Annotated in this window: 42 protein-coding genes and 1 pseudogene; 9 read left to right on the top strand and 34 right to left on the bottom strand. The window is 53.7% G+C overall.

Annotated elements, in window-relative coordinates; translation table 11 throughout:
- The 6 genes and pseudogenes from JI62_RS22620 to JI62_RS11315 all read right to left on the bottom strand — a co-directional run.
- Positions 1-192 (bottom strand): annotated as a pseudogene (locus JI62_RS22620) (ABC transporter permease); the annotation flags it as partial.
- Positions 185-1147 (bottom strand): ABC transporter ATP-binding protein, encoded by a 963-nt coding sequence (locus JI62_RS11295; protein ID WP_088700260.1) that lies wholly within the window; start codon positions 1145-1147, stop codon positions 185-187. The gene JI62_RS11295 and the pseudogene JI62_RS22620, both read right to left, overlap by 8 nt.
- Entirely contained in the window at positions 1144-2343 is a 1200-nt protein-coding gene (locus JI62_RS11300) for an ABC transporter permease (protein WP_088700261.1), read from the bottom strand. The genes JI62_RS11295 and JI62_RS11300 overlap by 4 nt, the downstream gene beginning before the upstream one ends.
- Positions 2344-2391: 48 nt before the next feature.
- The gene (gene osmF, locus JI62_RS11305) at positions 2392-3318 is read right to left on the bottom strand and encodes a glycine betaine ABC transporter substrate-binding protein OsmF (RefSeq protein ID WP_088700262.1); all 927 of its coding nucleotides are present in this window, start codon (positions 3316-3318) and stop codon (positions 2392-2394) included.
- Between the two features lie 117 nt (positions 3319-3435).
- Positions 3436-4839, bottom strand: coding sequence for a cysteine--tRNA ligase (gene cysS / locus JI62_RS11310; protein ID WP_170938540.1), 1404 nt, complete (start codon positions 4837-4839; stop codon positions 3436-3438).
- 26 nt (positions 4840-4865) lie between these two features.
- Complete coding sequence (locus JI62_RS11315; protein WP_088700263.1) at positions 4866-6545, bottom strand: glutamine--tRNA ligase/YqeY domain fusion protein; 1680 nt, start codon at positions 6543-6545, stop codon at positions 4866-4868.
- Between the two features lie 155 nt (positions 6546-6700).
- On the opposite strand from JI62_RS11315, the gene JI62_RS11320 reads away from it, so the two are divergent.
- Together JI62_RS11320 and JI62_RS11325 are read left to right on the top strand one after the other, a co-directional pair.
- Positions 6701-7201 (top strand): peptidylprolyl isomerase, encoded by a 501-nt coding sequence (locus tag JI62_RS11320; RefSeq protein WP_088700264.1) that lies wholly within the window; start codon positions 6701-6703, stop codon positions 7199-7201.
- Positions 7202-7214: 13 nt separating this feature from the next.
- Positions 7215-7988, top strand: a complete 774-nt coding sequence (locus JI62_RS11325) for a UDP-2,3-diacylglucosamine diphosphatase (protein WP_088700265.1) — start codon at positions 7215-7217, stop codon at positions 7986-7988.
- 78 nt (positions 7989-8066) lie between these two features.
- On the opposite strand, the gene JI62_RS11330 is transcribed toward JI62_RS11325, so the two are convergent.
- The 8 genes from JI62_RS11330 to JI62_RS11365 all read right to left on the bottom strand — a co-directional run bounded on the left by JI62_RS11330 (position 8067) and on the right by JI62_RS11365 (position 17636).
- Entirely contained in the window at positions 8067-9887 is a 1821-nt protein-coding gene (locus JI62_RS11330) for a SurA N-terminal domain-containing protein (RefSeq protein ID WP_088700266.1), read from the bottom strand.
- 126 nt (positions 9888-10013) lie between these two features.
- Positions 10014-10286, bottom strand: coding sequence for an HU family DNA-binding protein (locus JI62_RS11335; RefSeq protein WP_007114333.1), 273 nt, complete (start codon positions 10284-10286; stop codon positions 10014-10016).
- A gap of 194 nt (positions 10287-10480) precedes the next feature.
- Positions 10481-12892 (bottom strand): endopeptidase La, encoded by a 2412-nt coding sequence (lon, locus tag JI62_RS11340; RefSeq protein WP_088700267.1) that lies wholly within the window; start codon positions 12890-12892, stop codon positions 10481-10483.
- Positions 12893-13118: 226 nt separating this feature from the next.
- On the bottom strand, positions 13119-14399 hold the full coding sequence (gene clpX / locus JI62_RS11345; protein ID WP_088700268.1) for an ATP-dependent Clp protease ATP-binding subunit ClpX: 1281 nt from the start codon (positions 14397-14399) through the stop codon (positions 13119-13121).
- 74 nt (positions 14400-14473) lie between these two features.
- Positions 14474-15091, bottom strand: coding sequence for an ATP-dependent Clp endopeptidase proteolytic subunit ClpP (clpP, locus tag JI62_RS11350; protein ID WP_088700269.1), 618 nt, complete (start codon positions 15089-15091; stop codon positions 14474-14476).
- Between the two features lie 68 nt (positions 15092-15159).
- Positions 15160-16512 (bottom strand): trigger factor, encoded by a 1353-nt coding sequence (tig, locus tag JI62_RS11355; RefSeq protein WP_088700270.1) that lies wholly within the window; start codon positions 16510-16512, stop codon positions 15160-15162.
- 278 nt (positions 16513-16790) lie between these two features.
- Positions 16791-17168 (bottom strand): hypothetical protein, encoded by a 378-nt coding sequence (locus JI62_RS11360; RefSeq protein WP_088700271.1) that lies wholly within the window; start codon positions 17166-17168, stop codon positions 16791-16793.
- Positions 17169-17171: 3 nt separating this feature from the next.
- Positions 17172-17636 carry a flavodoxin gene (locus tag JI62_RS11365; RefSeq protein ID WP_088700272.1) on the bottom strand — a complete coding sequence of 155 codons (465 nt, stop codon included), beginning with the start codon at positions 17634-17636 and terminating at the stop codon, positions 17172-17174.
- 142 nt (positions 17637-17778) lie between these two features.
- Here JI62_RS11365 and JI62_RS11370 point away from each other — a divergent pair, with 142 nt between their 5' ends.
- The gene (locus JI62_RS11370; RefSeq protein ID WP_088700273.1) at positions 17779-17985 is read left to right on the top strand and encodes a DUF2788 domain-containing protein; all 207 of its coding nucleotides are present in this window, start codon (positions 17779-17781) and stop codon (positions 17983-17985) included.
- 189 nt (positions 17986-18174) lie between these two features.
- On the opposite strand, the gene JI62_RS11375 is transcribed toward JI62_RS11370, so the two are convergent.
- The 13 genes from JI62_RS11375 to JI62_RS11435 all read right to left on the bottom strand — a co-directional run bounded on the left by JI62_RS11375 (position 18175) and on the right by JI62_RS11435 (position 30645).
- The gene (locus JI62_RS11375) at positions 18175-18474 is read right to left on the bottom strand and encodes an integration host factor subunit alpha (RefSeq protein ID WP_088700274.1); all 300 of its coding nucleotides are present in this window, start codon (positions 18472-18474) and stop codon (positions 18175-18177) included.
- 129 nt (positions 18475-18603) lie between these two features.
- Positions 18604-20985, bottom strand: a complete 2382-nt coding sequence (gene pheT, locus JI62_RS11380) for a phenylalanine--tRNA ligase subunit beta (protein ID WP_088700275.1) — start codon at positions 20983-20985, stop codon at positions 18604-18606.
- Between the two features lie 26 nt (positions 20986-21011).
- Positions 21012-22031 (bottom strand): phenylalanine--tRNA ligase subunit alpha, encoded by a 1020-nt coding sequence (gene pheS, locus JI62_RS11385; RefSeq protein WP_088700276.1) that lies wholly within the window; start codon positions 22029-22031, stop codon positions 21012-21014.
- Between the two features lie 159 nt (positions 22032-22190).
- Positions 22191-22544 carry a 50S ribosomal protein L20 gene (gene rplT / locus JI62_RS11390; protein WP_007114344.1) on the bottom strand — a complete coding sequence of 118 codons (354 nt, stop codon included), beginning with the start codon at positions 22542-22544 and terminating at the stop codon, positions 22191-22193.
- A gap of 64 nt (positions 22545-22608) precedes the next feature.
- The gene (gene rpmI / locus JI62_RS11395; RefSeq protein ID WP_009724291.1) at positions 22609-22803 is read right to left on the bottom strand and encodes a 50S ribosomal protein L35; all 195 of its coding nucleotides are present in this window, start codon (positions 22801-22803) and stop codon (positions 22609-22611) included.
- Between the two features lie 82 nt (positions 22804-22885).
- Entirely contained in the window at positions 22886-23377 is a 492-nt protein-coding gene (gene infC, locus JI62_RS11400) for a translation initiation factor IF-3 (protein ID WP_009287797.1), read from the bottom strand.
- A 60-nt stretch (positions 23378-23437) separates the two neighbouring features.
- Positions 23438-25360, bottom strand: a complete 1923-nt coding sequence (thrS, locus tag JI62_RS11405; RefSeq protein ID WP_088700277.1) for a threonine--tRNA ligase — start codon at positions 25358-25360, stop codon at positions 23438-23440.
- Between the two features lie 226 nt (positions 25361-25586).
- Complete coding sequence (locus tag JI62_RS11410) at positions 25587-26459, bottom strand: OmpA family protein (RefSeq protein ID WP_088700278.1); 873 nt, start codon at positions 26457-26459, stop codon at positions 25587-25589.
- Between the two features lie 334 nt (positions 26460-26793).
- Entirely contained in the window at positions 26794-27261 is a 468-nt protein-coding gene (locus tag JI62_RS11415) for a DUF2489 domain-containing protein (protein ID WP_088700279.1), read from the bottom strand.
- 132 nt (positions 27262-27393) lie between these two features.
- A complete protein-coding gene (gene cyoE, locus JI62_RS11420) occupies positions 27394-28311 on the bottom strand; it encodes a heme o synthase (RefSeq protein ID WP_088700280.1) in 918 nt (305 codons plus the stop codon).
- Between the two features lie 14 nt (positions 28312-28325).
- Complete coding sequence (locus tag JI62_RS11425; RefSeq protein ID WP_088700281.1) at positions 28326-29378, bottom strand: COX15/CtaA family protein; 1053 nt, start codon at positions 29376-29378, stop codon at positions 28326-28328.
- A gap of 33 nt (positions 29379-29411) precedes the next feature.
- The gene (locus JI62_RS11430) at positions 29412-29921 is read right to left on the bottom strand and encodes a hypothetical protein (RefSeq protein WP_088700282.1); all 510 of its coding nucleotides are present in this window, start codon (positions 29919-29921) and stop codon (positions 29412-29414) included.
- A gap of 25 nt (positions 29922-29946) precedes the next feature.
- Positions 29947-30645, bottom strand: coding sequence for an SURF1 family protein (locus tag JI62_RS11435; protein WP_170938541.1), 699 nt, complete (start codon positions 30643-30645; stop codon positions 29947-29949).
- Between JI62_RS11435 and JI62_RS11440 the strand changes: the two genes are divergently transcribed.
- Positions 30644-30835, top strand: a complete 192-nt coding sequence (locus JI62_RS11440; protein WP_088700283.1) for a DUF2909 domain-containing protein — start codon at positions 30644-30646, stop codon at positions 30833-30835. The two genes, JI62_RS11435 and JI62_RS11440, sit on opposite strands and share 2 nt — an antisense overlap.
- Before the next feature lie 5 nt (positions 30836-30840).
- Here the strand turns inward: JI62_RS11440 and JI62_RS11445 are convergent, their stop codons facing one another.
- The 5 genes from JI62_RS11445 to JI62_RS11465 form a co-directional block, all read right to left on the bottom strand.
- Complete coding sequence (locus JI62_RS11445; protein WP_088700284.1) at positions 30841-31701, bottom strand: cytochrome c oxidase subunit 3; 861 nt, start codon at positions 31699-31701, stop codon at positions 30841-30843.
- Positions 31698-32357, bottom strand: coding sequence for a cytochrome c oxidase assembly protein (locus JI62_RS11450; RefSeq protein ID WP_088700285.1), 660 nt, complete (start codon positions 32355-32357; stop codon positions 31698-31700). The genes JI62_RS11445 and JI62_RS11450 overlap by 4 nt, the downstream gene beginning before the upstream one ends.
- 41 nt (positions 32358-32398) lie before the next feature.
- Positions 32399-34033 carry a cytochrome c oxidase subunit I gene (ctaD, locus tag JI62_RS11455; RefSeq protein ID WP_088700286.1) on the bottom strand — a complete coding sequence of 545 codons (1635 nt, stop codon included), beginning with the start codon at positions 34031-34033 and terminating at the stop codon, positions 32399-32401.
- A gap of 48 nt (positions 34034-34081) precedes the next feature.
- The gene (coxB, locus tag JI62_RS11460; RefSeq protein ID WP_088700287.1) at positions 34082-35197 is read right to left on the bottom strand and encodes a cytochrome c oxidase subunit II; all 1116 of its coding nucleotides are present in this window, start codon (positions 35195-35197) and stop codon (positions 34082-34084) included.
- Between the two features lie 126 nt (positions 35198-35323).
- The gene (locus JI62_RS11465; RefSeq protein ID WP_088700288.1) at positions 35324-35497 is read right to left on the bottom strand and encodes a DUF2970 domain-containing protein; all 174 of its coding nucleotides are present in this window, start codon (positions 35495-35497) and stop codon (positions 35324-35326) included.
- Positions 35498-35666: 169 nt separating this feature from the next.
- Here JI62_RS11465 and JI62_RS11470 point away from each other — a divergent pair, with 169 nt between their 5' ends.
- A complete protein-coding gene (locus JI62_RS11470; RefSeq protein ID WP_088700289.1) occupies positions 35667-35879 on the top strand; it encodes a hypothetical protein in 213 nt (70 codons plus the stop codon).
- 27 nt (positions 35880-35906) lie between these two features.
- On the opposite strand, the gene hrpB is transcribed toward JI62_RS11470, so the two are convergent.
- Both hrpB and JI62_RS11480 read right to left on the bottom strand, forming a co-directional pair.
- Positions 35907-38345, bottom strand: coding sequence for an ATP-dependent helicase HrpB (gene hrpB / locus JI62_RS11475; RefSeq protein ID WP_088700290.1), 2439 nt, complete (start codon positions 38343-38345; stop codon positions 35907-35909).
- A gap of 6 nt (positions 38346-38351) precedes the next feature.
- Positions 38352-39038, bottom strand: coding sequence for a TetR family transcriptional regulator C-terminal domain-containing protein (locus tag JI62_RS11480; protein ID WP_088700291.1), 687 nt, complete (start codon positions 39036-39038; stop codon positions 38352-38354).
- Positions 39039-39277: 239 nt separating this feature from the next.
- On the opposite strand from JI62_RS11480, the gene xdhA reads away from it, so the two are divergent.
- From xdhA to guaD, 4 genes are read left to right on the top strand one after another with little or no spacing between them, the layout of a single operon-like run.
- On the top strand, positions 39278-40747 hold the full coding sequence (gene xdhA / locus JI62_RS11485) for a xanthine dehydrogenase small subunit (RefSeq protein ID WP_088700292.1): 1470 nt from the start codon (positions 39278-39280) through the stop codon (positions 40745-40747).
- Complete coding sequence (xdhB, locus tag JI62_RS11490; RefSeq protein WP_088700293.1) at positions 40731-43154, top strand: xanthine dehydrogenase molybdopterin binding subunit; 2424 nt, start codon at positions 40731-40733, stop codon at positions 43152-43154. Before xdhA ends, xdhB begins: the two co-directional genes overlap by 17 nt.
- A complete protein-coding gene (xdhC, locus tag JI62_RS11495; protein WP_088700294.1) occupies positions 43151-44026 on the top strand; it encodes a xanthine dehydrogenase accessory protein XdhC in 876 nt (291 codons plus the stop codon). The genes xdhB and xdhC overlap by 4 nt, the downstream gene beginning before the upstream one ends.
- A 1-nt stretch (position 44027) precedes the next feature.
- A complete protein-coding gene (gene guaD, locus JI62_RS11500; RefSeq protein ID WP_088700295.1) occupies positions 44028-45344 on the top strand; it encodes a guanine deaminase in 1317 nt (438 codons plus the stop codon).
- Positions 45345-45584: the final 240 nt, after the last annotated feature.

Consider the following 45584-nt stretch of genomic DNA (forward strand, 5'->3'; position numbering starts at 1 on the left):
GCGGCCTAGCAAGGTTACAAAGCCGGCGCGATCGTAGATGACCTGCCGGGCCTCAGGCTCTATCCAGCGAAACAGGGGCTCGGCGGCCGACATGGTAACGACGCTAATCATTAGCAGCGCTCCCCAAAGCAATGGCCATAGCCATGGCGGGGCTTTTTTGTGGGACTGGGCGACGCTTAGCGAGTTACTCACGCGGGTTTCCATTATCCAGTTGAGCCTCCTTGATAATTCTCCGCAACGATAGCTCGCCGACCGGTACATCATGTTGATCAACAACGGTCAATCGGTCGCTATGATCGCGCAGCATCATGGAGAGCGCCTGACGGAGCGAGAAAGTACCGGGGATACGCGACGGAGCGGGTAAGGTAGGCCCCATGGAGGTCATATGATCTTTTACCCGGGTTAGCGCCGCCTGTTTCAGCCCTCTTTCCAACCCACCCAACAGCGACTCGACAAAAGGGTCGGCAGGGTTTTGCAGTAGCGCCAAGGGAGAACCCTGTTGCACGATTCGACCTTCACGCATGACCACCAAGTGATCCGCCAGCTTAAGGGCTTCATCCATATCGTGGGTTACAAACAGCACGGTTTTGTGCAGCCGCGCCTGCAGCTTGGCCAGTTCATCCTGTAGCTTTTCACGGGTAATAGGGTCAAGCGCGCCAAAGGGTTCGTCCATCAGCAGAATATCCGGGTCTGCCGCCAAAGCACGTGCAACGCCCACTCGCTGCGCCTGCCCCCCGGAAAGCTGATGGGGATATTTATGCGCAAACTCATCAACCGGCAAACCAAGCAACTGCATTAACTCAGCCACCCGAGACTGAACATCGGCTGCTGACCACTTCAATAACTGCGGCACCAGGCCAATATTGCGCGCCACCGTCCAGTGGGGAAATAGCCCGGTGTGCTGAATCACGTAGCCAATCCTGCGGCGAAGCTTCACCGGGTCGTACACATCTATCGCCTGCCCATCGAGAATAATGTCGCCTTCGCTGTGCTCAATCAAGCGGTTAATCATGCGCAGCGTGGTCGATTTACCACAGCCCGATGTACCCACTAAGGCGCAGAATTTACCCTTGGGCACCCGGAGAGAAATGTCGTCCACAGCGGTTTCATCCCCAAACTGCTTGGATACGTGGGAGAGTTCGATCATGTTGTTCCTCCGGGGCGCAGCGCTTCTGCCAAGGCACCTAAGCCCGCATCCACCACCAGAGCCAGCATTAAAATAGGCAGCGCGCCAAGCAGCACCATATCCATGGCGGCTTGGCCCAAGCCTTGAAAAATGAAAGTACCCAGCCCGCCCGCACCAATCAGGGCGGCAACAGCAGTAAGCCCAATTGCCTGTACGGTGGTAATCCGCACGCCTTCCAAGAGCACCGGGAGCGCCAGCGGTAACCGCACTTGCCAAAACCGCTGTCCAGCACGCATGCCCATTCCTTTGGCGGCTTCTAAGGTCTCGGGACTCACTTGTTCAAGCGCGGTGTAGGTATTGCGCACAATAGGCAGCAGGCTATAGGCAATCAGTGCAATTAAAGCGGGCGTAGTGCCAATACCGCTAACGCCAAGCTGGCCTAAAAAAGGCACGGTGGCGGCAAGCCAGGCTAGCGGCGCCAGCAATAGACCGAATAGCGCCAAGCTGGGAATGGTTTGAAGAAAATTGAGCACTGCGAACGCGCCCTTCTGGAGCCTGGCATAGCGTCGCATCAGCATGGCAAGCGCTAGCCCAAGCACAATACTCACGCTGACGGCGATACCGACCAGCTTAATATGCTGCGCGACGGCACTTAGAAACTGCTGATCACGAGCTTTAAATTCTTGAACGAGGGCTAGCGTTTCCAGCCCAAAAGCTGCACAGAGCCACCACACCACCGCAACACCGCATAACAATAGCGTGGGCCATATCCGCGTGAGATTTAAGCGTAAACGCAGTTCCACTAAGCACAGTAGCAGTACAAACAGAACAACCCAATACGCCGTTCCCAAGCCTAAACGCGCTTGGGGCATCTCAGGGTCAATCAGTAAATAGCTGCTCGCCATCAACCCCACCGGCATTAGTGCCATGATCACTATCACCGCGGCTAACAGTGCTCGATAGTGGCGATGGGTTGGCTGACACGCGAGAATACCAATAAAGGAAAGCAGTAGCGTTGCTAATAGCGCACCTGGCCACCCAAAAGCCTCCAGTGCGCCATACCCTGTCCCCAACACAATCCGGTTGGGGGCCATGCTGACCACATCAAAGAACCAGAATGCGGCCAGCATAATAAGGCTCAGGCTAACGAGCACAACGTTAGGGTGCCACCCTTCCCAACGAAGCCGCGGGGTGGGCAGTGCATCCATCAACGACATTAATTAGTTATCCCGAGCGTTAGCATTAATTTATAAGAGTACCAGGCATTAATTATTAAGCGTATCGAGGTAGTCACTGGCCACTTGGGAGGGAGACAACCCGTTAACGGCGACATCGGCATTGAGTGTTTGCAGCGTAACCAGGTCAAGGGTGGTAAAAACGTCATTGAGCAGCGTTTCAATTTCTGGATAGGCTTCAAGTACGCTTTCACGAACCACTGGGGCAGGCTGATACACGGGCTGCACGCCCTTCGTGTCTTCCAATACCACTAGCCCCAGCGCACTTAAGCCACCGTCCGTACCATAAGTCATGGCACCATTAACGCCGCTGGTCTGTTGGGCAGCGGCACGCATGGTAGCGGCGGTATTACCACCAGAGAGCACCAGCAGTTGATCATCACTTAACTCAAAACCGTAAGCTTTCTGGAACGCAGGCAGGGCTTGCTCAGACTCGACAAACTCAGCGCTGGCGGCGAACTTGAACTCTCCCCCATCAGCCAAATAGGTGGCGAGATCTTCTAGACTCACCAGCTCATTCTCCTCGGCGAGATCTTCGCGGACGCTCATTGCCCAGGTGTTATTAGCACTGGCAGGCTGTAGCCAAATCAAGCCCTGCTGCGCATCACGCTCGCGGACGGTTTCATAAGCCTGATCAGCATTATTCCATACAGAGCTGTCGGTCATATCGAAAAAGAACGCGCCATTACCGGTGTATTCCGGGTAAAGATCAATTTCCCCGGCTTCTAACGCGGCGCGTACGACGCTGGTGCCACCCAGCTGCAACCGATTTTGAGTGGCAATATCGTGGCGTTCCAGCGTTTGAATAATCAGCTCGCCCAGCACCGAGCCTTCTGTATCGATTTTGGACGACACCACCACGGGCTCGTTAGCGCTGACTTGGGAGAATGCCGCGAGGGATACGACACAAGCAGCGATTAAGGGCTTAGCAATGAAAGGATTGGCTGAAAAGCGCATCTTTAAATTCCTTTTGAAGTGGGCTTATAAACGACGGAGGCTCTTATATAGTCATTATAAGAGCCTCCTGCGTTTAAGTTAGCGCATAAGCCGCCAACGAGAGATAAAGGTTTTGGCTCAAGGTGCTTCTAATACCCAAGACGTGCCTTCCCGGGAGTCCTTGAGAATAATCCCTAAAGCGGCAAGCTCATCGCGAATTGCATCCGCTTGGGCGAAATCTTTATTCACCTTGGCCTCAATGCGCTGAGCAATTTTCGCTTCGATCTCGCTCTCGCTGAGCGGCATACCCTGCTGCTGCGTGCCTTTCAAGAACGTTTGGGGCACTTGCTGGAGAAGCCCCAAAACAGACCCAAGCTGCTTTAACTCGCCCGCCAGCTTAGCCGCTTCAATAGGCTGCTCCTGTTTGGCGCGATTGACCTCCCGGGCCAGCTCAAACATCACCGCCAGAGCTTCAGGGGTATTGAAGTCGTCGTCCATTACCTGGGTAAAGCGCTGACGATAAGTCGAGGCATCACCGCTTGTCTCACCCTCTTCTTCGCCCAGTTCAAGACCTTCCAGCGCTGTGTACAGGCGCGTTAGCGATTTACGCGCCTCGGTCAGTGAATCCACCGAGTAATTGATGGGGCTACGGTAGTGACTGGCCACCAGCAGAAAACGCACCACTTCTGGGTCGTGCTCGGCCAATACATCGCGGATGGTGAAGAAGTTGCCCAGGGATTTAGACATCTTCTCCTGGTTCACCCGCACGGCGCCAGCGTGCATCCAGGTATTGACGTAGGTTTTTCCTGTGGCCGCCTCGGATTGAGCGATCTCATTTTCATGGTGTGGGAAGGTTAAATCCGGCCCGCCGCCATGAATATCGAAAGTGTCGCCTAAGCAGCATGTCGACATTGCCGAGCACTCGATGTGCCACCCCGGACGACCGTTACCCCAGGGTGACGGCCAGTGCGCCTCCCCTGGTTTAGCGGCTTTCCAGAGCACGAAGTCGAGAGGATCCTCTTTATGAATATCCACATCGACCCGGCTGCCTGCGCGCATATCGTCGAGCTGGCGATTATTGAGCTTGCCGTAATCGGCAAATTTGCGCACCCGGTAGTAGACATCACCATTATCGGCCGTGTAGGCAAAGCCTTTTTCAATCAGTGTTTCAATCATCGCCACAATATCGTCGATATGCCCCGTGGCACGGGGCTCATGACTAGGCGGTAAAACAAACAGGCGCTGCTCATCCTCATGCATGGCGTCAATCATACGCTCCGTCAGCGCAGTGATGCTTTCGCCGTTCTCATCGGCACGCTTGAGGATCTTGTCATCAATGTCGGTAATGTTGCGCACGTAGTTAACGTCATAGCCACGCTCACGCAGATAGCGGGTGATGACATCGAAGGCAACCATGACGCGGGCATGCCCCAGGTGGCAGTAGTCATACACCGTCATGCCGCAGACATACATGCTCACTTTGCCCGCTTCCAGCGGAGTGAAAGGCTCTTTGCGACGCGTCAGCGTATTGTAAATATGCATATGGCTATCCATGTTGTTTCTGGGCATTAGCCCTTCTGCTTGATTTTAGCCCAGCTGTCTTTTAAGCCTACGGTACGGTTAAACACCAAATGCTCTGGTGTGGTGTCATGGCGATCCGCGCAGAAATAGCCGACACGTTCGAACTGGTAGCGTGACTCAGGCGTCGCCTCGGCAAGACTTGGCTCACCGATGGCCTGGCAAACGACCAAAGACTCCGGGTTCAGATGCTCAAGAAAGTCGACATCTTTATCCCGATCAGGCTGCTCAACGGTAAATAGGTTGTCGTAAAGACGCACTTCCATCGGCACACCGTGGGCAGCGCTAACCCAGTGAATAACACCCTTCACCTTACGTCCTTCGGGATTTTTACCCAGCGTATCGAAATCCACCGAGCAGTGCAGTTCACTGATCTCACCGGCGGCGTCTTTGATCACCTCGTCACAGCGAATCACGTAGCTATTGCGCAGGCGTACTTCCTTGCCCGGCGCCAGGCGGAAGAATTTTTTAGGCGCATCTTCCATAAAGTCGTCTTGGTCGATATACAGCTCGCGGCTGAACGGCACCTGACGCACCGCCATATCTTCACGAGCGGGGTGACCAGGGACTTCGTAGATCTCCTGGTGATCTTCAGGCACGTTAGTGAGCACGACTTTCAGCGGCTTTAACACACACATGGCCCGCGGGGCATTGTCTTCAAGATCTGAGCGAATGGCGTGGGTCAACATAGCGATATCCACCAAGCCACCGTCGGCACGAGTCACGCCAATCATCTCGCAGAATTTACGAATTGACGCTGGCGTATAGCCACGGCGACGCATGCCGGAAATCGTCGGCATACGCGGATCGTCCCAGCCATCGACAATTTTTTCGTCAACCAGCAGTTTCAGTTTGCGCTTGGAGGTCAGGGTGTAGTCGAGATTCAGCCGCGCGAACTCAATCTGGCGCGGTTTCGAGGGTACCGGCAAATTATTCAAGAACCACTCGTACAAAGGGCGGTGATCTTCGAATTCCAGCGTGCAGATTGAGTGGGTAATTCCCTCAATGGCGTCCGACTGACCATGGGTAAAATCGTAGGAGGGGTAGATTTTCCACTTATCGCCGGTTTGGTGGTGGCTGGCGTGGCGAATGCGATAGATAATCGGATCGCGTAAATTGATATTGGGTGACGTCATATCAATCTTGGCGCGCACCACCTTTTCGCTTTCGCCAAACTCGCCTTCACGCATACGCGCCAGCAAATCCAGGTTTTCTTCGGTGCTTCGCTCGCGGTAGGGGCTGGGTTTACCCGGCGCCGTCAGGGTGCCGCGATACTCCCGAATTTCGTCCGGCGAGAGATCATCGACATAAGCTTTGCCTTCACGCATTAAGTGCTGCGCCCAGGCGTAGAGCTGGTCGAAGTAATCGGAGGCAAAACGCACCGGGCCTGCCCATTCAAAGCCTAGCCAACTGACGTCCTCTTTGATCGCATCGATATAGGCCTGCTCTTCTTTGGCAGGGTTGGTGTCGTCAAAACGTAGATGACACTCGCCACCCATTTGCTCCGCCAACCCGAAATTTAGACAGATCGACTTTGCATGGCCGATATGCAGGAAGCCATTAGGCTCCGGGGGGAAGCGCGTCACGATTTTAGTGACCTGGCCGCCCTCGAGTTCGTCGCGTACTTGGTTGCGAATGAAGTTCGGCGCTGGGGTGGTCTCGTTGGTCATGATGGTGTTGATAACCTCGTGGTGGATGGCGTGCTGAGCCGTGAAGACATAGGATACCCCTATAGCCCTTCGCGGTGCAGGGCAAAACCGCTATTATAACGTGACGCCGATGCACAGCGCCAAGGCGAACGCCTTTATTGAACAGGAATTTATCTATGATCGTATTACAGACGAACCATGGTGACATCACCATCGCCCTTAACCACGAAAAAGCGCCGATTAGCGCGGCGAATTTTGAGCAGTATGTGCGCGACGGCTTTTATGACGGCACCCTGTTCCACCGCGTCATCGACGGCTTTATGGTGCAAGGGGGCGGTTTCGATAAGGAGTTTAACCAAAAGCCTACCCGCGATCCTATCCAAAACGAAGCTGATAACGGCTTGAAAAACACCGTTGGCACATTAGCGATGGCACGCACCCAGGATCCCCACTCTGCCACTGCCCAGTTTTTTATCAATGTGGGCGACAATAGCTTTTTGGATCACAGCGGTAAAAGTCTGCAAGGCTGGGGCTATGCGGTGTTTGGCGAAGTCGTTGAGGGTATGGATGTAGTCAACGAGATTAAAAACGTAACGACAACCCGCCGCGGCATGCATGCCGACGTGCCCGCGGAAGATGTCATTATCGAGCGTGCGTACGTCAAAGACGCTGAATAACACTGGGAGCCTTATGCGCACACTGCTTGTTGCCGACCTCCACCTGAGTAGCGATACCCCCGAGATCAATCAGGGGTTTTACCGCTACTTAGAGCACACCGCTCCAGGCGCCGACGCGCTGTATATTCTTGGTGATCTTTTCGATGCCTGGATTGGCGATGATCTTCTTGACGCCAATACGCATCCGCTTAGCGTTGTTGCTCATGACCTGATTCGCCGTTTGCGCAAACTTAGCAGCGACGGCACTGCGGTGTACCTCATGCATGGCAACCGGGACTTTCTGCTGGGCGAGCGTTTTATAAACGCCTGCCAGGCATTTCTACTACCGGATATTGAGGAGGTGGAAATCCAAGGGGTGCCCGTTTTACTGCTCCATGGCGATAGTTTGTGTACCCAGGATGAAGCGTATATGGCTTTTCGCAAGCAGTCGCGGGATCCAGAGTGGCAGGCACAGATGCTGGCACTCCCTTTGGAACAGCGTGTAGCACTTGCCCAGAGCTTGCGTACGCAATCCGGCGAAGCCAATGCGAATAAAGCTGAAGCCATTATGGATGTGACGCCCCATGAAGTCATTGCGCTGATGGAGCGCCATGGATTGACCACCATGATTCACGGTCACACCCACCGCCCCAAAGTGCATGACTTAACGGTTGAAGACGTACCGGCCAAGCGCTATGTACTCGGCGATTGGGATACCCAGCACGGCTGGGATATTATCATTGAGCGCGCCGACCATACGGTACCTCGACTACGTCAGTTCTCATTGACGGAACCACCTGATTCCTAAACGCCGTTTACAGGTATAAAAAAGCCGATCTCACGATCGGCTTTTTACTCTTGCTGTTTAAATCGGGCTTAAGCGACCCTATCGCTCTATGTCGGCATCGCTACGCAGGTCATCAATTAACCCCTGCAGCACCGACTGGGCACGCAACTGCTCAGCCATTTGCGCAACGAACGCCTCCAACTGATCATCGACCTCACCTACGCTTACGCTATCCAACGCCACTACCGCCACTCCTTGCGGCAGTTCAACCGTGCGATAGACGCTTTCGCCCTCGTCTGGGCGCGCCATGCGGAAGGCTTCCTGAACAATCAGTTGAGGTACGGTGGTATCCGCCTGTCGGCTTATGCCGTTGGCTTCGAGCCAGTCAACGTCATCTTGCTGACCCTCTCGCAGAGTGGCGACCAGTGCCTCGCCCTCTTCACGCAGTGCTTGCTGCTGTTTCTCTGCGGCCACGGACATTTCAACATCCTCGCGCACTTCATCAAGCGGTAGCAGAGTCGCATCCCGCTTTTCAGCAACCCGCAAGACTAGGCGACGATCCTGATCCAGTTCGATTACTTCGCTGTTGTAGCCCTCTTCAAAGACGTCGTTGCTGAAGGCCGCTGACATTACGCCAGGCTCGGATAGCACCCCTTCAACCTCATCATCACGAGCGAGCCAATCGCTCTCCTGCAGCGTCAGATCGAGCTCATCGGCAACGCTTTGTAAGTCATCGGCAGCGAAGCTCTCGTCGATCAGCTGTTGAACCCGCTGGTTGAACTCATCATCAACTTCGCGCAGCGCTACTTCCCGCGCTAGCTCATCGCGCTGCTCTTCAAAGGTGGGCCCCTGAATATCAGTCACCTGGATGATGTGGAAAGCGTTATCCATCTCAACCGGCTGGGACACATCCCCCTCTTCGAGACCAAAGGCCGCATCATCAAAAGTGTCGCCGAAGAAACCTCGGCTGATCACACCCAGATCGCCGCCCTCTTCAGCACTGGCGGTATCGTCTGAGTAGCGTAAAGCGGTATCTGCAAACGACTCACCACTCTCCAATGCCTCACGCGCGGTCTCAGCCAACTGCTGCGCTTCATCGCGGGTGCGCTCATTGCCAAAGGTAATCATAATGTGGGATACGCGGCGATCAGCATCACGGTTTTGCTCACGCCATGCGTCACGCAGTACCTCTTCGTCTACATCACGCTCCTCCGCCATTGTTTGGCGGTCAATGAGCACATACTCAAGGCGTACCTGTTCGGGCCGTTCATAGCGCTCTTGATGGGCATCGTAATACGCTTGGAGATCATCATCGCTAACGTCGATATCGACATCCAGATCATCACCATCCAGCACCACGTAGCGGAAACTGCGCTGCTGACGCTGTAATTCGGCCAGGCGCTCTTGCTCGTTTGGCAGGCTGAAATCGCTGAAGGCTAAGCCTTGCTGTAAATGCTGACGCTGTATGTCTATACGTAGCTCTTCACGAAAAGAGACCGGTGTATAGCCAGCGCCGGCGAGACGGTTACGGAACACCTCCGCAGAGAAGCGCCCATCCTGATCATGAAATTCCGGCAGGCTGACAATTAATTGATCTAGTTGCTGTTCAGAAACGGCAAAGCCACCCTCTTCAGCGTATTGGGATAACAACTGCTGGGTGATGAGTTGGTCAAGCATATCGTTGCGCAAGGCGCGCTCTTGTTCTGGCGGCACTTGGCCTGAACGCAGCGCGCGCTGAACCTCAAGCTCAACCTGCTGGCGCATTATCGGCTGACCGTTGACGCTCGCTACTTCGTTCGGATCGCTGCCAAAAAGCCCAAACAGTGACTCAATCCCGAAAAGGGCCATGGCCGCAACCATAACACCGATAATAATTTTGGCACCCCAGCTCCTGGAGCCATCTCGAATACTTTGCAGCATGCTAGCCTCAGATAGTCACAGCCAAATACATTGGCCCGCTTAACTCAAATGAACAGTGGGCCTGAAAATAACATGGGCGCATCGCCAGTGCGATGCGCCCATAAGGTTACAGCAAACGCGGTCAAATTAGTTGACGGCGTCTTTCAGCGCTTTACCTGCTTTGAAGCTGGGTACTTTGGCAGCACTGATCTGGATTGGTTGACCCGTTTGTGGGTTACGGCCAGTTCGAGCTGCACGCTCTTTGATCGCGAAGGTACCAAAACCTACCAGTGATACGCTTTCGCCCTTCTTAAGGCTATCGGTGACAGACTCCACCATGGCATCCAATGCGCGGGTTGCCGCTGCTTTAGGAATATCTGCAGACGCGGCAATGGCTTCAATCAGCTCGGACTTATTCACTCTTCACCCCTTGACTGTTTCAAAAAAATGGCTCTGAACGGCATGGTCACCGATGGATACGACGATCAAAGCATAGCTGCGTTTTATAGCAATGCCTTGAAACATCTGTCAAGCAACCATGTCGCGAGATACCCGCCATACAAGCAGCGGGCTTATACTAAGTATAATTAAAGACCAGGAAGGACTTTAACTGCTTAATGAGTGCTAGCTACGACGTTATTACTAAACGATGCTTCGGTACTTTGCAATGGCGCACCGTCCTCTACCTTATCAGCTAGCGCTACGGCTAAGACATCATCTATCCAGCGTACCGGACGAATATCCAATGCACCTTTGATATTGTCAGGTACTTCCTTGAGATCACGGCGGTTTTCTTCAGGAATTAGCACTGTCTTTATACCACCGCGGCGGGCTGCCAGCAATTTCTCCTTCAACCCACCGATCGGCAATACTTCACCACGTAGATTGACTTCACCGGTCATAGCTACGTCACAACGCACAGCTCGCTGGGTATAAGCGGAAACAATTGCCGTCACCATGGCGATACCCGCGCTGGGCCCATCTTTCGGCGTTGCCCCTTCGGGAACGTGAATATGCAGATCCTCTTTTTCGAACCGCTCGGGATCAATACCGTACGCTTCGGCTCTGGCACGCACCACCGTATGGGCTGCACTTACCGACTCTTTCATCACATCGCCCAGTGAACCGGTCTTGTTAATTCGCCCTTTACCCGGCGTCACCACGGACTCTATGTTGAGCAGCTCGCCACCCACCGATGTCCATGCAAGGCCTGTCACTCGGCCGATCTGGTCGTCTTGTTCCGCCAAGCCGTAACTGTAGCGACGTACGCCAGCGTAATGCTCGATTTGCTCTGCCGTTAAGCTCTGACCCGCTTGCTTAGCTTTCGGGTCACGCTCTGCCTCAAGCCTTTCACGCAGTACCTTGCGCGACACCTTGGCAATCTGCCGCTCTAACTCACGCACACCTGCTTCTCGCGTGTAATAACGAATAAGCTCTAAAAGTGCGCTATCTTCCAGCGCTAACTCATCGCCTTTCAATCCGTTGGCGGCTAATTGTTTGGGCAATAAGTAGCGCTTAGCGATCGCCAGCTTCTCATCTTCGGTGTAACCCGGCAGACGAATGATCTCCATGCGATCGAGCAGTGCGCTGGGAATATTCATCGAGTTAGCGGTACAGATGAACAGCGTTTCGGAGAGATCGTAGTCGAGCTCCAGATAGTGATCGCTAAAGCTGTTGTTCTGCTCAGGATCGAGCACTTCGAGCAGCGCAGAAGCAGGGTCACCGCGGTGATCCATACCTAGCTTGTCGACCTCATCCAATAGGAACAGGGGGTTTTTAACCCCGGCCCGGCTCATGCGCTGCATCAACTTACCCGGCAACGAGCCAATATAAGTACGCCGATGGCCGCGAATTTCCGACTCATCGCGGACACCACCTAGCGCTAAACGCACATATTTGCGGTTAGTCGCGCGGGCAATGGACTGGCCAAGCGAGGTCTTACCCACCCCAGGCGGCCCGACGAGGCATAGCACAGGGCCTTTCATCTTGCGTACACGCTTCTGTACGGCAAGATATTCCAGGATGCGCGCTTTAACCTCTTCCAGCCCGTAGTGATCCTCATCCAGCACCTGCTGCGCCTTGACGAGATCATGTTTTACCCGGGTACGTTTTTTCCATGGAACCGCGATTAACCAATCCAGATAAGAGCGCACCACGGTGGCTTCGGCGGAGTTCGAGGCCATCATTTTGAGCTTATTGAGCTCTTGGGTGGCTTTCTCAGACGCCTCCTTCGGCATACCGGACTCTTGGATCGCCAGCTCGTACTTCTCGGCCTCGTTGGGCACATTATCCAGCTCACCCATCTCTTTCTGGATGGCTTTCATCTGCTCGTTGAGGTAGTACTCGCGCTGGGTTTTCTCCATCTGCTCTTTGACTCGAGAGCGGATGCGCTTCTCTACTTGCAGCAGGTCGATTTCAGACTCGATCAGCGCCATCAGGTGCTCAATACGATCACGCACCCGATCCATCTCAAGTAGCTCTTGCTTGTCTCCAATTTTAAGCGACAGGTGGGCACAAATAGTGTCCACCAAGCGGCTTGGATCCTCTATCCCCGACAGTGAATTAAGCACTTCGTTGGGGACTTTCTTGGAAAGCTTAACGTACTGCTCGAACTGATTGAGCAACACGCGAACCAGCGCTTCCTGCTCACGGCTGGTCAGCGGCTCACTCTCACGGGGCGTTAAGTGCGCCTGGGTGTAGCCTGCAGCATTCTCTTCGACACTCAGTACATCCGCTCGAAAATTACCCTCAATGAGCACTTTGACCGTGCCATCGGGCAACTTAAGCAGTTGCATGATATCGGCCACGGTGCCCATCGCGTAAAGATCCGCGTTGTCAGGCTCATCTTGAGACGCTTCACGCTGAGCCACCAGTAGCACACGCTTATCAGCCTCCATCGCCGCTTCGAGCGCCTGGATAGACTTTTCACGACCTACAAAGAGAGGGATAACCATTTGCGGATAAACAACCACATCGCGCAATGGCAAAAGGGGTAGACATTGTGTCTGTTCGGCGTTCTGCTGCATCGCAGACGTTCCTCGACAAATCGGATGAGTACTTAAAAGAGTACTTGGAAAAGTACTGCACACTTTTCAACATGCTATCGATTAAGGCGTTAGCACTGAAATAGGCTAGGCAGTAACACTTCACGAATTAGGCTTTATAGCGCTCTATAACAGCAAGGGGTCGCCTAGGCGACCCCTTGGTATAGCGCAAGCGGGTTGAAGCTGGGCCGCGATACTCGACTAACCACTAACCATCAGTGCCGTCGACACGCGCTTCTTCCTGCTGAGAGTAGATCAACAGCGGCTCGCTCTCACCGGCGATCACCGAGGCATCGATGACGACTTTGCTGACGCCTTCAAGCGACGGAATTTCATACATGGTATCCAGCAAAACTGACTCTAAAATAGAGCGCAGCCCACGAGCACCTGTCTTCCGCTCCATGGCTTTTTCAGCCACAGCACGCAACGCTTCATCTCTAAATTCAAGCGTTACATCTTCCATTTCAAACAATTTAGCGTACTGCTTGACCAGCGAGTTCTTGGGCTCTGTCAGGATCTGCACCAGGGCATCTTCAGTGAGTTCCATTAGCGTTGCGATGATCGGCAAACGCCCCACGAACTCCGGAATCAAACCAAATTTAACCAGATCATCAGGCTCCACATCAGCCAGCAGCTCACCCACCCCGCGGGAGGACTCCTTGCTTTTCACCGCTGCATTGAAACCGATGCCGCCCTTCTCAGCGCGGTCACGGATAACTTTATCCAGCCCCGCAAAAGCACCGCCGACGATAAACAGGATATTACCCGTGTTAACCTGGACAAATTCCTGCTGGGGGTGTTTGCGTCCACCTTGAGGCGGCACAGAAGCCGTCGTACCTTCAATTAGTTTCAGCAATGCCTGCTGAACGCCCTCACCCGACACATCGCGAGTGATCGAAGGGTTATCCGATTTGCGTGAAATCTTGTCGATTTCATCGATATAAACAATGCCGCGCTCAGCTTTCTCGACGTCGTAATCGCATTTCTGCAACAGCTTTTGGATGATGTTTTCGACATCTTCACCGACATAGCCGGCTTCCGTCAGCGTGGTTGCATCCGCAATGGTAAAAGGTACATTCAGTAGCCGAGCCATGGTTTCCGCAAGCAGCGTTTTACCGCTACCAGTGGGGCCAATCAGCAGAATGTTTGATTTACCTAGCTCTACATCGCCGTCACGCACGTCGGTTTTCAGACGCTTGTAGTGGTTATACACCGCTACAGAAAGCACCATTTTGGCGCGATCCTGTCCGATGACGTAATCATCAAGCGTATGACGTATTTCACGAGGCGTAGGTAAACGCTCCTCATCGCTCTCGGCATCGGCTTCGAGAACTTCCTCGCGAATGATGTCATTACACAAGTCGACACACTCATCGCAGATATAGACGGATGGGCCCGCAATCAGCTTACGTACTTCGTTTTGGTTTTTACCGCAAAACGAGCAGTAGAGCAGTTTGCCACCTTCGTCCTTGCCTTTGCCGTCGGCCATTCGTATACCTCTGTCACTGCGGCGGCTTTCGCCGCCGGAAAAGCTCGTTAGAAAAGCAGAATCCTATCACGCTATCAGGATGTAGGCCGCTTATCCAGCACTGCATCAATCAAACCATACTCTTTGGCTTTATTGGCGCTCATGAAATTATCCCGATCGGTATCACGGGAAACGGCTTCAATATCCTGCCCTGTGTGGTGGGCAAGGATTTGGTTCAGTTTTTCGCGAATACCGAGAATTTCACGGGTATGAATTTCAATGTCAGATGCTTGACCTTGGTAACCACCCAGCGGCTGGTGAATCATTACACGGGAGTTGGGTAGGCAGTAACGCTTGCCAGCAGCACCCGCTGTTAATAGCAGCGCCCCCATACTGGCCGCCTGGCCAATACATACCGTTGAGACATCTGGCTTCACAAACTGCATAGTGTCGTAAATCGACATACCCGCGGTAACAGAGCCACCTGGCGAGTTGATATACAGGTGAATATCTTTATCAGGATTTTCTGATTCCAGAAATAACAGCTGGGCGACAACCAGATTAGCCATGTAGTCTTCTACAGGGCCTACCAAAAAGATCACGCGCTCTTTTAACAGGCGTGAGTAAATGTCGTAGGCTCTTTCCCCTTTGGCGCTCTGCTCAACCACCATGGGTACTAGACCGCCGGCGTTTTGAATATCAAACTCACTCATTCAGGTGATTCCTTGCGTCCGGGAAGGGAAAGGCGCACCGACATACAGGTGCGCCACGCTCCAGGGTGTTAGGCGCTCGCTTGCTCGCCCTCTTCGGCACCCTCATCTTGCTCTGCCTGCTGTTGCGCAGCGGCAAGGGCTTGTTGGTAAGACATTTCAACGTCTTTAATGTTCGTTTGCTCAAGCAGCTTAGCCACCGCTTTCTCTTCGAGAATGGCAGATTTAACCTGGGTTTTCAGCTCTTCATTACCCATGTAGTAGCTAACCACTTCATCAGGATCCTGGTACTGCTCAGCCAGCTCAGTTACTTTGGCTTTGATAGCCTCATCGTCAGCATCAAGCTCGTTAGCCTTGATCACTTCAGCCAACAGCAAACCGACCTGAACGCGGCCTTTGGCCTGCTCTTCGAACAGTTCATTGGGGAGCTGACTGACATCAAAATCTTCGCCCAGACCAAATTGCTGAGCCGCCTGACGCTTCATGCCATCTGTCTCTTGCTGAACCAGCGCACTGGGCACAGGAATCTCGTTAACCTTTTTCAGCGCATCAAGTACTTGCTGCTTAACCCGGTTATCGACAGCTTGCGACGCTTCACGGGTCATGTTCTTCTTGATTTCAGCGCGGAACTTCTCCTGATCGCCACCTTCGACGCCAAAACGCTCGATAAACTCAGCGTCAACTTCGGGCAGTTTCTGACTGCTGACCTTGTGCACGGTTACCTTGAAGGTGGCTTCTTTACCGGCCAAATGCTCGGCCTGGTAATCCTCAGGGAAAGTGACGTTTAGGGTCTTCTCTTCACCGGCTTTGGCGCCAATCAGCTGCGCCTCAAAACCAGGGATAAAGCTATTGGAACCAATGACCAGTGTGTGGCCTTCGGCGCTACCGCCTTCAAACGGCTCATCACCGATGTAACCCTGGAAGTCGATAGTGACTTGGTCGCCGTCAGCGGCCGCAGCGTCCACTTCTTCCCAGGCAGCATTTTGCTTACGCAGCGTGTCGATCATCTCATCGACATCCGCATCGCTAACTGCAACCACCGGGCGCTCAATCTCAGTACCTTCGATAGAGGTCAGCTCAACCTGCGGGTAGACTTCCATAACCGCAACGAACTCTAGATCTTTGCCCGACTCATTGACCGATGGTTCAATTTTCGGAAAGCCAGCCGGGTTCAAGCCCTCTTCGGTAATAGCGCGCACATAACGCTCACGCATTACTTCGCTGACCACCTCGTTACGAACGTCTTGGCCGTAGCGCTGCTGAACTACTGCCATTGGCACCCGGCCCTGGCGAAAACCATTCAAGCGAACGTTCTTCGCGGTGTCTTTCAAGCGAGCACTAACGGCCCCGTCAATTTCGGCAGCCGGCACTTGAATGGTAATGCGGCGTTCGATCTGGGAGGTCGTCTCGACAGAAACTTGCATGAATTGTCCTCTAACGGCTGGGCGTTGTGTTGATTGCATGTAATTGTGCTGATCGCATCTAAAAAGATCAAAGGGGTAATTTTAAGAACCCTAACGCATGGTGGCAAGCGCCATGCTCGCAACATGGGGGCAGTCATTTTAAAAACAAGGGAATATGCGAGCAATTAACCGCTTTATGGCGTGTATGGGTTAATTTTCAGCCCCACGCTGCGTCATTTTTACCATTCTACTGCTTTGTACGCTTTGCAGCGACTTTTTCAGTCGCTGCAGAAAAAACGCTAGCCAGCTTGGCGCTCACCTGACCACCATAGGCTTAACGCATGCAGCAGCACCCCAAGAGTGGCGCCATGGGAGAGCAACACCTGCCAGCTAATCCACTGCGTAAATAGCGCATGCCAGCCCCCCATCACGATCATTCCCAGCAGCAGCATCATGACTAGCCGTTTGCACAACTGCGGCAGGCGTCGACGCGCCTCAACGGCCAGTAGGCGCCACTGCACAACGGTCGCCAATGAGACCACTACCAAGGCGAAGAGAGTCAGCGTCTGGCGGGTTTCATGTCCGCCCGCCATGTAGCGAGGCAGGGTTGCCAACATAACGATGCACAAGCCCAGCGCGACGCTAATGCGCTCAGGCGAGATAGACGCCCGCTGCATCGCTTAGGCCACCTCTAACTGCTGGGTAACAATCCACTCTTCCACCCAGGGGATGGCAGCGTCGTCGGCCATAAACGTCTCCATGGCGTCGACTTCCAGGCGCTCACCTAACCGAATCGCACCATGATCCGCCAGCAACTCATCAAGCGCCCGGCCTGCGCCACAAAATGTATCGCCATAGGAGCTATCACCCAGTGCAATGAGGCCGTAGCGGAGCGAGGTAAGGGTGGGGCTTTTATCGCGCAGATTACGTACAAAGGGAACAAAATTACCGGGAAAATCCCCACTGCCCGTAGTCGACACGCAAAACAGTGCCAGTTCGGCGGCATCGCTGGCTATGTCCTCAACAGATGGCTGGTCAATAATCTCCACCGCATAACCGGCCTGCTCAAAAAGGGGCTTCACCTGCTCTGCCACATCCAGGGCACCGCCATACATGGTACCCACTAAAATATTCAGCTTCGGCATCGTCCCTCCCCTGTCAAAGTGTCACAGTGCCAACCGTCAAGTCGACAAATACCCGATGAATTTGCTCAAATATTAACATGGCTGGTTAGAATGAGACACATCACTCGCACGGGTGACTTACACGCAGCACACAGGAGTGACTATGCAGCAAACCTTCGAAACCTGGATCACCCCGCTAATGATTAGCGGCCTCATCATATTCATGTGCTTTATCATCTGGGATCTGGCCAAAAAATCGAACGCAGGCAAATTTGGCACCATCATGCTGTTTGTTGTGTTGGGTGCAGGCATGCTGGGATATGTCATCAAAGTCGTCATTACCTGGCTGATTGAAAGCGGAGGCGTGTAAGAGACACCTTGAAACCAGCCCCACCAAGACGCTCTGATCAAAAAAAAGAAAAGGAGCGCCAGAAGGCACTCCTTTTAATAGCCATAAGTTTTTAACAGACATAAGTATCAGCAGGCATCACAAAATTGCACTCCATGCGCGTAGCCAAGCCGCCTGGAAATAGATGACCCAATAGTCCCAAACAAAAAGCTACTCACCACCGGCATAGTGCTCAACCTGCTGCTTGAGCTTCTGGCCCGGGCGAAACGTCACGACTCGCCGAGCAGAAATGGGGATTTCTTCACCGGTTTTAGGGTTACGTCCTGGTCGCTCGCGCTTATCACGCAGATCAAAGTTTCCAAAACCCGACAGCTTCACCTGCTCGTTCTCACGTAGACAAGCTCGAATCTCTTCAAAAAAAGCTTCGACCATGGCCTTCGCTTCTCGCTTTGACAGGGCTAGCTCAGCATGCAAATGTTCAGCCAGCTCTGCTTTGGTCAACGCACCCATAAGGCTTCTCCTTATCCTTGCAGCAAACATAGCAACAAACGCTCTGTATCAAATACACAGTAGCAAACGCATTGCCAAGAGCGTGATAAGCATCGTGGCGTGGCCCAGGTACTAATTCTAGCTACTTACTTAGCCGCGCAGCTCCGCATCCAGCTTGACACGCACTTGTGTCACAATCGAATCAACCAACTGATTGATTTCTTCGTCGTTTAGCGTGCGCGATGGATGCTGCCAGGTCAAGCCCAATGCGATACTCTTGTGTCCTTCGGCTACGCCTTTACCCGCATAGACATCGAACAGTTTGATATCTTGCAGATACTCCCCTGCTTGCTGCTTGGCACAATCCAGCAACGCCTGCACAGGAGTAGCCTCTTTGAGTATAAACGCCAAATCTCGGCGCACCTCAGGAAAACGCGACAGTGGCTCAAAGGCGGGGATACGGCCTTGGCTAAGCGCATCCAGCCGCACTTCAAAAAGCACGGCATCCATCTTTAAACCCAGCTTAGCACGCACTTGCGGGTGCAACGTGCCGATCCAGCCAGCAGGCTCACCGCGGTACATCAATTGGGCGCTTTGCCCAGGATGGAGCGCGGAGTGCTCAGCAGGCTCAAAGCGCCATGCGTCAGCGTCCCCCCCCAGGGCGAGGAGGCTCTCCAGATCACCTTTCAGGTCGTAGAAATCTACCCGATCTTTCGCATCACTCCAGCCCTCGGCCTCACGGGCTCCACATACCAGAGCGCCGAGCATCGGCACTTGCGACAACGCATCCAACTCGCCGTTAAAGACCAACCCGGTTTCAAACAACCGCACACGCGTTTGCTGACGGTTGAGGTTGTGCTCCATGGCACGCACCAAACCGGGGAACAGGCTCGCACGCATCACCGACAGATCAGCCGAAATAGGGTTAGCTAGCGCAGGGCTTACCGCATCAGGCAGCATTGCCGCTTGCAGCTCAGGCGCCACGAAGCTGTAAGTAATGGCCTCCTGAAAACCGCGCGCCACCATCTGGCGGCGCAGCCGCGCCTGGGTGAGCGTTGCTTCATCCGAAGAGCGCAGCGCCAAGCGGGCTGCAGGGCGACGCACCGGCAAATTATTGTAGCCGTGAATACGCGCCACTTCTTCGATCAGGTCTTCTTCGATGGCCAAGTCAAAACGCCAGCTGGGCGCAGTCACCGCCCATCCAGCATCCTGTACGCTGACATCCAGCCCTAGCCGCTGCAGGATATCGGTCACATCATCACTGGAGAGGGCCTTGGAAAGCGCCTTTTCTAAACGCGCACTGCGCAACAGAATCGCGCGCTCTGCAGGCATATGTTCAGCACTTTGCGCCTCAACAACAGGCCCGGCTTGGCCGCCGCAAACCTCAATCAAAAGCTGAGTGGCCCGCTCGACGGCAACGGGCGTCAGCTGTGGATCGACGCCGCGTTCAAAACGGTGCGATGCATCCGTGTGCAGTCCGTAGGAGCGGGCTTGACCGGCAATGGCAAGCGGAGTAAAGAACGCTGATTCAAGGAAAATAGTCTGGGTATTTTCATTAACGCCAGAGTTTTCACCTCCCATCACCCCTGCCATGGCTAGCGGGCCGGAATGATCGGCAATGATCAACGTTTCAGGGCGCAGCGCCACTTCATTACCGTCAAGCAGCGTTAGCTTCTCGCCTGGCTTGGCCATGCGAACCACTATGCCTTCTTGCAGGTTGTCACGATCAAAGGCGTGCATTGGCTGGCCCAATTCCAGCATCACGTAATTGGTAATATCCACCACAGGGTCAATTGAGCGCACGCCGCTGCGGCGAAGACGCTCTACCATCCACAGCGGCGTTTCAGCCTTAACATTAACGCCTTTGATTACGCGACCAATATAGCGAGGGCACTGTTCAGGCGCCTCAATGCTTACCGTGAAGCTATCCTCAATCCCGGCGACCACCGGGGCTATTGCTGGCTCGCTAACCGGCAATCGATTAAGCACGCCCACTTCACGAGACAACCCCTTAATGCTCAGGCAGTCCCCTCGATTGGGCGTCAGATCGACCTCAATCGTCATGTCATTAAGATGCATGAACTCTCTGAAATCAACGCCCACCGGTGCTGAAGCCGACAGCACCAGAATGCCCGGCGATGTCTCTTCTTCAAGCCCCAGCTCCGACGCCGAACAGATCATTCCGCGAGACTCAACGCCGCGTAGCTTGGCTTTTTTGATCTTGAAGTCACCCGGCAGCACGCCGCCTATCTGGGCAAAGGGAATTTTTTGGCCAACATCAACATTGGACGCCCCACAGACAACCTGCACCGGCTCGCCACTACCGTCATCAACGGTACAGACATTGAGTTTGTCCGCGTCAGGGTGCTTCTCTTTACTCAGCACCTCAGCCACCACTACACCGCTGAAGGCAGCGGCTACCGCTTCAACAGCGTCGACTTCCAAGCCCGCCATGGTGATTTGGTCGGCCATTGCCTGCGTATCAAGCTGCGGCGACACCCACTCACGCAGCCACTGTTCTGAAAATTTCATCTTTGATCCTGTGTTCGGCGGCGGTCTTAAGCGAATTGACGTAAAAAACGCAGATCGTTTTCAAAGAACAGGCGTAAGTCATTCACGCCGTAGCGTAGCATTGCCAAACGCTCAGCCCCCATTCCGAAGGCAAAACCGGTATAGCGTTCGGCATCAATGCCCGAGTGGCGGAACACCTCGGGATGCACCATCCCACACCCCATCACTTCCAACCACCCACTATGAGAACAGACGCGACAGCCTGCCCCACTACACATCACGCACTGAATATCCACTTCGGCGGAGGGTTCAGTGAATGGGAAGTAAGAGGGGCGGAAACGCACCGAAAGATCGTCGCGCTCAAAAAACGCCTGCAGAAAGTCTTCGATGGTACCTTTAAGGTCAGCAAAGCTAACCCCCTCATCGACCAACAGCCCTTCAACCTGATGGAACATCGGCGTGTGAGTCAGATCAGAGTCACTGCGATAGACACGCCCTGGGCAGACGATACGGATGGGCGGCTCGCTGCTTTTCATGGTGCGCACTTGCACTGGCGAAGTGTGAGTACGCAGCAAGCGTGTGGCATCAAAATAGAAAGTATCCGCCATGCCACGCGCGGGATGGTGCGCGGGAATATTGAGGGCTTCAAAATTGTGATAATCGTCTTCAATTTCAGGCCCTACTGCCACATCATAACCAATACGTGTAAACAGCCCCTCTATACGCTCGAGGGTACGCGTTACGGGATGCAATCCACCACTGGCCTGGCCACGCCCTGGCAAAGTAACATCGATACTTTCAGCGGCCAAACGGGCATTCAGCGCGGCACTCTCAAGTTGCTCGCGCTTAGCATCAATTTCGTCGGCCAGCGTTTGCTTGGCCTGGTTAATACGCTCGCCCGCCGCCGGGCGCTCTTCGGCTGAGAGTTTCCCCAGGCCCTTCAGCAAGGCGGTGACCTCACCTTTCTTACCTAAGTAGCGTACTCGTAACTCGTCTAGTGCGGCGACACTCTGCGCAGCCTGAATGGCGTCGCGCGCCTCAGATACCAGAGTAGGAAGGTGATCCATCCGTTTCACTCCGAATTAAGCGGTGTCCATCGGTAAAGATGGCGTGGCAAGTTGAAGGTGACAAAAAAACAGGGGAAGAGCGGCTGCTCTTCCCCTGGATGGGTCACTCTGAAATGACCTCAGGCACGTAACACGGGCAAAAGCCCCGTGCATACTACCTTATTGGGCAGCCTTGGCTTTTTCCACGATGGCGGCAAATGCAGCCTTCTCGTGTACTGCCAAATCGGCCAATACTTTACGGTCGATTTCGATACCGGCTTTCTTAAGGCCACCTACGAAGCGGCTGTAAGACATACCGTTGACGCGTGCACCGGCGTTAATACGCTGGATCCAAAGCGCGCGGAACTGGCGCTTACGGTTGCGACGGTCACGGTAAGCGTACTGACCGGCTTTAATAACGGCTTGCTTGGCAACGCGGAAAACGCGTGAACGGGCACCGTAGTAACCTTTGGCAAGCTTCAATACTTTTTTATGGCGACGACGCGCTACTACGCCACGTTTAACTCGAGTCATAACACACTCCTGACTTTAAGGCTGAGGCAAAAAATTTGTGCACTCAGAAAAACGAAATCCCGACTTACAGATTCGGCAGCATACGCTGGATAAGCGCTTTGTCAGACGCGTGGATCTGCTTCATTCCACGCAGTTGACGCTTACGCTTGGTCGACTTCTTGGTCAAGATGTGGCTACGGAAAGACTGCTTGTGCTTAAAGCCATTAGCCGTCTTCTTGAAGCGCTTGGCAGCGCCGCTGTTGCTTTTGATTTTCGGCATGAGGAAAACTCCGCTCGATATTTTTTAGAAAACCCAGGGCCGACCACCGGTTTAACGGTAGCCCGTTGACATCGCCGTTGGATCACTTCTTCTTCGGGGCAATAATCATGATCATTTGGCGGCCTTCCATTTTCGGAAAAGCCTCTACCACTCCGATCTCTTCCAGGTCTGCCGCGATCCTTTCCATCAGCTTGCGGCCGATATCCTGGTGCGCCATTTCACGACCACGGAAGCGCAGTGTGACTTTGCCCTTGTCACCACCTTCCAGAAAGCGCGTCAGGTTTTTAAGCTTAACCTGATAATCGCCTTCATCGGTGCCAGGACGGAATTTAACTTCCTTAACCTGGATTTGCTTCTGCTTCTTCTTTTGAGCCGCTTTCTGCTTCTTGGTCTCAAAAACGAACTTGCCGTAATCCATAATCTTACAGACGATGGGGTCGGCATTCGAAATTTGTACGAGATCTAAGCTTTCAGATTCAGCACGCTCTAGGGCTTCGGTGGTGGGCACAACACCCAACTGCTCACCGTCGCTACCAATTAGACGCACTTCTTCTTCGACAATTCGCTCGTTCATTGGTGGGCGTTTGTCTGCTGGACGCCCGCGCTGGTTGCTTCTCTTGATCGTTCCGTCTCCTTAGGCAATTGACGATGTCGCCAGGGCTGCTCGCTCGGCAGTATGGCGTTCAATAAATTCATCGACCGTCATTGTACCGAGGTTTTCGCCGCTGCGTGTTCGCACGGCCACTGAGTCAGCTTCGACTTCCTTATCTCCCACCACAAGGAGATAGGGAACTTTCTGTAACGTATGCTCACGGATTTTAAAGCCGATCTTCTCGTTCCTCAAGTCCGCTTTAACACGCAAGCCACTTTTTTGCAGACGTTTCTCTAATTCGAGCGCATATTCACGCTGTGAATCGGTGATCGTCATGACAACCGCCTGCTGAGGTGCCAGCCATAATGGCATAGCGCCAGCATAATGTTCAATCAAGATGCCAATGAAGCGCTCCATGGAGCCAACAATAGCACGATGCAGCATCACCGGCGACTTGCGCTGCCCCTCTTCGGTGACATATTGGGCTCCAAGTCGCTCTGGCATCATAAAATCGACCTGCATAGTGCCAACCTGCCATTCGCGCCCCAGGCAATCTTTCATGTGGTACTCAATCTTGGGGCCATAGAACGCACCTTCGCCAGGAAGTTCCTGCCACTCTACGCCACAGCTTTTTAATGCGCTGCGCAGCGCATCTTCTGCACGATCCCAAACCTCATCACTGCCAATGCGTTTTTCTGGGCGAAGAGCAATTTTAATAGCAATATCATCAAAGCCGAAATCGCCATAAACCTTCAACGCTTGGCGATGAAAAGCAGTTACTTCAGGCTCAACCTGAGCTTCTGTACAAAACACATGGCCATCATCCTGGGTAAATGCCCGCACACGCATGATACCGTGCAAAGCACCCGACGGCTCATTACGGTGGCAGCCACCAAACTCACCAAAACGAACGGGCAATTCACGATAGCTGCGCAAGCCAGAATTAAACACCTGAACGTGCCCAGGGCAGTTCATGGGTTTAAGGGCATACTCACGCTTTTCAGACTCAGTAAAGAACATGCCGTCCGCGTAGTTATCCCAGTGCCCTGATTTCTTCCAAAGCGATACGTCCATAATCTGGGGGCAGCGTATTTCCTGATACCCCCCCTCTTTGTAGACGCCTCGCATATATTGTTCGATCTGCTGCCATAGCGCCCAGCCATTTGGGTGCCAGAATATCATTCCCGGCGCCTCTTCCTGCATGTGAAAGAGATCCAAGCGACGTGCCAGCTTACGATGATCGCGTTTCTCTGCCTCTTCAAGACGCTTAACGTAAGCTTTAAGCTGTTTCTTATCGCCCCATGCAGTGCCATAGATACGCGTTAGCATGGTATTCGCTGCATCACCACGCCAGTAGGCGCCTGCCAATTTGGTAAGTTTGAAGGCTTTTAAGTGGCGAGTATTGGGCACGTGCGGCCCGCGGCACATGTCGACATACTCTTCATGATGATAAAGCCGGATTGTCGCATCATCGGGAATATCGCGCACAATCTCCTGCTTATAAGGTTCATCACGGTGCAGAAAGGTTAGCATGGCCTTGTCGCGATCAACATATTCGCGTACCACATCGTACTCGCGCTCTATCAGTGACTGCATACGCGCTTCGATGGCTTCCAGATCTTCTGGTGTGATCGACTGACCAAACTCAATATCGTAGTAGAAACCATCTTCGATAACCGGACCGATGGCCATTTTGGCCTCGGGGTACATCTGCTTAACCGCATGACCAATGAGGTGAGCGCAGGAGTGGCGAATAATTTCCAGCCCTTCAGCGTCACGGGCGGTAACGATAGCCACTTCCGCATCTTGCTCAATCAGGTCAGCGGCATCCACCAACACACCATCAATTTTCCCAGCAACACAGGCCTTAGCCAAACCAGGGCCAATGGATTCTGCAAGCTGCATAATGGTTAGCGGTGCTTCAAACGTTCTTTGGCTGCCGTCGGGCAGAGTAACAATAGGCATTCAGATTCCTTGAGCGCAGTGGTGATCCATACCAAGGATCACATATCGCTATCAATGGTCTTGGGAGAGGTGTAAACATACCAAAATAAAACAGCAGCAAGATTAGCAGACTTGCAGACTGCTTAAAATAAAAACGGGAGGCTTAAGTAAGCCTCCCGTTTCTTTATCCGCGCATTGCCACTAGCCTTTTATAAACCAATCAGCAAAACCCGGAAGATAAGTGAACTTAGTTCCACTCATCCAGTTCAACGCGACGGTTCTGGAAACGACCTTCTTCCGTCTCGTTAGAGGCGATCGGACGCTCTTCACCGTAGCCTACTGCACGCATGCGGTTGGCCTCTACACCACGACTAGCGAGGTAAGTCGCAACAGACTGGGCACGCTCTTGTGACAAGTTTTTGTTGTACTCGTCAGAACCGCGTGAATCAGTGTGGCCTTCAATGCTTACGCGAACATCAGGGTTGCTCACCAAACGCTCTGCAACGCCGTTTAGCACACTCTGAGCGTTGGGAGTTAACTGAGCAGAGTCAAACTCAAAGTTAACATCCTGCAGAACAACGCTATCTGGGCAACCCAAAGCGTTAACTTCTACGCCAGCAGGTGTGTTCGGACACTGATCACGGTAGTCCGGCACGCCGTCGTTATCGGAGTCAAGCGGGCAACCATTGGCATTAACTTCAACGCCAGCAGGTGTGCCTGGGCACTGATCACGGTAGTCCGGCACGCCGTCACCGTCAGAATCTAGTGGGCAGCCTTCGGCATCAACAGCAACACCAGCAGGCACTTCGCCGTAGCTCGGGCACTGAGGTGCAACCGGCTCAGGCGTGCGATCAGCGCATAGCAGTCCGCCGATAGCAGCGCCAGCTGCGGCACCAGTAGCAGCACCGCTCTCTTCATCAGAACTACTGCTGGTGGCGTAGCCAATGCTGCCACCGATCAAACCGCCTGCCAGACCACATACCGCAGGATGCTGGTACCAGCTACGGTCACTACTGCTAGCGCTTGCTTGGCCGGAAGACTGTGAGGCCGAGCTGGCACAGCCAGAAAGGCCAACTACCAGTGCGGAACCGATTAGCAAGCCAGTCGTTGATTTTTTCATGCAAGACTCCTTCTTGATCCAATGCTGAAATGGCCTTAAGTGACCAAATCTATCCAATGCTTCTTATTTGCGAGAGCATCCATTTTTCGCCTGTCTTGTATCACCAGTTTTTGCACCAAGCTATCAGCACTATTACCTGCGTACTAAATGCTCAGCACCCAGTTAATACAAAACGGTGTGCCTATCATTAACGCCTAAGCGCTGAAAGGCAACAATGCCAAGATATCAACTTCTTGCCAATACCGACATCCTTCAGCATAGCAAAATTGCCGCAATGGGCACTAAAAATTAGTTTGCTATGCTTTTGCGCGGCCGAAACCGCTCAAAATCATCATCAGTGCAGCGCGCTTTTACCCTGGGCACGCCATTTCAGTACAGCCCTAGCGGCTTCCAATACGGGTTCACGCATATCATTTTCCGCCATCAAACGCTCTTTGTCTTCTTGCATACGTTCTCGAGCAGTCAATTGCTGACGCGCGGAGTGGGTCTTCAGGTGCTGAGTACGGCTGTAATGCTCGGCAAACGCTTGAAATTCAGTGCGTTCCGTTAAACTAGGGTCAATGATCTCTAGCAGCACCTTGCAACGCCAGGCGCCCTCGGTAATCTCAACCTGCTCCTGAACCAGCGCGCTCGCCACATAATCGAGGTTTTCTAAGCTATTTTGTTGAGCACGAGCGTCTTCATCGCGACGATAAGCTTCTCTGCGACTGACCTCTTTACGTAACGACCAGGCGTAGAGACATAGCCCAAAAACCACTGCAATCGCCACGACCAGTAGTACCAGCGCTACCGTTGAGTTCATGCAACTCCTCATTAAGCGGATAAATTACTTGACGGAAATTGTACACCCTTATACCACTATTAGGCCACTGGCATCCAGACTTCTCTTTCCCCCTGGCTGAAAGACGGCCGCTCGAACCATTTGTGCGCTGGATTACCAGACCAGCACCGCAGCGTAGTGGTCGAGTAATAGCGCACCGAAAACACCCAACAGGTAGCGAATCGAGAACCAAAATGCGCCAATAGGAGCAGCGGAATCCTGCCCACGCCAAACTCGCCAATTCCAGACCATAAAGCGTGCATTCAGACACACCACGATAAACAGGTAGAGTGCCCCGCTCATACCTATCATCACCGGCAATAAGGTGGTTAACACGGTTAACCACCCATACAACCAAATTTGCAGCCGCGTAAAAGGGATACCATGAGTAACAGGCAGCATGGGAATGCCTGCCCGAGCATAATCATCGCGCTTATGAATGGCCAGCGCCCAGAAGTGTGGCGGCGTCCAAGCAAAAATAATCAGCATCAGCAGTAGCGGCTCAGGAGTGATTTGACCCGTGATCGCAACCCATCCCAAAAGTGGTGGTGCCGCGCCAGCCACTCCACCTATCACGATATTTTGTGGTGTAGCCCGCTTTAAAAAAGCGGTATAAATCAAGGCATAACCAATCAGGGAGGCAAAGGTTAGCGCAGCCGTTAAGTGGTTAACCTGCCATGCCAGTAGCGCAACACCCGCTACAGAGAGCAAACATGCCCAAACTATGGCGATCGCCACAGGTAGTCGTTTGCTTGCCACTGGACGGCGAGACGTTCGGGTCATTACCGCATCCAAGTGGCGGTCGATGACATGATTAAAAGCAGCTGCACCGCAAGAGGCCAAACCTATGCCGGCAAGCCCAAAGGTGACACTCGTCAACGCTGGTAGGCCTGGGGTTGCTAACGCCATCCCTACGGCGGTACACACCAACATAACGGCCACCACTTTAAGCTTGCACAGGCCAAGCAGTTCTTTCCAGCCCCACACCATAGAAGGCAGTGCCGTGGGTAGCGTCATTGTTATATTTCGCATGGCATGCTTCCCTTTTAATGAGCGATAACGTTGTTATAGGGTGAATGAGTGGTCGTTGCGTAGACGTCTGCCTCTTGATAGCGCCAACGCCACCAGGCCCAAACGAGTCCGACAGCCAACGCAACGGCGCCCGCGGTATGCAGCAGCGCCAGCCATAACGGCAGCCAAAGAAGCACATTGGCAGCCCCTAACGCAGCCTGCAGTGCATACAAACCGATGACGATCGCCAGCGGCCTTGCCGTACTCTGCCAATGCCGGTAACGCCACCAGAGCGCTATTAGCCCAGCACCAAGCAGCAATGCCCCCAGGCGATGAACCACTTGAATCGCGGTACGGGCATCGGCATGTAACTGCCCATGTAAGTAATTGGGCCCTACGGTCTGGGTGAGATGAAAGCCCTCGCTAATATCCATCGAGGGCATCCATTGGCCATTGCAAGTGGGAAATCCTTGGCAAGCGATACCGGCATAATTGCTGGACACCCAGCCGCCTAGCGCCAATTGTACAACCAGCAAACATGCCGCAATCCCCCACCATGCATTAGCCCGCCGAGGCTCACTTGTTGACTTTGGCGTTGCGGCGACGCGTAAGCGAAGATGCAGCCAAAAAAACAGCAGCAATACGCTCAACCCGCCCATTAGGTGCAGGGTAACAACTTGAGGCCATAACTTGAGCGTAACGGTGAAGGCACCAAAGGCACCCTGGAACAAAATAACCACTAGCAGCAACAGGCTCATTCGCCACGGATAATCGCGACGATGACGCAACGACCAACCTAAGGCGACGACGCTGAGAACCACCAGCCCTAGCAGAGTCGCGATATAGCGATGAACCATTTCCACCCACGCTTTAAAGGGCTCCAACGGCACATCTGGGTGGCGCAGCGTGGCAACGTCACCATCAGGAACTAGTAGCTTACCGTAGCAACCTGGCCAGTCAGGGCAGCCCAAACCAGCATCGACTAAACGCGTCCAGGCGCCTACTAACATAACCACTGCAGTAAACAGAGTACCTACCAGCGTTAATCGCACTAACCAACGTAAGCGGCGTTCACATGAATCGTGCATGGCGTTTCCTTAACAACAGGGAGTTAGCCCGTTTTATTGAGGATTCACTTTAAGTAAATGCTGGATATCGTCGAGCACGTACTTAGTGGCTACATTGGCATCAAATGCCAATGCCGGGCGCCCCATAGGATCAAGCAGCCACACTGAGTTATCTTCGCGCCATGGGGGCAGTTGCTGCCATTCGCTGGTCGTCTCTCCCGGAAGCGGTTCGGGGTTCCCTCCAATTCTAAGGCGGGTTAACCGCGGCGCTTCGCGGCCTAAGGCGCGATGTAAACGCCAAAGCTCATCCTTACGCTGTTCACACTGCTGAGCACAGTCAAAGGCCAGTATCCACGCCTCTGCATCATTGACAGCGACGGTTGTTAAAGGCCACTCATCAAGAACCGGTAATTCCACATCCACCTTTCCGTGAGCTGTATGCTGGTCAGGGATACCAATGCGGAACTCGACCATCCCCCAAGCAGCTACCATGGGCGCCGCAAATATTGCAAAAATAAGGATTAATTTTAGCCGCTGGCGGCGAATGTACTTGGCATCCTGCATAGGTCTTCACCCCTGTTTATTTTTATTACCAAACGCTTTGTTGTGCCTTATCGCGACGCAATTTCCGGCCGCCGATGAACATGACCATCAAGGCCGCCAGTGCTAACCCCCACCACTGAAAGGCGTAGCCCATATGCCGACTAGGCGGCATTACATTGGCCTCCCACCAAGGAATCAAAACCCCGTCACCCTCACTGGCGTGCAACCAGCCGGAGTAGCTAAATGAACCTAATGAAGCGCGCCAGGGGTCATGACTCAGCTGTTGCAGCCTCACACCTTCTCTATTCTCTCCATATAACGGCCCGCCCGCCTGCACCTCTTGCCATTCACCAGTCAACTCAACCACGCCACTGGGTGTGGCTACATGAGGTGCTTCGCGACGCGGCCCGGTGGCTAAAAAACCTCGCTGTACAAGCCAAAGCTGCCCGTGGGTATCACGTAGCGGCGTTAGTACCGCGACACCGACCTTCCCGTCTACCACACGGTTGTCCAAATAGAGCGTTTGCTCGGCTAAATACTGCCCCCGCAACGTCACCTGGGCACCTTGAGCTGGCGACTCGGTGGGTTGTACCAAGGCAGGGGCTGCATCACGAAGAGCGATAGCTAACCGCTTGTCATCTGCCCTCTCCCACTGCCATAGTCCTAGATAGGCGCCTAACGCCACCAGCAAACTCCAGAACAGACACCAACTATAAAAACGCCATTGCCGAGAGGGTTTCATCATGTGGTTACAACTACTCATTGCCGCCGTATTCATTGCGATGGTTATCAGCTTGGCCATGGGAGCAGGCTTCCTACTGCGTGATCATGCCTCTTCACGCCGCCTATTACGCTCTCTCAAATGGAGAATTGGCTTAGCCTGCCTGCTCATGGCGCTTATTATTTATGGCTACTGGTCGGGTCAGTTAGGTTGATCCGACTACAAGACATAAACAAAGATAAACAGCCCCACCCAGACCACATCAACAAAGTGCCAATACCAGCAAGAGGCTTCAAAACCAAAATGGTTTTCATCAGCGAAGTGCCCTTTAATAATACGCACCAGCATGGTGGCCAGAATCAGCGTGCCGATAATGACATGAACCCCGTGAAACCCCGTCAAGATAAAGAACGTCGCACCAAAGATCCCGGCTTCTAGAGTAATTCCGTAATGCGCGTAGGCCTCGTAGTACTCGACACCCTGAATCAATATGAAACAGACCCCCAGAAGCACCGTACCCGCTAGCCAATTGCGACATGTCTTGCGATAGCCCTCCTTTAACGCCTCATGGGCAATCGTTAATGTAATACTGGAAGTTATCAAAATCAGCGTGTTAACAAGCGGTAACTGCCACGGGCTAAACACTTGCCGGGCCCCAACGATAGACGAGTCAGGCGGATTCAGCAGCGGCCATGTGGCTACAAAATCAGGCCATAGCAATGCAGAAACGCCTTTTGCCCCTTCCCCTCCTAGCCAGGGGATAGCAAACATACGTACGTAAAACAGCGCGCCAAAAAAGGCGGCGAAAAACATCACTTCCGAAAAAATAAACCAGCCCATGCCCCAGCGAAATGAGCGATCCATTTGCGCATCATAAAGCCCTCCCCGGGACTCGCTAATAACGTCGCGGAACCAGAGTGCCATCACCGCAATAACGCCCACTACGCCAATTAACACCAGCGGCAAGCCGGTGTCATAGACAAGCTTAATACCGGTACCGACCATCATGGCGCCCAGGGCTACCGAGCCAAGAACAGGCCATCGACTGCTCGCCGGAACGTAATAGCTACCACTGCTCATATCGCTTCTCCCGCCGCTTTATTGTTTTTAGGCGTGTTACTGAGATTGCCTTTAGGATCGTTTACAAGCTCGCTGTTAGCGCTGCTCTTAAGCGTATTATCCAATGCAGCATTTTGAACCACATGCTCTATCGGGTAGAGGGTATACACCAGCGTAATGGTATTAATATCGTCGGGCAGATCACGCGCCAGCTGGAATACCAACGGTATGGTTAGCCGCTCATTGCCCTGCAACTGCTGCTCCTGAAAGCAGAAACAGCTGATTTTACGTAGATGCGTCGTGGCAGTAGAGGGAGACACACTGGGCACTGCTCTCCCCCAGCTTTCGCTACTGCTATTATTGGTAAAGGTAAAATCGACTTCCGCCATTTGCCCGGGGTGCACACTCATCTGGCGCATTTCAACGCTCATCTGCCACGGCAAGCCGGGGCTGCCGCGGGTGATAAATTGCACGTTGATATAACGCGACTCATCCACCTCTTCATGCACGATGCTTTGCGCTGTGGCATCCACTTTGCCGTTAAGACCGGTGACCTGGCAAAAAACGTCATAGAGCGGCACCAGTGCAAAGGCAAACCCAAACATGCCGACCAGCACGGCGACTGTCCTGATGACCGTACGGCGCACCCCCACTTTTGCCTGTTCTTGATCGTCCATAACACCTCTTGGGCCAGCGACCCATGTGCTCTATTTCGTCATTAGTGGGACGTACGATGAAACACAGGTGGCGTTTCAAACGTATGCAGCGGTGCAGGGCTAGGCACAGTCCACTCTAAATCCTCTGCGCCCTCCCAAGCTTTTGCTGGCGCTTTTTTGCCTCCGCGCACACACAGTATGACGCCCAATACGAATAGCAGCTGAGAGGCACCGAAGAAGAAGGCACCGATACTTGAGAGCAAATTAAAGTCGGCAAACTGAAGGGCATAGTCAGGGATTCGTCGCGGCATACCCGCTAAGCCCGCAAAGTGCATAGGAAAGAAGGTTAAATTGACACCAATAATCGAGAACCAGAAGTGCCACTGGGCGAGCTTTTCGTTGGGGTAATGCCCGGTCCACTTAGGCAGCCAGTAATAGACCCCGGCCATAATGGCAAAGATCGCTCCAGGTACCAGCACATAGTGGAAGTGAGCCACCACAAAGTAGGTATCGTGATACTGAAAATCTGCCGGGGCAATCGCCAGCATCAGCCCTGAAAAACCACCAATGGTAAACAGCACCACAAAGGCCAGGGCAAATAGCATCGGCGATTCAAAGCTAATCGAGCCGCGGAACAGGGTTGTCACCCAGTTAAACACCTTAACCCCGGTAGGCACGGCGATCAGCATGGTGGAGTACATAAAGAACAACTCTGCCACCAGAGGCAGCCCCACTATAAACATATGGTGAGCCCAGACTAAAAATGATAGCAGTGCAATGGCAGCCGTGGCGTACACCATGGAAGCGTAACCAAACAAAGGCTTACGCGCGAAGGTGGGAATGATCGCTGAGACAATCCCGAAGGCGGGCAGAATCATGATGTATACTTCGGGATGCCCAAAGAACCAGAACAGGTGCTGAAACAGCACCGGATCCCCACCGCCTGCCGCGTCAAAGAAGCTGGTGCCAAAGTTAATATCCATCAGCATCATGGTGATCACCCCTGCCAAAACAGGCATCACGGCAATCAGCAGAAAAGCGGTAATCAGCCAAGTCCAAACAAACAGCGGCATATCCATTAAACGCATGCCCGGTGCACGCATATTCAAAATGGTCGCGATAATGTTGATGGCGCCGAGAATAGAACTAATACCGGCAATGTGCAGGGCGAGAATAAAGAAAGTTGTCGAGGGAGGAGCAAAATTCGTCGACAGCGGCGCATAGAATGTCCAGCCGAAGTTTGGCCCTCCACCGGGCATAAGCAGCGTTGAAAGCAATAGTGTGAATGAAACCGGAAGCAGCCAAAAACTGAAGTTATTTAACCGGGGTAACGCCATATCCGGCGCACCAATCTGCAACGGTATCATCCAGTTGGCTAAGCCGGTGAACGCGGGCATTACCGCGGCAAACACCATGATCAAACCGTGCATGGTGGTCATTTGATTGAAAAACTCCGGTTCAACCAACTGCAGGCCGGGTTGAAAAAGCTCGGCCCTCACCACTAGAGCAAAGATTCCGCCAATGAAAAACATCGTCAGCGAAAAAATCAGATACAGAGAGCCGATCTCCTTGTGATTAGTGGTCAATAGCCAGCGTAAAATACCTTTGGGTGGCGCAGCATGACCATGACTCTGGCCATCGGCGACGGCCGTAGTGCTATGTTGCAGCGAGGGCTGTGGAGGTAGTTTGGGCGCCATGTGACTCTCCGAAATATTGTTGTTGTCTGATGGGTTGGCATACCGAAATCATTGGGCAATTATTTCAGCCACTTCGGAAGGCTGCACCACATCTCCCGTATCATTACCCCAAGCATTACGTGTATAGGTAACCACAGCCGCTATCTCTACCGGATTTAGGGTGCTACGAAAAGCGGGCATGGCAGCGCCTGATACGCCGTTGATAACCTTATCAAGGTGCCAATCCACATCGCTGATGAGCTGCTCGTTATTCGCTAGTGCCGGGAATGCCGGCGGAGAGCCCTGGCCTTCTGCTTGGTGACAAGAGGAGCAAATCGATTGATAAACGGATTCACCGCGCTCTACTAGTTCTGCCATTTCCCACTCACGATCAACGCCCATCGCTTCTTGCTCAGCGGACTCTTTGCGCTCGGCAAGCCAACTCTCAAACTCCTCTTCTTCTACGGCATGCACCACCACAGGCATAAAACCGTGATCGATACCGCATAGCTCTGCGCACTGTCCGCGGTAAATACCCGGTTCGTTGATCTTCACCCAGTTCTCATTGATAAAGCCGGGAATCGTATCCTGCTTGACCGCTAGATCCGGCACCCACCACGAGTGAATAACGTCGTCGGAGGTCATTAGAAAGCGAACTTTACGGTTAATCGGCAACACTAGCGGTTCATCAACCTCTAATAAGTAGTGCTCCCCGCGAGCCTCTTCGCCACTGATTTGTGTTCTTGGCGTACTCATATTTGAGGTAAAGGCGACATCTTCACCAAGATACTCGTAGCGCCAACGCCACTGCTGGCCGGTGATCATGACATCCAAATCGGCTTCTGATGAGTCGTACATATTTTTTAAAGTGGCGGTGGCGGGCACTGCCATGCCGACCAGGATCAGAACGGGGATGGCTGTCCATAACACTTCCACGCTGGTGTGTTCGTGAAAGTGGGCAGCTTTCGCGCCTTTTGAGTGGCGGTACCGAAACAGGGAGTAGAACATTGCCCCAAAAACCACCACGCCAATCACTACACATATCCAAAAAATGGTCATGTGCAGGCCATAAATATCGCTGCTTACATCTGTAACGCCGACGGGCATGTTCCAGCCGTTCGACTGAGCTTGCGACTCGCTTGCAGCAAGGGATATGGCCATTAGCCACCACCACCGTGAACGCATAGAGACCTCCAAGTTATTGTTGTTATTTCTTATCGTTAGATTAGGACAGGATTAAATGAGATATTAGCAGTATAGAAAATATGTGCCATTCGTCACGCTTTGCTTATTTAACGCTATCAACGCTTTTCAGCGGGCCGCAAACATGGCCAAAAAAACAAGCAGCAAAACAAACAGCAACGTAATCACCACCCCCGTGATGAGGTAAGCTGCCGGCCTGCCACTGCTAAAGTCTTCTTCCCGCTTTTGATTACTTTGAACGCCTAGCAAGGCCGCCAACACTGACTTGACCACTGACCACATACCACCTCCGAAACTTTATTGTTGTCACATTTATTCTAGGGTGACGTGTTAAGCACTATTATCATAGACATACATAAGCATTTACAGCCACGTAAATGACCACCTATAGTTTCTCAATGTGAGATACTCAGCCAATTCTCAGGATCTGCGCCACCCAATGGAGTGCCTTATGCTCAAGCGCCACCTCGCCTCACCCATCACACTGTTTTTGATTCTTCCACTGCTGCTGGCAGGCTGTACGACTTACAGTTGGCCGGATGGGTCTCAAGAAACCGTCTTTGGTGTGGTACCTGAAGAAGAGAATCAACGCTATGAGGAAGAGCGCGTGGATGGCGTGCGCTATCGCATTCCAGATGAAATCCCTGAAAAGCGCAGCGAGTAATTACCGGAGTCGCGGCAGCTAAACCGGTCACCCCTTTCGCTTGGTATGCGCGGTGGCGGGTGCTGTCAATGGGTCTTCAGGCCAGGGATGCTTTGGATAGCGACCGCGCATCTCTTTACGTACTTCAGGATAACCCTGCTGCCAAAAGCTAACCAAGTCCTGGGTGACTTGCAACGGTCGGCGCGCGGGCGAGAGCAGATGAATCATTACGGCAACTGCACCATCAGCAACGGTGGGCGTTACCTGCCAGCCAAAGGCCTCTTGCAGTTTCAACGCTAGAACAGGTGGGCGTTGGGAAAGACACGGCAGGTAGTCCAAGCCAACCTGCTTGCCGCTAGGCACTTCAAGCGTTAAGGGCGTTAACTGCTCGAATTCACTCTGCGCCTCCCAGGCCAGTGAATTGAGCAGATAGCGCTCTAGCGGCAATTTCTCGACCTGACTCAGCCGATTGATGTCAATCAGGTAAGGAGCCAACCAGCTCTCTAGTGTGGCTAAGAGCGCCTTCTCCGACCAGTCGGGCCACGCCTCTCCCTGATATTCACGCAGCAGCGCCATTCGCCCGCGTAACTGCTGTAGCTTATCGCCAAATAGCTTTTCAGGCTGCTGACGTAAGGCGTTCGATAGCGCCTTTTTTATCGTCTCTTCCGGCAGATGCGCTAAAGGTCGTTTGGCAATAACGAGGCGGCCATGTGCCTGCACCTCTTCCCCGACTAAACGCCCCCCTTCCTGCGACCACGTTGCCCGCGGCTGCCATTGCTGAATACTGGGGTAGAGCGAAAGCAGCGATTCAAGTGACAACGGCTCACCTGCGGTAATACGCGCCTCACCACCTGTCTGACTACTTAACGCCACGGCCACTAAATAGGATTGATGCGCCAACGCATCGTTTAACGGCAGCGTAGCCGTTTTGCCATTGGCAAGCCGAAATTTACCCGGCTCTATTAGCTGACCAACGCGTTCCGGGTAGGCCAGTGCTAAGAGTGGCCCGAGCGGAACTAGTTTGGCGTCACTCAGTGCCACTCCTGCTCGCTTGGACAGCCTAAGCGCCTCACGCTGCCAAATGGGGAAACGTTGGGGCTGACGCAAACGCAGCGCTAAAGCATCATGCAGCGAGCGCTCGGCGCTGTCGCGCTCTTCCAGCAGTGCGGCAACTCCACAGGCCAGAGGCACTGCATTGAAGTCTGCAGCCCGCTCCAGCATAACGGCAATTCTCGGTTCGACTGGCCAGCGGGCGCAGCGGCTACCCAAAGGCGTCAGCTTGCAATGCTTGTCCAATACACCCAGCTGTGTCAGCAGCGCTTGGCCACTTAGCCAGGCGCCCTCTGGCGGGGGCGTCACCCAGCTTAATGTTTGGGGCGATGCAACGCCCCAGCACGCCAATTCGAGCACTAGCGATGAGAGATCCGCCTGCTGAATTTCCGGCTCACCGTAAGGCACCAATGTCTGCTCCTGCGCCCAAAGCCGAAAGCAGCGTCCCTCCCGCTGCCGCCCTGCGCGCCCCCGGCGCTGATCAGCGCTGGCGTGATTGATACGTCGGGTGGTCAAACGGGTTAACCCGGTGCGCGGATGAAAAAGCGGCACTCGCTCCAGGCCACCGTCAATCACCACATTCACCCTCTCCACGGTAATGCTCGACTCGGTGATCGCGGTGGAGACAATAATTCGCTGCTTGGATGTGTTCGCCGCCAGGGCTGACTGCTGTTCAGCAATACTCATTCTGCCGTGCAGTGGTCGAATCGCCAGATCAGGAAATGTCTTTTCCAGTACTTGCACTAAGCGATTAATCTCAGCGACACCGGGCAAGATGACCAGTATGTCCTGGGCATCGGGCAGTGACAGCGCCTCTTCAACCACCCGAAGCGCGTGGCGGGCACTCTCTTCACCGCTTATTGAAGGTCGATAAGCTGTTGTCACCGGATACTGGCGCCCATGGCACTCAATAACAGGCACCTGCTCGCCCAACACCCGCTTGAGCGCTTCGACATCCAGGGTTGCCGACATCACCAGCAGGCGCAAATCATCGCGAATACTGGTTTGCACATCCAGCGTTAGCGCCAAGCCCAAATCGGCGTCTAAACTGCGCTCGTGAAACTCATCAAAAATAATTCCAGCAACGCCTTCTAGCAGCGGGTCATCTTGCAGCATGCGGGTGAGCACGCCCTGGGTCACTACTTCCAAGCGGGTTTGCGCGCTCACACAGCTGTCACCGCGCATGCGATATCCCACCGTTTGACCAACGTCTTCACCCAATTGCTGTGCCATAAAGCTGGCCGCCAATCGCGCAGCTACACGCCGTGGCTCCAGTAACAGTAGCTTGTGCCCTTTGACCCACTCTTCTTCAAGTAAGCAGAGCGGCACGCGGGTGGTTTTACCCGCTCCCGGCTGGGCAATCAGCATCAGCCGATTATGGCTAGCCAAGACGTCTTTAAGCTGATCAAGATACTGCTCAATAGGCAAAGCGCTCATGTGAGGTCAATTCCCCGCACTGTGGGCGTCTGCACTGTTGTTAGGCGCAGAGTTGGACGCGGAGCCAGTGATGCCGCAGCCTTTTAGAATAACGTGCTCAAGAAAGGTGGAGATGGATTCAAGATCCTCCTCTGTTAACGCATCACGGCCTAGAATACCGCCGACCTGGGCACTATATTCAGTGTAGTGCTGGGTAGCAGACCAAATTAGGAAAATCAGCCAGCGCGGGTCGACAGCATCCATTTTTCCCTGGGCAGACCATTGTCGAATGATCGCGGCACGAGAGGACACCCAATCGCGTAGCTCTCCCGCCAAATAATCACTTAAGAAGGGAGCACCGGCTAAAATTTCCGCCGCAAAAAGTTTTGAGCCTTTGGGGTAGCGCTGCCCCAGCACCATTTTAGTGCGAATAAAATCACTGAGTACCGTCGCGGGATCACTATCCGGAGTAATATCCTCAAGCACTTCGTTCCAACGATGCATCATGCGGTTAAGCAGCCGCACATAAAGCGCTTGCTTACTGCCCATGTAGTACAAAATATTGGCTTTGGGGAGACCGGCTCGATCAGCGATCATTTGCAAGCTCGCCCCGCGGTAGCCGTGCTGAGAGAACACCTCCTCAGCGGCCAACAGAATACTTGCTTCTATTCTTTCCCGGCTAGGGCTTTCATGAGTGGCAGAGACGGCAGTCATTAACAGTATTTCCCAATAGCATGAGTGATTGTTAGCTTGAATGTTTCGTTACACATGAATGTTTGGCTGGATGAGTGAATAGACTGGGCTGCCCCAAAAGTTAGCATTTCTCACCAGCTTGCCCCACTCCTGCGCAGTGAGCAAATACTTGCAAGGTACGGCGTTTTGTCCCAAGCTCAACCCATATTGACCGATCGGTCAGCATAATCACGGTCTATACAATTACAGTGGAGTTCGGCATGGCAACGATTGCGTTCCTGCTCAATGGTACCCCCCAGCGGTGTAACGTTTCACCCGACACCAGCATTTTAACGCTACTGCGCGAGCATTTGGCCCAAACGGGTACCAAAGAGGGCTGCGCATCGGGCGATTGCGGCGCTTGCACCGTGGCGATAGGTGAGCCAACGGCTGGCACGCAAAGCTTTACCAGCGCAAACGCCTGCATTACGCCTGCTCATCAGCTACAAGGCAGGCACTTGGTCACCGTTGAAGGGTTGTCGGAAAAAGGACGCCTACACCCAGCTCAGGAAGCGATGATCGAATGCCATGGCAGTCAGTGCGGTTTTTGCACGCCGGGTATCGTTATGTCGCTGTTCACTCTGCATAGCGATCTGACTCAACGTCCTGCTCCACTATTACGAGAACTCTCACCTGAACGTTTAGAAGCCGCCCTGGGCGGTAATTTGTGCCGCTGCACCGGCTATCGTCCTATCCGCGATGCGGCGCTGCGTATGAGTGATACGCCCTATGAGCGCCCTCAGTGGTTCGACGCGGCGTTGCCAGCGTCAGAAAGCGACACTCAGACCACCGATTTGGCTGGGACAGTGCCATTTTTTGCTCAGCCAGTGTCTTTGGAGGAGCTAACGCAATTGCGTCAAGAGGCTCCCCAGGCGCGCTTGGTGGCAGGCGGTACTGATCTTTGGCTGGAAATTACTCAGCGCTTGGCGCCGCTCAATCAGTTGATTGATGTTTCTCGGGTTGCTGAACTACTAACAGTTGAAAAAGCCAACCATGCAGATCAAACCGGCTGGTGGATAGGCGCCGGGGTTACCTATACCCAGCTCGAGCCGCTGTTTGAAAAGCACTTTCCTGCATTTGCTCATCTGCTGCACCGGCTTGGCTCCCAGCAAATTCGCAACCGGGGAACGCTGGGTGGCAATATCGCCAATGCCTCCCCCATTGGAGATACGCCCCCCGTGCTACTTGCCTTGGGCGCTCAGGTGGAACTTGCCAGCACAAACGGTAAGCGTTGCTTAGCGCTGGAGGATTTTTTCCTCGATTACAAAAAAACCGCCTTGGCAGCCGATGAAGTCGTTTCGCGGATTTTCATTCCCGAGTCGGTTGAGGACAGTCAACTACGCGTCTGGAAATTATCCAAGCGTCGCGAAGATGATATCTCTGCGCTACTCGGTGCCTTTAGCTACCGCATTGAACAAGGTACCTTGCATGATGTACGCATCGCTTTTGGGGGAATGGCTGCGACGCCCAAGCGCGCGAAAGCTGCTGAAGCAGCGCTCGAAGGTTGCACCATGACGAAAGAAGTTTTTCGCGCCGCTCAGCAGGCACTCGAGGATGATTTCCAACCTATGAGTGATGTGCGGGGCAGTCAGCATTATCGCCAACAAGCCGCCAAGAATTTGCTTGAGCGTCTCTATCTTTCTCTCTCAGCGCCCGACCACGAGGTGATGCTCCATGCGTACGCTCACTAAACTGGACGGCGATAGCAGCCGTGCCCGCCGTGAACTAGACGACCACATTCAAGGCTCTGGCCCCTTAGCACGCCATACGGTTGACAGCACTGGACAACGCCAGGCGGGAAGTGCCAGCTTTCACGAAAGTGCCGAAAAACACGTCACCGGCAAGGCCGCTTATATTGACGACTTGGCCGTACCGGCCGACGCGCTGCATGTGGCGCTAGGCCTATCACCTGTCGCCCACGGCACCTTAACTCAGCTTGATCTCAGCAAGGTGACAGATTCGCCAGGAGTGGTCGATGTGATTACCTTTCATGAGGTGCCGGGCCATACCGATATCGGGCCCGTCTTTCCGGGCGATCCTATTTTTGTCGATCAAGAGATCAGCTACGCAGGGCAATGCCTCTTCGCCGTTGCCGCAACGTCGCTGCAGGCGGCACGCCGTGCCGTCAAGTTAGCCGCCTTTAGCATCGATGAGCAGCCTGCCAGTTTAGACCCAGTGGCCGCGACGGAGCGTGAAGAGTTTGTGCGCCCGACGCATGTCCAGACCCGTGGTGATTGGCAGCAGGCGCTTGACCAAGCTGAACAGATTGTCGAAGGCGAGCTGTTCGTCGGTGGCCAAGAGCACTTCTATCTGGAGGGCCAGGCATGCGTGGTTCACCCTACTGAAGATGAGGGCGTTATCGTCCACACCTCCAACCAGCACCCCAGCGAAACACAGAAGCTGGTGGCGGAGGTGCTCGATATTCCCTTTCATGCCGTGACCGTAGAAGTGCGCCGCATGGGCGGTGGCTTTGGCGGCAAAGAGACTCAGGCTTCTCCTTGGGCATGTATTGCCGCGATTATTGCCCGCCGCACCGGCAAGACGGTTCGACTGCGCTTACCGCGCAGCGAAGATATGCGTGCCACGGGTAAACGCCACCCCTTCCATAACCGCTATCGACTCGCCATTGATGCTGAGGGCGTTATTCAGGGTGGTGAGATCACGGTGATCGGTGACTGCGGCTACTCGCCGGATCTCTCCGACGCCATCGTCGATCGCGCTATGTTCCATGCCGACAATGCTTACTCGCTGGGGGATGCCCAGGTAGTCGGTCATCGAGCCAAAACCCATACCGCTTCTAATACCGCATTTAGGGGCTTCGGTGGACCCCAAGGGATGATGATTATCGAAGCGGCCATGGATGATATTGCCCGCCAGATTGGCGAAGATCCTCTGACCGTACGTAAGCGCAACTTCTACCGCGATGGCCGCGAGGTGACTCACTACGGCCAGCAGGTCGACCAGCGGCAACTCCTGCATACACTCGTTGAAACCCTCGAAAGCGACAGCGATTACTGGGCACGGCGCAAAGCGGTCAGTGACTTCAACGCCACCAGCCCTGTGATCAAAAAAGGTCTGGCACTTACCCCGGTTAAATTTGGCATTTCGTTTACCGCCCAGCACCTTAATCAGGCGGGCGCCCTTCTGCATGTTTACACCGACGGCAGCGTGATGATCAATCACGGCGGCACCGAGATGGGCCAAGGGCTACATACTAAAATTTGTCAGGTGGTGGCTCGCGAGCTGGGCCTGGATCTGGAGAAGGTACGCATTACCGCTACGCGAACCGATAAAGTCCCCAATACCTCCCCTACCGCGGCCTCCAGCGGTGCTGACTTAAACGGTATGGCTGCACGGGATGCCTCCAGCAAACTGCGAGAACGCCTGTTTGATTTTGCCGCCGAGCACTATTCAGAAGGCTTGGATCGCGAAGGAATGCGCCTGGAAGATGGCATGCTAGTGGCCGGGTTCGGCGAGAGCGAGCGCCGCATACCCTGGGGGGAGTTGGTGCAAACAGCCTACCTCAATCGCATTTCGCTATCTGAAAAAGGTTTCTACGCCACACCGCTTATTCACTACGATCGCTCAGTGGGTCAAGGCCGACCCTTCTACTACTACGCGTTCGGCGCGGCAGTGGCAGAGGTAAGCGTGGATACCTTGAGCGGGGAGTATCAGGTAGACCGTGTCGATATATTGCATGACGTAGGAGACTCACTAAACCCGGCCATTGATATTGGCCAGGTGGAGGGCGGCTTTATTCAAGGAATGGGCTGGTTGACCAGTGAAGAGCTTAAGTGGAACGACAAAGGCGTGCTGGTCAGCGATGGGCCGGCGACCTATAAAATCCCTACCTTTGGCGATCTACCGCCTATCTTCAATGTCGCGCTACTGGAGGGGCACCCTAACTCCATGGCCAGTCTCTACCGCTCAAAAGCCGTAGGTGAGCCCCCTTTTATGTTGGGCATTTGTGTCTGGTCGGCGTTGCGTGATGCGCTATCAAGCCTGACTGATTACGCCATCTCTCCCCACTTAGATACACCGGCCACGCCGGAGCGGGTCATGCTGGCAGCCAACGCGATCAGGAAGAAAGTGCTGTGAGTTCTAGTCAAAACCCAGAAAGCTGGCATGCGGCGCTACACCGTTTACAGCGCGACGGCATACCCCATGTATTAGCCACTCAGGTGACCAGCGCAGGCTCCACTCCTCGGGAGCCTGGCGCACGCATGGTGATCACCGACGATGATATCTTCGATACGCTAGGTGGCGGTACCTTTGAGTGGCAGACCATTACCGCCGCACGCGCTTGTTTGACAGAAAAACGCTACGGCATCAGCTTGGAAGCCTTCTCTCTGGGCGGACGAAGCGGTCAGTGCTGTGGTGGATTCGTTAATATCCTTTTGGAAGCTTTTCCAGGCACTACAACGCACATAGCGATCTTTGGTGCAGGTCACGTAGGGCAGCAAATTGTAAAGCTAAGTGCGCCGCTGCCCTGGCAGCTGCACTGGCACGATAGCCGTAGCGATGCGTTTGCTGAACAGTATCATCAGCAGCCACGACTTAGCTGTTATTCACTCAAAGACGCACAGCAAAGTGTTGCCGCCTTGCCTGCTGATAGCCACGCGCTGGTATTGACGCATAACCACGATGAAGACTATGCGTTGATCAAAGCACTGATCGCGCAAGATAACATCGCATCGATTGGGCTGATTGGTTCGGACAGCAAATGGGCAAGCTTTGAAGGACGCCTTAAGCGCGATGGTTACTCCGCCGGGCAAATTGCGCGGGTGCGATGCCCCATCGGGCGCATCCATGCCACTAAGCTGAGTAATAAAACGCCCTATGCGATTGCTTTAACTGTGGTGGCCGAACTGCTTTGGCTAACGGACACGCCCTCCTCTCAAGAAAATCGCGGCCTTGACTCCCAGGTAGTGCGAACGCTAATGACCGACTCTCCGACGACCCCGAGTTAATATGAAATCTTCTACCGATACGTTCATTCGTGCCGAATTGATTAGTTTTGCCCGTGACCCTGGCGATGGCAATACACCCGAACCAGGCAGCTTAGAGCATTACGGCGACGGCTTGCTGTGGCTGAAAGGCCAGCATATTCATGCCGTCGGCCATTTCGCCGAACTCTCACCTTCACTACCCAAAGGTGCTGACGTTGTCGATTATCGTGACAAATTGATTATGCCGGGGTTTATCGATACCCATGTGCACTATGTGCAGCTGGATATCATGGCATCTTATGGCCGCCAACTGCTTGACTGGCTAAACGACTACACCTTCCCTGAAGAGTGTCGCTTTGCTAATCATGCCCATGCAGAAGCGCTGTCTAACGCTTTTTTGGATGAGATGCTACGCGCGGGCACTACTACTGCCCAGGTATTCGGCTCTAGCCATCCCGGCTCCGTAGATGCATTTTTCACCGCCTGCCAAAAACGCCAGCTGCGCATGCTGGTGGGCAAGGTATTGATGGATCGTAATGCGCCAGAGGCGTTGATGGACGGTGCATCAGGCATTGCTGACAGCGAACGACTTATCGAGGATTGGCACGGCAATGGCCGCCTGGGCTATAGCGTCACACCGCGCTTTGCGCCAACTTCAACTAAAACGCAAATGGACGCTGCCGGTGCCCTCTTACGTAATGACCCAACCCTTTGGTTACAGACCCACTTGGCTGAAAACAGCGGTGAGTTAGATTGGGTAGCCGAGCTGTTTCCAGGCAGTCGCGACTATTTGGCCGTTTATGAGGAGGCAGGCTTAGTCGGCCCCCGTAGCACCTTCGCCCATGGCATTCATCTCGATAACGGCATGCGCAAGCGCTTGGCGGATCGAGGCGCCAATATTGCCTTTTGCCCCAGCTCCAATCTTTTTCTGGGTAGCGGGTTATTCGACCGGGAAGCAGCCAAGCAAACGGGCATGGCATATACGTTTGCTAGCGATATCGGCGCAGGCACTGATTTATCGGGATTTGGAACGCTTAAAGCAGCCTATCAAGTGGGACAATTAGGCGGTCAACCCCTTACCGCATGGCAGGGGTTTTATGGCTTAACCATGGGGAATGCCAAGGCTCTTTCGCTGGATAGCCACATCGGTCAATTGGCGCCTACCCTTGAGGCTGACTTTGTGGTGATTGACACCCAGGCAACATCGCTACTCTCGCGACGAATCAATCATTGCACCACGCTTGGTGAGCGGCTGTTTGCGCTAATGATGCTGGCTGACGACCGCGCTATTTATGAAACCTGGGCGGGTGGCATTTGCCAACACCGCAGGGATTTTTAGAAGTGAGGTGTGAGGTGTGAGGTGTGAGGTGTGAGGTGTGAGGTGTGAGGTGTGAGGTGTGAGGTGAAACAGGTTATTCGTTCGATACCCCTATACCAACGTTTTCTACTCACTATTTCCCCTCACGCCTCACTATTTACCCCTCACGCTCATGCAAAAAAAACCCCAGAGCATAAGCCCTGGGGGATTTTTCATAATAAGTGCCTGACGATGACTAGGGCGGCTCCCCGCTACTCTACA

The sequence above is a fragment of the Halomonas campaniensis genome, from assembly GCF_002211105.1.
Classification (GTDB): domain Bacteria; phylum Pseudomonadota; class Gammaproteobacteria; order Pseudomonadales; family Halomonadaceae; genus Vreelandella; species Vreelandella campaniensis_A.

What these genes read in the sequence shown, in the direction of transcription:
- JI62_RS11295 (WP_088700260.1), bottom strand. Translation starts at nt 1,147, where the DNA reads ATGATCGAACTCTCCCACGTATCCAAGCAGTTTGGGGATGAAACCGCT.
- JI62_RS11300 (WP_088700261.1), bottom strand. Translation starts at nt 2,343, where the DNA reads ATGTCGTTGATGGATGCACTGCCCACCCCGCGGCTTCGTTGGGAAGGG.
- osmF (WP_088700262.1), bottom strand. Translation starts at nt 3,318, where the DNA reads ATGCGCTTTTCAGCCAATCCTTTCATTGCTAAGCCCTTAATCGCTGCT.
- cysS (WP_170938540.1), bottom strand. Translation starts at nt 4,839, where the DNA reads ATGCATATTTACAATACGCTGACGCGTCGCAAAGAGCCTTTCACTCCG.
- JI62_RS11315 (WP_088700263.1), bottom strand. Translation starts at nt 6,545, where the DNA reads ATGACCAACGAGACCACCCCAGCGCCGAACTTCATTCGCAACCAAGTA.
- JI62_RS11320 (WP_088700264.1), top strand. Translation starts at nt 6,701, where the DNA reads ATGATCGTATTACAGACGAACCATGGTGACATCACCATCGCCCTTAAC.
- JI62_RS11325 (WP_088700265.1), top strand. Translation starts at nt 7,215, where the DNA reads ATGCGCACACTGCTTGTTGCCGACCTCCACCTGAGTAGCGATACCCCC.
- JI62_RS11330 (WP_088700266.1), bottom strand. Translation starts at nt 9,887, where the DNA reads ATGCTGCAAAGTATTCGAGATGGCTCCAGGAGCTGGGGTGCCAAAATT.
- lon (WP_088700267.1), bottom strand. Translation starts at nt 12,892, where the DNA reads ATGCAGCAGAACGCCGAACAGACACAATGTCTACCCCTTTTGCCATTG.
- clpX (WP_088700268.1), bottom strand. Translation starts at nt 14,399, where the DNA reads ATGGCCGACGGCAAAGGCAAGGACGAAGGTGGCAAACTGCTCTACTGC.
- clpP (WP_088700269.1), bottom strand. Translation starts at nt 15,091, where the DNA reads ATGAGTGAGTTTGATATTCAAAACGCCGGCGGTCTAGTACCCATGGTG.
- tig (WP_088700270.1), bottom strand. Translation starts at nt 16,512, where the DNA reads ATGCAAGTTTCTGTCGAGACGACCTCCCAGATCGAACGCCGCATTACC.
- JI62_RS11360 (WP_088700271.1), bottom strand. Translation starts at nt 17,168, where the DNA reads ATGCAGCGGGCGTCTATCTCGCCTGAGCGCATTAGCGTCGCGCTGGGC.
- JI62_RS11365 (WP_088700272.1), bottom strand. Translation starts at nt 17,636, where the DNA reads ATGCCGAAGCTGAATATTTTAGTGGGTACCATGTATGGCGGTGCCCTG.
- JI62_RS11370 (WP_088700273.1), top strand. Translation starts at nt 17,779, where the DNA reads ATGCAGCAAACCTTCGAAACCTGGATCACCCCGCTAATGATTAGCGGC.
- JI62_RS11375 (WP_088700274.1), bottom strand. Translation starts at nt 18,474, where the DNA reads ATGGGTGCGTTGACCAAAGCAGAGCTGGCTGAACATTTGCATGCTGAG.
- pheT (WP_088700275.1), bottom strand. Translation starts at nt 20,985, where the DNA reads ATGAAATTTTCAGAACAGTGGCTGCGTGAGTGGGTGTCGCCGCAGCTT.
- pheS (WP_088700276.1), bottom strand. Translation starts at nt 22,031, where the DNA reads ATGGATCACCTTCCTACTCTGGTATCTGAGGCGCGCGACGCCATTCAG.
- rplT (WP_007114344.1), bottom strand. Translation starts at nt 22,544, where the DNA reads ATGACTCGAGTTAAACGTGGCGTAGTAGCGCGTCGTCGCCATAAAAAA.
- rpmI (WP_009724291.1), bottom strand. Translation starts at nt 22,803, where the DNA reads ATGCCGAAAATCAAAAGCAACAGCGGCGCTGCCAAGCGCTTCAAGAAG.
- infC (WP_009287797.1), bottom strand. Translation starts at nt 23,377, where the DNA reads ATGAACGAGCGAATTGTCGAAGAAGAAGTGCGTCTAATTGGTAGCGAC.
- thrS (WP_088700277.1), bottom strand. Translation starts at nt 25,360, where the DNA reads ATGCCTATTGTTACTCTGCCCGACGGCAGCCAAAGAACGTTTGAAGCA.
- JI62_RS11410 (WP_088700278.1), bottom strand. Translation starts at nt 26,459, where the DNA reads ATGAAAAAATCAACGACTGGCTTGCTAATCGGTTCCGCACTGGTAGTT.
- JI62_RS11415 (WP_088700279.1), bottom strand. Translation starts at nt 27,261, where the DNA reads ATGAACTCAACGGTAGCGCTGGTACTACTGGTCGTGGCGATTGCAGTG.
- cyoE (WP_088700280.1), bottom strand. Translation starts at nt 28,311, where the DNA reads ATGCGAAATATAACAATGACGCTACCCACGGCACTGCCTTCTATGGTG.
- JI62_RS11425 (WP_088700281.1), bottom strand. Translation starts at nt 29,378, where the DNA reads ATGCACGATTCATGTGAACGCCGCTTACGTTGGTTAGTGCGATTAACG.
- JI62_RS11430 (WP_088700282.1), bottom strand. Translation starts at nt 29,921, where the DNA reads ATGCAGGATGCCAAGTACATTCGCCGCCAGCGGCTAAAATTAATCCTT.
- JI62_RS11440 (WP_088700283.1), top strand. Translation starts at nt 30,644, where the DNA reads ATGTGGTTACAACTACTCATTGCCGCCGTATTCATTGCGATGGTTATC.
- JI62_RS11435 (WP_170938541.1), bottom strand. Translation starts at nt 30,645, where the DNA reads ATGATGAAACCCTCTCGGCAATGGCGTTTTTATAGTTGGTGTCTGTTC.
- JI62_RS11445 (WP_088700284.1), bottom strand. Translation starts at nt 31,701, where the DNA reads ATGAGCAGTGGTAGCTATTACGTTCCGGCGAGCAGTCGATGGCCTGTT.
- JI62_RS11450 (WP_088700285.1), bottom strand. Translation starts at nt 32,357, where the DNA reads ATGGACGATCAAGAACAGGCAAAAGTGGGGGTGCGCCGTACGGTCATC.
- ctaD (WP_088700286.1), bottom strand. Translation starts at nt 34,033, where the DNA reads ATGGCGCCCAAACTACCTCCACAGCCCTCGCTGCAACATAGCACTACG.
- coxB (WP_088700287.1), bottom strand. Translation starts at nt 35,197, where the DNA reads ATGCGTTCACGGTGGTGGTGGCTAATGGCCATATCCCTTGCTGCAAGC.
- JI62_RS11465 (WP_088700288.1), bottom strand. Translation starts at nt 35,497, where the DNA reads ATGTGGTCAGTGGTCAAGTCAGTGTTGGCGGCCTTGCTAGGCGTTCAA.
- JI62_RS11470 (WP_088700289.1), top strand. Translation starts at nt 35,667, where the DNA reads ATGCTCAAGCGCCACCTCGCCTCACCCATCACACTGTTTTTGATTCTT.
- hrpB (WP_088700290.1), bottom strand. Translation starts at nt 38,345, where the DNA reads ATGAGCGCTTTGCCTATTGAGCAGTATCTTGATCAGCTTAAAGACGTC.
- JI62_RS11480 (WP_088700291.1), bottom strand. Translation starts at nt 39,038, where the DNA reads ATGACTGCCGTCTCTGCCACTCATGAAAGCCCTAGCCGGGAAAGAATA.
- xdhA (WP_088700292.1), top strand. Translation starts at nt 39,278, where the DNA reads ATGGCAACGATTGCGTTCCTGCTCAATGGTACCCCCCAGCGGTGTAAC.
- xdhB (WP_088700293.1), top strand. Translation starts at nt 40,731, where the DNA reads ATGCGTACGCTCACTAAACTGGACGGCGATAGCAGCCGTGCCCGCCGT.
- guaD (WP_088700295.1), top strand. Translation starts at nt 44,028, where the DNA reads ATGAAATCTTCTACCGATACGTTCATTCGTGCCGAATTGATTAGTTTT.